42 protein-coding genes and 4 pseudogenes are annotated in these 42,025 nt (G+C 54.1%); 31 read left to right on the top strand and 15 right to left on the bottom strand.

The window, feature by feature from the left end; genetic code table 11:
• Positions 1 to 211: 211 nt before the first annotated feature.
• Positions 212 to 1,534: a tRNA (N6-isopentenyl adenosine(37)-C2)-methylthiotransferase MiaB gene (gene miaB / locus ACTG3Z_RS15730; protein WP_439143973.1), complete on the bottom strand. Its 1,323-nt coding sequence runs from the start codon at positions 1,532 to 1,534 to the stop codon at positions 212 to 214.
• Positions 1,535 to 1,678: 144 nt separating this feature from the next.
• On the opposite strand from miaB, the gene ACTG3Z_RS15725 reads away from it, so the two are divergent.
• A complete protein-coding gene (locus tag ACTG3Z_RS15725) occupies positions 1,679 to 2,548 on the top strand; it encodes a glycosyltransferase family 2 protein (RefSeq protein ID WP_439143972.1) in 870 nt (289 codons plus the stop codon).
• Positions 2,549 to 2,643: 95 nt separating this feature from the next.
• Here ACTG3Z_RS15725 and ACTG3Z_RS15720 read toward each other — a convergent pair whose 3' ends face one another.
• Together ACTG3Z_RS15720 and ACTG3Z_RS15715 are read right to left on the bottom strand one after the other, a co-directional pair.
• Positions 2,644 to 3,435, bottom strand: a complete 792-nt coding sequence (locus ACTG3Z_RS15720) for an enoyl-ACP reductase FabI (protein ID WP_439143971.1) — start codon at positions 3,433 to 3,435, stop codon at positions 2,644 to 2,646.
• Between the two features lie 6 nt (positions 3,436 to 3,441).
• Complete coding sequence (locus ACTG3Z_RS15715; protein ID WP_439143970.1) at positions 3,442 to 4,671, bottom strand: beta-ketoacyl synthase N-terminal-like domain-containing protein; 1,230 nt, start codon at positions 4,669 to 4,671, stop codon at positions 3,442 to 3,444.
• Positions 4,672 to 4,844: 173 nt separating this feature from the next.
• On the opposite strand from ACTG3Z_RS15715, the gene ACTG3Z_RS15710 reads away from it, so the two are divergent.
• Complete coding sequence (locus ACTG3Z_RS15710; RefSeq protein WP_439143969.1) at positions 4,845 to 5,651, top strand: crotonase/enoyl-CoA hydratase family protein; 807 nt, start codon at positions 4,845 to 4,847, stop codon at positions 5,649 to 5,651.
• A 70-nt stretch (positions 5,652 to 5,721) separates the two neighbouring features.
• On the opposite strand, the gene ACTG3Z_RS15705 is transcribed toward ACTG3Z_RS15710, so the two are convergent.
• The 3 genes from ACTG3Z_RS15705 to fabA form a co-directional block, all read right to left on the bottom strand.
• Positions 5,722 to 6,222: a DUF2199 domain-containing protein gene (locus ACTG3Z_RS15705; protein WP_439143968.1), complete on the bottom strand. Its 501-nt coding sequence runs from the start codon at positions 6,220 to 6,222 to the stop codon at positions 5,722 to 5,724.
• 241 nt (positions 6,223 to 6,463) lie between these two features.
• Positions 6,464 to 7,171 carry an alpha/beta fold hydrolase gene (locus ACTG3Z_RS15700; RefSeq protein WP_439143967.1) on the bottom strand — a complete coding sequence of 236 codons (708 nt, stop codon included), beginning with the start codon at positions 7,169 to 7,171 and terminating at the stop codon, positions 6,464 to 6,466.
• Between the two features lie 49 nt (positions 7,172 to 7,220).
• A complete protein-coding gene (gene fabA, locus ACTG3Z_RS15695; RefSeq protein ID WP_009828940.1) occupies positions 7,221 to 7,730 on the bottom strand; it encodes a bifunctional 3-hydroxydecanoyl-ACP dehydratase/trans-2-decenoyl-ACP isomerase in 510 nt (169 codons plus the stop codon).
• Between the two features lie 149 nt (positions 7,731 to 7,879).
• Between fabA and irrA the strand changes: the two genes are divergently transcribed.
• The 17 genes and pseudogenes from irrA to ACTG3Z_RS15610 form a co-directional block, all read left to right on the top strand.
• Complete coding sequence (gene irrA, locus ACTG3Z_RS15690) at positions 7,880 to 8,311, top strand: iron response transcriptional regulator IrrA (RefSeq protein WP_439143966.1); 432 nt, start codon at positions 7,880 to 7,882, stop codon at positions 8,309 to 8,311.
• A gap of 6 nt (positions 8,312 to 8,317) precedes the next feature.
• On the top strand, positions 8,318 to 9,304 hold the full coding sequence (locus ACTG3Z_RS15685; protein ID WP_439143965.1) for an NADPH:quinone reductase: 987 nt from the start codon (positions 8,318 to 8,320) through the stop codon (positions 9,302 to 9,304).
• Positions 9,305 to 9,365: 61 nt separating this feature from the next.
• Complete coding sequence (locus tag ACTG3Z_RS15680) at positions 9,366 to 10,052, top strand: haloacid dehalogenase type II (protein WP_439143964.1); 687 nt, start codon at positions 9,366 to 9,368, stop codon at positions 10,050 to 10,052.
• On the top strand, positions 10,052 to 10,879 hold the full coding sequence (locus ACTG3Z_RS15675; protein ID WP_439143963.1) for an alpha/beta fold hydrolase: 828 nt from the start codon (positions 10,052 to 10,054) through the stop codon (positions 10,877 to 10,879). Before ACTG3Z_RS15680 ends, ACTG3Z_RS15675 begins: the two co-directional genes overlap by 1 nt.
• The gene (locus ACTG3Z_RS15670) at positions 10,876 to 11,847 is read left to right on the top strand and encodes a threonine ammonia-lyase (protein WP_439143962.1); all 972 of its coding nucleotides are present in this window, start codon (positions 10,876 to 10,878) and stop codon (positions 11,845 to 11,847) included. The genes ACTG3Z_RS15675 and ACTG3Z_RS15670 overlap by 4 nt, the downstream gene beginning before the upstream one ends.
• 6 nt (positions 11,848 to 11,853) lie before the next feature.
• Positions 11,854 to 13,062, top strand: coding sequence for an endonuclease/exonuclease/phosphatase family protein (locus ACTG3Z_RS15665; RefSeq protein ID WP_439143961.1), 1,209 nt, complete (start codon positions 11,854 to 11,856; stop codon positions 13,060 to 13,062).
• Positions 13,059 to 13,859 (top strand): 3-oxoadipate enol-lactonase, encoded by an 801-nt coding sequence (pcaD, locus tag ACTG3Z_RS15660; protein ID WP_439143960.1) that lies wholly within the window; start codon positions 13,059 to 13,061, stop codon positions 13,857 to 13,859. The genes ACTG3Z_RS15665 and pcaD overlap by 4 nt, the downstream gene beginning before the upstream one ends.
• Positions 13,852 to 14,565 (top strand): alpha/beta fold hydrolase, encoded by a 714-nt coding sequence (locus ACTG3Z_RS15655; protein WP_439143959.1) that lies wholly within the window; start codon positions 13,852 to 13,854, stop codon positions 14,563 to 14,565. Before pcaD ends, ACTG3Z_RS15655 begins: the two co-directional genes overlap by 8 nt.
• 10 nt (positions 14,566 to 14,575) lie before the next feature.
• Positions 14,576 to 15,310, top strand: coding sequence for a tRNA (guanosine(46)-N7)-methyltransferase TrmB (gene trmB / locus ACTG3Z_RS15650; protein ID WP_375265231.1), 735 nt, complete (start codon positions 14,576 to 14,578; stop codon positions 15,308 to 15,310).
• 81 nt (positions 15,311 to 15,391) lie between these two features.
• Complete coding sequence (aroA, locus tag ACTG3Z_RS15645; protein WP_439143958.1) at positions 15,392 to 16,744, top strand: 3-phosphoshikimate 1-carboxyvinyltransferase; 1,353 nt, start codon at positions 15,392 to 15,394, stop codon at positions 16,742 to 16,744.
• Complete coding sequence (locus ACTG3Z_RS15640; protein WP_439143957.1) at positions 16,741 to 17,250, top strand: hypothetical protein; 510 nt, start codon at positions 16,741 to 16,743, stop codon at positions 17,248 to 17,250. The genes aroA and ACTG3Z_RS15640 overlap by 4 nt, the downstream gene beginning before the upstream one ends.
• A complete protein-coding gene (locus ACTG3Z_RS15635) occupies positions 17,250 to 17,861 on the top strand; it encodes a (d)CMP kinase (protein WP_439143956.1) in 612 nt (203 codons plus the stop codon). The genes ACTG3Z_RS15640 and ACTG3Z_RS15635 overlap by 1 nt, the downstream gene beginning before the upstream one ends.
• 54 nt (positions 17,862 to 17,915) lie before the next feature.
• Positions 17,916 to 18,446 carry a hypothetical protein gene (locus ACTG3Z_RS15630; RefSeq protein ID WP_439143955.1) on the top strand — a complete coding sequence of 177 codons (531 nt, stop codon included), beginning with the start codon at positions 17,916 to 17,918 and terminating at the stop codon, positions 18,444 to 18,446.
• Positions 18,447 to 18,501: 55 nt separating this feature from the next.
• A complete protein-coding gene (locus ACTG3Z_RS15625; RefSeq protein ID WP_439143954.1) occupies positions 18,502 to 19,026 on the top strand; it encodes a CIA30 family protein in 525 nt (174 codons plus the stop codon).
• 290 nt (positions 19,027 to 19,316) lie between these two features.
• Positions 19,317 to 19,658, top strand: coding sequence for a hypothetical protein (locus ACTG3Z_RS15620; RefSeq protein WP_439143953.1), 342 nt, complete (start codon positions 19,317 to 19,319; stop codon positions 19,656 to 19,658).
• 442 nt (positions 19,659 to 20,100) lie between these two features.
• Positions 20,101 to 21,795, top strand: a pseudogene (gene rpsA, locus ACTG3Z_RS15615) (30S ribosomal protein S1); the annotation flags it as partial.
• Between the two features lie 166 nt (positions 21,796 to 21,961).
• Positions 21,962 to 22,129, top strand: a pseudogene (locus ACTG3Z_RS15610) (IS5/IS1182 family transposase); the annotation flags it as partial.
• Between the two features lie 314 nt (positions 22,130 to 22,443).
• Here the strand turns inward: ACTG3Z_RS15610 and ACTG3Z_RS15605 are convergent.
• Positions 22,444 to 23,361 (bottom strand): LysR family transcriptional regulator, encoded by a 918-nt coding sequence (locus tag ACTG3Z_RS15605; protein WP_439143952.1) that lies wholly within the window; start codon positions 23,359 to 23,361, stop codon positions 22,444 to 22,446.
• 154 nt (positions 23,362 to 23,515) lie between these two features.
• Between ACTG3Z_RS15605 and ACTG3Z_RS15600 the strand changes: the two genes are divergently transcribed.
• Genes ACTG3Z_RS15600 through ACTG3Z_RS15580 form a run of 5 tightly spaced genes read left to right on the top strand, consistent with a single transcriptional unit; the run spans position 23,516 to position 28,309 of the window.
• Positions 23,516 to 24,565, top strand: coding sequence for an ABC transporter substrate-binding protein (locus ACTG3Z_RS15600; protein WP_439143951.1), 1,050 nt, complete (start codon positions 23,516 to 23,518; stop codon positions 24,563 to 24,565).
• A 52-nt stretch (positions 24,566 to 24,617) separates the two neighbouring features.
• Positions 24,618 to 25,583: an ABC transporter ATP-binding protein gene (locus tag ACTG3Z_RS15595; protein WP_439143950.1), complete on the top strand. Its 966-nt coding sequence runs from the start codon at positions 24,618 to 24,620 to the stop codon at positions 25,581 to 25,583.
• Entirely contained in the window at positions 25,580 to 26,425 is an 846-nt protein-coding gene (locus ACTG3Z_RS15590) for an ABC transporter permease (RefSeq protein WP_439143949.1), read from the top strand. The genes ACTG3Z_RS15595 and ACTG3Z_RS15590 overlap by 4 nt, the downstream gene beginning before the upstream one ends.
• On the top strand, positions 26,422 to 27,204 hold the full coding sequence (locus ACTG3Z_RS15585) for an ABC transporter permease (RefSeq protein ID WP_439143948.1): 783 nt from the start codon (positions 26,422 to 26,424) through the stop codon (positions 27,202 to 27,204). Before ACTG3Z_RS15590 ends, ACTG3Z_RS15585 begins: the two co-directional genes overlap by 4 nt.
• Position 27,205: 1 nt before the next feature.
• The gene (locus ACTG3Z_RS15580; RefSeq protein ID WP_439143947.1) at positions 27,206 to 28,309 is read left to right on the top strand and encodes a DUF917 domain-containing protein; all 1,104 of its coding nucleotides are present in this window, start codon (positions 27,206 to 27,208) and stop codon (positions 28,307 to 28,309) included.
• On the opposite strand, the gene ACTG3Z_RS15575 is transcribed toward ACTG3Z_RS15580, so the two are convergent.
• The 3 genes and pseudogenes from ACTG3Z_RS15575 to ACTG3Z_RS15565 form a co-directional block, all read right to left on the bottom strand.
• Positions 28,306 to 28,596: a glycine cleavage T C-terminal barrel domain-containing protein gene (locus tag ACTG3Z_RS15575; RefSeq protein WP_439143974.1), complete on the bottom strand. Its 291-nt coding sequence runs from the start codon at positions 28,594 to 28,596 to the stop codon at positions 28,306 to 28,308. The genes ACTG3Z_RS15580 and ACTG3Z_RS15575 overlap by 4 nt on opposite strands.
• Positions 28,597 to 28,638: 42 nt before the next feature.
• Positions 28,639 to 29,382: pseudogene (locus ACTG3Z_RS15570) on the bottom strand (glycine cleavage system protein T); the annotation flags it as partial.
• Positions 29,383 to 29,421: 39 nt separating this feature from the next.
• Positions 29,422 to 29,895 (bottom strand): MarR family winged helix-turn-helix transcriptional regulator, encoded by a 474-nt coding sequence (locus tag ACTG3Z_RS15565; protein WP_439143946.1) that lies wholly within the window; start codon positions 29,893 to 29,895, stop codon positions 29,422 to 29,424.
• A gap of 217 nt (positions 29,896 to 30,112) precedes the next feature.
• Between ACTG3Z_RS15565 and panB the strand changes: the two are divergent.
• Positions 30,113 to 30,856: pseudogene (gene panB, locus ACTG3Z_RS15560) on the top strand (3-methyl-2-oxobutanoate hydroxymethyltransferase); the annotation flags it as partial.
• On the top strand, positions 30,853 to 31,941 hold the full coding sequence (locus tag ACTG3Z_RS15555) for a Rieske 2Fe-2S domain-containing protein (RefSeq protein WP_439143945.1): 1,089 nt from the start codon (positions 30,853 to 30,855) through the stop codon (positions 31,939 to 31,941). The pseudogene panB and the gene ACTG3Z_RS15555, both read left to right, overlap by 4 nt.
• A gap of 420 nt (positions 31,942 to 32,361) precedes the next feature.
• Here the strand turns inward: ACTG3Z_RS15555 and ACTG3Z_RS15550 are convergent, their stop codons facing one another.
• The gene (locus tag ACTG3Z_RS15550; protein WP_439143944.1) at positions 32,362 to 33,396 is read right to left on the bottom strand and encodes an IS110 family transposase; all 1,035 of its coding nucleotides are present in this window, start codon (positions 33,394 to 33,396) and stop codon (positions 32,362 to 32,364) included.
• Between the two features lie 372 nt (positions 33,397 to 33,768).
• On the opposite strand from ACTG3Z_RS15550, the gene ACTG3Z_RS15545 reads away from it, so the two are divergent.
• Positions 33,769 to 34,122, top strand: a complete 354-nt coding sequence (locus ACTG3Z_RS15545) for a bleomycin resistance protein (protein WP_439143943.1) — start codon at positions 33,769 to 33,771, stop codon at positions 34,120 to 34,122.
• Positions 34,123 to 34,176: 54 nt separating this feature from the next.
• Here the strand turns inward: ACTG3Z_RS15545 and ACTG3Z_RS15540 are convergent, their stop codons facing one another.
• From ACTG3Z_RS15540 to ACTG3Z_RS15530, 3 genes are read right to left on the bottom strand one after another with little or no spacing between them, the layout of a single operon-like run.
• Positions 34,177 to 35,013 carry an oxygenase MpaB family protein gene (locus tag ACTG3Z_RS15540; protein WP_439143942.1) on the bottom strand — a complete coding sequence of 279 codons (837 nt, stop codon included), beginning with the start codon at positions 35,011 to 35,013 and terminating at the stop codon, positions 34,177 to 34,179.
• 39 nt (positions 35,014 to 35,052) lie between these two features.
• Entirely contained in the window at positions 35,053 to 36,588 is a 1,536-nt protein-coding gene (locus tag ACTG3Z_RS15535) for an FAD-binding domain-containing protein (protein ID WP_439143941.1), read from the bottom strand.
• A 6-nt stretch (positions 36,589 to 36,594) separates the two neighbouring features.
• The gene (locus ACTG3Z_RS15530) at positions 36,595 to 37,824 is read right to left on the bottom strand and encodes an FAD-binding domain-containing protein (RefSeq protein WP_439143940.1); all 1,230 of its coding nucleotides are present in this window, start codon (positions 37,822 to 37,824) and stop codon (positions 36,595 to 36,597) included.
• A 237-nt stretch (positions 37,825 to 38,061) separates the two neighbouring features.
• Here ACTG3Z_RS15530 and ACTG3Z_RS15525 point away from each other — a divergent pair, with 237 nt between their 5' ends.
• The 4 genes from ACTG3Z_RS15525 (at position 38,062) to ACTG3Z_RS15510 (ending at position 41,702) form a co-directional block, all read left to right on the top strand.
• On the top strand, positions 38,062 to 39,039 hold the full coding sequence (locus tag ACTG3Z_RS15525) for an ABC transporter substrate-binding protein (RefSeq protein WP_439143939.1): 978 nt from the start codon (positions 38,062 to 38,064) through the stop codon (positions 39,037 to 39,039).
• 98 nt (positions 39,040 to 39,137) lie between these two features.
• Positions 39,138 to 40,166, top strand: a complete 1,029-nt coding sequence (locus ACTG3Z_RS15520) for an ABC transporter permease (RefSeq protein WP_439143938.1) — start codon at positions 39,138 to 39,140, stop codon at positions 40,164 to 40,166.
• An 11-nt stretch (positions 40,167 to 40,177) separates the two neighbouring features.
• Complete coding sequence (locus ACTG3Z_RS15515) at positions 40,178 to 41,221, top strand: quaternary amine ABC transporter ATP-binding protein (protein WP_439143937.1); 1,044 nt, start codon at positions 40,178 to 40,180, stop codon at positions 41,219 to 41,221.
• A 64-nt stretch (positions 41,222 to 41,285) separates the two neighbouring features.
• Positions 41,286 to 41,702, top strand: coding sequence for a VOC family protein (locus ACTG3Z_RS15510; RefSeq protein ID WP_439143936.1), 417 nt, complete (start codon positions 41,286 to 41,288; stop codon positions 41,700 to 41,702).
• On the opposite strand, the gene ACTG3Z_RS15505 is transcribed toward ACTG3Z_RS15510, so the two are convergent.
• Positions 41,699 to 42,025: fatty acid desaturase (locus ACTG3Z_RS15505; protein ID WP_439143935.1), on the bottom strand; the 327-nt coding region annotated here is incomplete at its 5' end. The genes ACTG3Z_RS15510 and ACTG3Z_RS15505 overlap by 4 nt on opposite strands.

Here is a 42,025-nt window from a genome sequence, read left to right as displayed (position 1 = left end):
ACTGCTCATGTCCGCGAGCTATCACGCTGGATTCACACAGTGAATCCTACAGTGCCCGATTTGTGCAACAAAGCCGCCTGAAAAGGCGTGATGGACCGGCGATTTTCCTTATTGTTCCATAAGTGAGGTGAATTGAGCGAAAGAGCGCCGCCTTAAAATTGCATTTAAGACGTGCTTGGCCCATACGATTCGTACTCCTCGTGATGCGCGCTTAGATTTGTGCGCCTGCAAGCGAGTTGCGGACCGCTTCTGTGATGCGTGTTTTCACCAGATCGCCTGGCTGAGCGGAGCAATCATTTATGTGAACCGCATGTAGATACTCTGACTTGCCAACCATCTGTCCGGGATCGCGCCCTTGCTTTTCAACCAATACGGTCAAATCGCGTCCAACCATGCTTTGTTGGATTTCGGTTTGTTGACGGGTGATCAAAGCTTGCAAGCGTTGCAGGCGTTCGGATGCAACAGCGTCCTCAACCTGCGCGCGCTCAGCAGCCGGAGTGCCGGGGCGCGTGGAGTATTTGAAGGAATAGGCATAGCCGTAGCGCACCTCTTCGATCAAATCGAGCGTGGCTTGAAAGTCTTCTTCGGTTTCTTCCGGAAAGCCCACAATGAAATCACCAGACATCAAGATATCAGGGCGTGCACCACGAATGCGTTCGATTAAGCGTAGGTAGCTGTCAGAAGTGTGGCTGCGGTTCATGCGTTTCAGAATGCGATCAGAGCCAGATTGCACAGGTAAGTGCAGATAGGGCATCAGCTTGGCGCAATGCGCATGGGCGTCGATCAGGTCGTCTTGCATATCGTTTGGATGAGATGTGGTGAAGCGGATACGCGCCAAACCATCGACTTTATCCAGCTCCCAAATGAGCTGTGCCAAACCCCATTCATTTCCATCAGGCCCCGCACCGTGATAGGCGTTTACGTTCTGTCCCAGCAACGTGATTTCGCGCACGCCACGTTCAACAAGCTCTTTGGCCTCATCAACAATGCGCTGCACGGGGCGCGAGACCTCAGCTCCGCGTGTATAAGGGACAACGCAGAATGCGCAGAATTTATCACATCCTTCTTGAACCGTCAGAAATGCCGCAGGTGCGCGCCGCGCTTTTGGGCGGTTTTTGAGCGCTTCAAATTTGTCCTCTACGGGAAAATCTGTATCCAGTGCTTTTTCCCCACGACGGGTCTTGGCTTCCATCTCTGCAAGGCGATGATAGCTTTGGGGGCCGACCACGAGATCAACAGCAGGTTGGCGGCGCATGATTTCCTGCCCCTCCGCTTGTGCAACGCACCCAGCAACACCGATCTTCAAGTCTGGCTTATCTGCTTTGAACGCCTTCATTCGGCCAAGCTCAGAGTAAATTTTTTCGGCGGCTTTTTCGCGAATATGGCAAGTGTTGAGCAAGATCATATCTGCATCATCAGGCGTTTTCGTCTCAACATATCCCGACGCACCCAGAGCTTCGCTCATACGTTCGCTGTCATAAACGTTCATCTGGCAGCCGTATGTTTTGATAAAGAGTTTTTTAGTCTCTGACATGATAAGCAGCCTTTGGCGGTTTTACGTGATTTGGTGCGCGTGCCTTGCGTTCTTGGCGCGTGTTACATCAAAAGCGAGGGCGCTTGCAATGCGCGTGCAAATGACCGATTCTAGGGAAAACGACATGGGCAAAGGAAACACGCGGTGGCGCACTATTCATCTTTGAAGAAATTCATCTCTGCCGCGAATGAAGTTTTGCTCAAAGGACCAGTTGCGCTGATCTTCGTGGAAGATGATGTCGAGGTTGATACAACGCTGCGCCATCATATCGACTGTGGTTTTAAGCATGTTGTTGCGTTCATGCCGGATGCATTTGATTTACCGATTGATCTGGCTGACCGTGTGCAGCGCGTGCGCTATGATTTGAGTGCAGATGGCGCTTTGGAAAAAGCCGTAAACGCTGTCATTAACTCAGTGCCAGATATCTGGCTCTATTACTGCTACAATGCTGAATATCTGTTTTATCCGTTCTGTGAAACACGTTCGGTCGGAGAAATGATTGCGTTTAATGCCGAAGAACGGCGCTTCACGATCATGACCTATGTTGTAGATCTATATGCGGACGATTTGGAAAAGTTTCCAAATGCGGTGTCTCTTGATTATGCGCATATGGATCGCTCCGGCTATTATGCACTGGCACGGATGAAACCCGGAACAGAATGGCCCGAAGAGCGGCAGCTAGATTTCTTCGGCGGTCTGCGTTGGCGTTTTGAAGAGCATATTGCAGAATCCAGCCGCAAGATTGACCGCGTTGCACTTTTCAAATCATACAAAGGCTTGGAGCTACGCAGCAACCACACATTTAATGAACCGGAATACAATACCTACTCCTGCGAGTGGCATCACAACCTGTCTGCTGCAATAATGTCGTTTCGAACGGCTAAGGCGCTAAAGCGTAATCCTGGGTCAACTTTTGATATTCAATCATTTCAATGGCATAATTCTGCACCCTTTGAGTGGCACTCACGTCAGCTCCTCGATCTTGGATTAATGGAGCCGGGGCAGTGGTTTTAAATACGCAAATTTATTGAGAAAACTCGACAAGGGGGGGCTCCGCCCCCAACTCAGCAGGCTGAGTTTCCCCCGGAGTTTAGAGGAAAAATGAAGCGCTATAGGTTGTCTTGCTGCGGCATGCCGAGCACGTGGAACCCGCCATCTACGCGCAATATTTCACCAGTCGTACACGCCCCAACATCTGAGGCGAGGAAGACAGCAGCGCCGCCCACAGCTTCAAGTGTCGCATTCGAGCGCATAGGCGCGTTTTGATCTGTATGTTTGTAGGTTTTGCGCGCGCCACCAATCGCAGCACCTGCGAGTGTTTTCATAGGGCCAGGGCTTATCGCATTCACGCGGATGCCTTCGGGACCAAGATCGTTTGCAAGGTAACGCACTGTAGATTCTAGCGCCGCTTTCGCCACGCCCATCACGTTATAGTTCGGCGTGACACGCGTGGAGCCCATGTAGGTCAACGTCAAGATTGTGCCGCCGTTTTCAACCATCATTGGATGCGCGCGGCGTGTAACTTCGATCAAGCTATAGGCGCTGATATCCATCGAGTTTTTGAAGTTCTCGCGCGAGGTATTGAGAATGCGTCCAGTGAGTTCATTTTTGTCCGAATAGGCAATCGCGTGCACGACGAAATCAATCGTGTCCCAACGTTTGCCGAGTTCGTCGAATGCGGTGTCGAGCGAGGCATCATCGGTGACGTCCACATCAACCATAAAGTCCGAGCCAACCGACGCCGCGAGTGGCTCCAAGCGCTTGCCAAAGGCTTCCCCTTGGTACGTGAAAGCCAGCTCCGCGCCAGCCTCCGCCATCGCTTTGGCAATGCCCCACGCGATAGAGCGTTCATTCGCGACGCCCATAATGAGGCCGCGTTTTCCTTGCATGGAACCTGTCATATCATATCACCCGTGAAATTTGCTAAGCAGCATAGAGCCGTTGGTACCGCCAAAGCCAAAGGAGTTGGTCATCACCGTATCAAGCCCTGCGTTATCAACGCGCGCTGTCGCGATTTCCGCAGCGTTTAAGGCTGGGTCGAGCGTTTCGACGTTGATGGATGGGATGATGAAGTCATTCTCAAGCGCGAGCAGGCAGTAGATCGCTTCTTGCGCGCCAGTTGCGCCCTGCGAGTGGCCAGTCATCGACTTGGTCGAGCTGACCGCTGGCGTCGTGCCTTCGCCAAACACACGGCGGACCGCTTCGATTTCACCAACATCACCCACAGGAGTAGAGGTGCCGTGCGCGTTTATATAGCTGACCTTGCGATCGCTGCTGAGGGTTTTCAGGGCACCGCGCATCGCGCGTTCACCGCCCTCACCGGATGGGGCGACCATATCTGCGCCATCGGACGTCGCAGAAAATCCTGTTACTTCTGCGTAAATCGTCGCGCCGCGCGCTTGTGCGCTTTCCAAGCTTTCCAGCACCACCATGCCGCCACCGCCGCCGATCACAAAGCCATCGCGGTTCGCATCGAACGCGCGTGACGCTTTTTCTGGCGTGTCGTTATATTTTGAGGACATCGCGCCCATCGCATCGAACAAGCAGGACAGCGTCCAATCAAGCTCTTCGCCGCCGCCTGCGAACATCGTGTCTTGCAAGCCCAAAGCGATTTGTTGCGCGGCCATGCCGATGCAATGCAAGGATGTGGAGCAGGCAGACGTGATCGAGAAATTCATGCCCTTGATCTGATAAGCCGTCGCAAGGTTCGCGGAGACAGTCGAGGACATCGTCTTTGGCACCGCGAAAGGACCGATGCGTTTTGTAGCACCCGTCTTAAGAACAATCTGATGTGCCGCAAGCATGGCAGAGGTGGACGGACCACCCGAACCAGCAATCAAACCGGTCATCGGATTAATGATCTCTTTCTCAGTCAAACCCGCATCTGCAATCGCCTGGCCCATCGCGATATGCGCATAAGCAGACCCCGGACCCATAAAACGCAGAGTACGCTTGTCTACGTGATCGGCAACATCCAGATCGACGGATCCCGCGATTTGGCTGCGGAACCCATGCTCTTTCATGTCCTCGTTGGCGGTGATCCCTGAGCGACCCGCTTGCAGAGAGGCCAGAACCTGCTCAGCATTGTTGCCGATACTAGAGACAATTCCCAGACCTGTGACGACGACACGGCGCATGGCGCACTCCCTTTGTTAGCTTGACTCCTATGTAGGGCAGAGCGGTGCGCAGGTGCAAGGGGGAGAGATGCGCGCAAAGTGACGGTGCGTCCAACTGAACGCGCGCTTCTTGTCGGATCGATATCGCGCGTTTACGAAAATCAAACAGAGTTTCGCGTTCAAAGGACACGCCCATGTCGATCCAGATCAATCCCGCTGAATTTAGCAATCTCGCGTTAGAAGCCCATGACGATGGCGTCTGGGTGGTGACCTTGAACCGCGCCACCAAGCGCAATGCTTTGGATATCGACACGATTGAAGAACTGGTCACATTCTTTAGTGCTGCGCCGCGTGCAGGCGTTCGCGCTGTTGTGCTGGCAGGTGCGGGCGATCATTTCTGCGCCGGGCTGGATTTGATTGAGCATCACGATGAAGATCGCTCGCCCGCGGATTTCATGCACGTTTGCCTGCGTTGGCATGAGGCCTTCAACAAGATGGAATATGGCGGCGTGCCGATCATTGCCGCCTTGCAAGGCGCTGTTGTTGGGGGTGGTTTGGAGCTTGCCAGCTCCGCCCATGTGCGTGTGATGAATGAAACAACGTATTTCGCATTGCCCGAAGGCCAGCGTGGCTTGTTCACAGGTGGCGGCGCTACGATCCGTGTCACGGATTTGGTCGGCAAGGCGCGCATGATCGACATGATGTTGATGGGGCGTGTGTATTCTGGCGCTCAGGCGGAAGAGGTCGGTTTGGCGCAATACCGTGTTGACGGATCGAGTTTTGACAAAGCGTTGGAACTGGCGCGCCGTGCGGCGGAAAACTTGCCTTTGTCCAACTTCGCGATCTGCTCTGCGGTGAGTCACATGCAAAATATGTCCGCTATGGATGCGGCCTATGCGGAAGCGGTTGTTGCAGGCGTGGTGAACACCCAGCCCGATGCACGTGCGCGTTTGGCAGCGTTTGCGGATAAGAGTGGGGCGAGGATTAGAAAAGACGGGTAAGGGCCAACAAAACTTAGCGAATGGCGGCAAGGAGCCCAAACTGTACATCCCCAAAGGTTGCGATTCATCATTAGGTATGCAGTAAATCGTGGACTAACTGCTCCGCTTTTGAAGTCGAAATCCCTGTGTTTTGGTCCGTGAAGAGTGGATGATCCGTTTCATGTATTTCAATGTACGGTCTTATGCCGTGATCGAGCAGATGAACGGAAGTCGCCAGATTTACGGAACTTTCGTAGAAGGGTAACCGCGTATTGAGCCATCCAAAAAATGGGCCAATATGCGAACGGCTCTCAAGCTCATATGCATCTTCCCACTGTTTATAGCTTTCTTTGCTAAGTGAGCACCAAACCAACCAGATAAAGGAATCTTCACTTCCAATGATCGGCAGTTCAACGCGGCCTCTGACGAAGAATAGTTCGTTCTCAATAATGCAATTGTCACTTCCCAATATTGCTTTGTTAGACCTGTCGAGTTCGCTCATGGTCGCGTAACTGTCAGGAGCGTCCGGCCCAAAACTTGGAAGCCCCTCATGGGTCTCGCTACATGTCTGGCATTGAAAACTGAATGACATACGATGCCCCTGAAATAAAATGAACTTCCTGCAAGGCCCGCATAGTCGCGAGAAATTGCAGCAATGTCGAGATATCTTGAATGTTGGTTAAGTCCGCGATGCAGACATCGACTTTTCAACTATGAAGCATCCCATGCATCAACTTACCGACAACGCCACCTTCTTCGCTGCCACCTCGTAAATCACCTCACCTCGCTTCACCAACGCCAAGCGCATCACCGCGCTCTTGTCAGCGCTGCCACTAAGTAATGGTGTCCAAGAGCTCAGCAAGCGCACTTGGCTTGGCGACCATCGCATCGTGCTTTGTGTCGATTTCATGTGTTCTCCACGTCTGGTCGGTCTTTACGCGTTGGTATTCGCCCTGAAACGGTGACGGGCTATTGCGCGAGCACACTATGAACTGGCGATCTTTCACTTCGTTCTGACGGCCAGAAAGCGTAACGCCGTGACGAAAGCTGCCGATTGGGTGCGGCGTGCACATGGTTTTCAGCCAAGACACTTGTTCTGGATCATCGCTCCACGCGTCGAAAAGATCAGGCTCAACCAGAAAACCACCGTTCGCGAGCTGAGCTTCGAATTGCGCCAAACGGGCTGGATTCGCATTTGCAAAAATGGATGCACCGCTTTGTTCGGGAACAAAAGCATCAAGGTAGATTAGGCTCGATATTTTCTTCGGCACGGCCGACGCGACGCCTGTGATGATAAGCCCACCATAAGAATGTCCCACCAGAATAATGTCATCCAATTCTCGCCATTTGATGACTGCGAGAATGTCTTCAACATGACTGTCAGGCGTGATTCCGGCATGGGCGAGATGCGCGCGTTCTCCCAAGCCCGTCAGGGTCGGTGCATGTGTATCATGACCCTTGTCGCGAAGTTCTTGTGCAGTCTTTGCCCAACACCAGCCGCCGTGCCACGCACCATGAACGAAGAGAAAAGTTTTGCTCATGGGGTCCTCTTTTGGATTTGTAAGATATCCTGTTGATTGAAGTCGCGTCTCAACTCTCGCTCAGCGCCACCTTCATCCCAGTCACCTCGTAAATCACCTCACCATCTGCCTCGACGATCCCGTCAGCGACGCCCATCGTCAAACGACGTGTCTGGATCGCCTTGGTGAAATCAATCTTATAGGTCAGCATCTTGCGATCAGGGCGCACCATGCCTTTGAGCTTCACTTCACCCACACCCAAAGCATAGCCACGACCCTGCCAGCCGCGCCAGCCAAGGTTGAAACCCGTCAACTGCCACAATCCATCAAGACCCAGACAGCCGGGCATGATCGGATTGCCCGGGAAGTGGCAATCAAAGAACCACAAATCAGGCGTGATATCAAACTCAGCTACGATGTGCCCCTTGCCATGCGCACCGCCGTCGCCCGAACAATCCGTGATGCGGTCCATCATCAACATAGGCGGAGCCGGAAGCTGGGCATTGCCCTCACCAAACAGCTCGCCGCGGGCGCATTTGAGAAGGTCGTCTTTGTCAAAGCTGCTGGGGAAATCGGACATGTTGGCTCCAGTATTAAGCATGTTTTCCCATCTCTATCACCCGTGCCCAAGCGCGTGCAAGTGAACCAAAGTGCACAACTGCGCAGGAGATGATTGAAAACGGTGCGCAAAATGGCATATATGAGTGTGAGCCAACAGTAGGACGATCCATGACAGATGTTTTGAGCCAGCCCGAGAACCGCGCATCCGATTGGCTGTCGCGTGGCGGATTGCGCCCGACGCGACAGCGTTTGGCCTTGGCGGATCTGCTGGTTGGCGACGGAAAGAACCGCCACGTCACTGCGGAAAGTCTCTTTGCGTCTGCCAAAGGGCAGGGCGAGAGCGTGTCGCTCGCGACTGTCTACAACACACTACGTGCTTTTTGCGACGTGGGTCTCGTGCAAGAGGTCACGGTGGATGGCTCCAAAAGCTATTTTGACACAAACACCCACGATCACCCCCATTTTTATTGGGAAGATGAGGGTCGCTTGAGTGATGCTCACGCAAGTGATTTGGTCATTGCGGCCTTGCCGGATGCGCCAGAGGGCATGGAAATTGCCAAGGTTGATGTGGTGATCCGTTTGCGCAAAAAAGGCGCATAAAGCAGAATGCGCGCTATCGGGTACAGTGCATTTGGCAGTGCGTCAGATGTCCTCTCTCTACATGATCTAGAAATGCCAGAACCGGCTGCTGGAGAGGTGCGCGTGAAGCTTACTTATTCCGGTGTGAACCCGTCGGATGCAAAAGCGCGATCTGGGACACGGCCCGGAGTGTTGAAGCCTGCGTTTGATTTGGTGATTCCGCACTCTGATGGCGCGGGTGTCATTGACGCAGTGGGCGCTGGCGTGAATCCTGCGCGTGTCGGTCAGCGGGTTTGGATCTGGAACGGTCAATGGCAGCGCGCGTTTGGCACCGCTGCCGAAGCGATCTGTCTACCCTCGGAGCAGGCCGTGTTGTTGCCTGATGGTGTATCTGACGAAGCCGGCGCAACACTTGGAATTCCTGGCCTGACCGCTGCACATGCGGTGTTTGGCGGTGGCGACATTACTGGACAGACCTTGCTTATTTCTGGCGGCGCTGGCGCGGTTGGTCACAATGCGGTGCAGCTCGCCAAGTGGGGCGGCGCGACAGTGATTGCGACCGCATCGCCAAGCGCGTTCGAACGGGTCAAAGCAGCGGGTGCTGATCATGTTCTGGATTACCGCGCTGATGATCTGGCCACACAAATTCTATCGCTGACCAAAGGTATAGGCGTCGACCGTGCGGTTGAAGTCGAGTTTGGCGTCAACGCCCCATTGCTCGCAGAGGTCGTGCGCGCGAATGGCGTGATCGCAGCTTACGGATCTCAACTTGATATGGCACCGACTTTGCCGTTCGGTCCATTTCTGTTCAAAGCGATCACGATTGATATCGTGCTGATTTACATCCTCGAAGCCGCGCCGCGTGCTAAGGCGATCACTAAATTGCACAGCGCTTTGCAAGCTTCAGCATTGACCCCTGCGATTCACGAAGTCCTGCCATTGGAAGACGCCGCTGATGCGCATGAGCGCGTGATGACGGCTGGTCGAAATGGCGCGGTCTTGTTGAAAATCTAAACTATCGCCTCTTGCTCCCTCCACATGCGCGCGCCATGGTGTCGCGAATTGGGAGAGAGCGATGACTATCAAAATATGTGTTTTTGACGCGTATGGAACTTTGTTCGACGTGGGCGCGGCTGCGCGTATTGCAGCAGGTGAAGATGGTCGCGATGCCTTGGCCGCGAAATGGCCCGAAGTTGCAGAGTATTGGCGTCAAAAACAGTTGCAATACACTTGGCTGCGGGCCGTAACGGACAATCACACAGATTTTTGGAGCGTGACCAAAGACGGGCTTGATTGGGCGTTGGAGCGCACGGGATTGGGAGATGATCTGGAGCTGCGCGAGCGGCTCTTGGCGCTCTATTGGGAGTTACAAGTTTATAAAGAAGTTCCAATGATGCTGGCACAACTCAAAGCTGCTGGTTTGCAAACTGCTATATTGTCCAATGGCGCGCCCGACATGCTTGATGGTGCCGTGAGCTCTGCGGGAATTGAAACCTTTCTTGATGCTGTCTTGTCTGTCGAGGAAGTCGGCGTGTTTAAACCCGATGCGAAAGTCTATCAGATGGTGCTTGATCGGTTTGAGTGCACCACGGAGGAGGTTCTGTTTGTGTCCTCTAACGGTTGGGACGCCGCAAGTGCGTCTGGTTTCGGGTTTCAGACGGTCTGGGCCAACCGCGCGAACGAGCCGATGGATCGATTGTTTGCAGAACCGCGTGAAGTGGTCAGCGATCTTACGACCATTCCTGCGATTGCTGGTGTGTAATGCCACAGTTCAAAACCTCCGACGGGCTGTCATTGCATTTCGAGGACGCGGGCGCTGGGCTACCGATCTTGTGTTTGTCGGGTCTCACGCGCGACGGTCGTGATTTTGAGTATGTTATGCCCCATCTTACAGGCTGTCGTGTCATCCGGCTTGATTATCGTGGGCGCGGTAAATCAGATTGGGCACCCGATCCGATGAGCTACAACCTACAACGCGAAGCGCTGGATGCGATCGAGTTGCTCGACCATCTGGGGCTTGAAAAGGTCGCTGTGCTCGGAACGTCGCGCGGTGGCCTAATCGCAATGGGTCTTGCGGCGACGCTCAAAGAACGTTTGCTCGGCGTTGCGCTAAATGACATTGGGCCTGAGCTCGATCCCAAAGGCTTAGACGCGATCATGGTCTATCTAGGTGTAAAGCCCGGCGCAAACACGCTGGCAGAGGCCTCAGCGGGGCTCGCTTATGTGATGCGCGAGAAATTCCTGAACGTCCCGCAAAGCCGTTGGGATGAAGAGGTCGCGAAGTTCTTTGTACAGACAGACGATGGCCTTGCGCTTAGCTATGATCCGAAACTGCGCGATGCGGTTGAGGCTGCGAGCCAAGCAGACATGCCAGATCTTTGGCCATTTTTCGATGCTTTGGCGGGTTTGCCTTGCGCAATTATTCGAGGGGCAAATTCTGATCTATTGGCCCAAAGCACCTACGATGAAATGATGACCCGCATGCCACAAGCACATGGCGCTGTGGTGAAAGACCGCGCGCATGTGCCGTTTTTGGATGAACCCGCAGCGGTTGAAGCCCTGCAAGGTTGGATTGGGGATATGACATGAACATTGAGATGATCCGCGCAGCCCAGAAGCGCGGCCAAGGTCATGTGCGCTATACGCCTATGCTTTCTTCGCCCTTCTTGGATGAAATCGCCGGGCGTCGCCTGTTTTTGAAGGCAGAGTGTTTACAGCATACAGGCAGCTTCAAATTTCGCGGCGGTTGGTCGGCTTTGTCTGGCATGGATGCAAAGCTGCGCGCCAAAGGTGTCATTGCGTTTTCTAGCGGTAATCATGCGCAAGGTGTTGCTTTGGCGGCTAAAATGCATGGCAGTCATTCCGTTATTATTATGCCAGTCGATGCACCACGGGTGAAAATCGAAAACACCAAAGCGCTGGGCGCAGAGGTGGTGCTCTATGATCGAGAAACCGAAGACCGCGATGTGATAGGGGACCGCTTATCCAAAGAACGCGGATTAACGTTGGTTAAACCCTTTGATGAGCCTTTGGTCATCGCAGGTCAAGGCACGTGCGGTTTAGAGATAGCAGAGCAAGCGCAAGAACACGGGGTCAAAGACGCCGAAGTGATCACCTGTTGTGGCGGCGGCGGTCTCACGTCTGGTATTGCAATGGCGCTGGAGGCGGAGCAGCCGAGTTTTAAAGTGCGTCCCTCGGAGCCGGAAGGCTTTGACGATGTGGCCCGTTCGCTTCGTGAAGGTACGATACAGCGCAACACTGCGATGACCGGATCTATTTGTGATGCGATCATCACGCCGCAACCGGGCGATCTGACGTTTCCCATCATGAAGCGACTGTGCGACGCAGGCTTTGTTGTTACCGAAGACGAGTGTCTGCGCGCTATGGCGTTCGCATTCGAGCGGTTGCGCGTTGTGATTGAACCGGGTGGCGCGGCCGCTTTGGCAGCGGCGCTCTTTCATGGAAATGAGCTGAATTCTGATACGGTGATCGTGACAGCGTCAGGTGGAAATGTTGATAGAGCCGTGTTTGAACGCGCTTTGGCGACTTTGGAGTAAGAACATATGTTACGAGCGCGCGTCGCCAGTTTTAACGTCAAAAACCTGATCGGGCCGGAACAGGAATATTACAAGTTTCAACAATATACCGAAGAAGAATATGCGTGGAAATCTGATTGGCTGGCAGAACAGCTTGTCACGATGGATGCGGATATTGTTGGCTTTCAGGAAATTTTTGAGGAAGCCGCACTAAGCGACGTGATCGAGGCTGCGGATGAGATTGGACAGGAAAGCAATGAGGTTTCTGTTCCTGATCGCTCCAAACGCTATCGCAAACGCGCGATCTTTCGCAAACTCAGCTACACTGGCTATGATGATGCGGCGCTCGCGTTTGCACCGAACGTAAATGACGGGGAAGCGGGGCATCGCCGCCCCGGCGTTGCACTTCTTTCGCGCTTTGGATTTGAAGGCACGCCCGAGGTGATCCAAGAGTTAAAGACGCCTATGGATATCCCATTCCAAGACTTTGATGGGGAGGAAGGCGGCTACTATCGTGTGTCACGTCTATCGCGTCCAATTTTGAAAGCGCGTATTCCGATGGGCCGTGAAGTGGTCACGGTCTTTAACACGCACCTCAAGTCCAAGCTTGGTGAATTTGTGCGCCCTGAAGATGCTGAATTTGCGCCAGAATCTGATTTGGCAAGTTACGATGCAGTTGGTCGCGCACTTGGTTCGGCGCGCGCAGCGATGCGGCGCATGGCAGAAGCTTGGGTCCTTCGCGGCGAGATCGTCGCAGAACTCAAAGCAGGGCGTCCGGTCATTGTTATGGGTGATTTCAACGATAGTGAAAACGCAGTGAGCAGCGAAATTATCGCGGGCGAAAAACCGTTTAAGAATTATTCCTGGATGCTGCGTCACAATGCCAAAGCGTCCAATGATCGTTATTCGCGCGAAGAAAACGAGCATATTCAAGAGGCCATCGCGTCGGTTCAACTGCACTCTGCGGAAAAGCTTTTTGTTAAAAAGTCCATGCGTGATATGGTCTATACATCCGCTTTTGGTGGTGTGTTTGAGAGCATTGATCAGATTTATATGTCGCGTCATTTCGTTCCTGAAGCAGGGGGTGAATTGGGCGAGATGGAGTACTTCAGTGTGCTGAATGACCATTTGACGGATGGCAGCCATGCAGAAGCGCCTTACAACAAACTCGCTTCGGATCACGGGCAAATTATGGTCCATTTGGCGTTGAATGATAAGCGGGGAGACAAGCGATGAATTGGTTTGATGCAGGTGATGCGCATCTTCATTGGCGCGAAGATGGCGACCCGGGTGGTGCGCCTGTGGTGTTCTCTAATTCGCTTGGAACGGATTTGCGGCTTTGGGATTTTGTGATTGAGCGCATGCCCAAAGAAGGCTTGCGATACATCCGCTATGATACCCGCGGTCATGGTTTGTCCTCTTGTCCTGATGGCCCTTACGGAATGGGTGCGTTGATCACAGATACCGAACGCTTGATGGAGCACGTCGGCGCGAAAGACGCTGTATTTGTGGGCCTGTCGATGGGGGGCATGATTGCGCAAGGGTTGGCGGTAAAGCGTCTTGATCTGATCCGTGGGGTGGTTTTGTCCAACACCGGTTCGAAAATTGGCAACGCCGATATGTGGAATGAGCGCGTTGATGCGGTGAACGCAGGCGGGATCGAAGCGGTTGCGGATGCGACGATGGGGCGTTGGTTCTCCAAAGGGTTCAATGAAACGCCAGAGCTTTTGATGTGGCGCAACATGCTTACGCGCCAACCTGCGGCAGGGTATAATGCGTGCATGGCCGCGATTGCTGGGACGGATATGATCACTGTCACCTCGGGCTTGCGACTGCCTGCAATGGGGATTGCAGGCTCTGAAGATGGCTCTACGCCGCCTGATATGGTGCGTGAATTGATGGGTTTGATCCCGGGCGCTGGTTATGAGTTGATCCGTAAGGCGGGTCACTTGCCCTGCGTGGAGCAGCCCGATCTCTATGCGCAACACCTGATGCGCTTCCTTGATAGTATTGGTCACGGCACCCATGGCTGAGTTTTTATTGATCCATGGCTCGTGTCATGGGGCGTGGTGTTGGCGCGATGTTTTGCCAGAGCTTGCCGCTTTGGGCCATTCGGCACGCGCGATTGATTTGCCGTCACATGGGGAAGATACAATGCCCATAAAAGACGTCACGCTGGATCTTTATCGCGATGCAATTTTGGCTGCGATTGACGCACCAGTCATGTTGGTCGGTCATTCTATGGCGGGATTTCCAATTGCAGCGGCCGCTGAACATGCGCCGCAAAAGATCGCCCGTCTAATCAATCTTTGCGCATATGCCCCCTTTTCAGGATATTCATTGGTTGAGATGCGCAAATTGGCAAAACGTCAGCCTTTGCTCGATGCGATCGAGAAAAGCGCAGATGGCATGAGTTGGACCCCTATCCAGAGTAAGGCGCGCGAGACGTTTTATCATGATTGCCCTGATGAAAGCGTCGCATTTGCGCAAGATCATGTGACGCCTCAAGCGATCTTGCCGCAAGCTACAAAGCTTGAGTTAGGTGCGCATTACGACAGCGTCGCCAAGTCCTATATTCGCTGCACAGAAGACCGCACAATTCCGCCAGAGTTTCAGGCTGAAATGGCAGCAGCCTTTGCGCCAGAAGAGCGCTACGAGATGCAAACATCTCATTCGCCTTTTTTTGCGGATCCAAAAGGATTGGCTGCATTGCTCGACAAGATTGCGCGAAGCAGCTAACAGGCGCGCCATGAGCGATGAAAAACCTGATCTAAAGCACCCCTCTGGCGCGCCTTGGCGTAACTTTTATGGCCGTTTTAAAGGCCATACGCTGCGCGGCGCACAACAAGTCTATCTGAAAGAAGATCTGGAGAGCTTGTCTCCGGGTGCGGTGGGTTGGGAAGAAAACCCAGAGCGTGAAAATCTCGACCTTAAGGGTTTGTTTGGCGATCGCCCTTTATGGCTCGAAATTGGTTTTGGTGGTGGGGAGCATTTGATCCATCAAGCAGTACACAACCCCGATGTCGGCTTGATCGGTGCTGAACCCTATATCAATGGCGTTGCGATGCTACTTGGCAAAATCCGCGAGGCGGAGGTGTCTAACCTGCGCGTGCACCCCGGGGATGCGCGCGACGTGTTTGATGTTTTGCCATCGGGGTCCGTGTCTAAAGTCTTTTTGAACTACCCTGATCCTTGGCCCAAGAAGCGCCATCATCGTCGTCGCTTTGTAACGCCAGAGCATTTGGAAGCATTGGCAGAGGTCATGCACGAGGGCGCAGAGCTGCGTGTTGCGACGGATATCGAAGACTACGTGCGTCAGACACTCGAACAAGTGCCAAAGGCTGGGTTTGAGTGGCAAGCTGAGACAAGTGCTGATTGGAAGCAACCTTGGAGCGATTGGGTGTCCACGCGTTATGAGCAAAAGGCGCTGCGCGAAGGGCGTGTGCCGCATTATCTGACGTTTATTCGAAAGGGGGGTGCGTGAATCACGCACCTTACTAGTGACGCCGCAAAGGGCTTGGGGTATCAGGCCTCTAATTTCGGATTGTTAAAGAAAGTCTTGCGCATGTCGTCTCATGGCACACCTGTCCCAATGTCATCGTCTAAATGTGGACCGTTGCAGGGGCGTGCAGATGTTCCAGGGGACAAATCCATCTCGCACCGTTCGCTTATTCTGGGCGCAATGGCGGTGGGCGAAACGCGGATCACAGGCTTGCTTGAGGGCGAAGATGTGCTCGATACAGGCAAAGCGATGCGGGCGTTTGGCGCTGAGGTCACAGATCATGGCGGCGGCGAATGGTCGGTGCATGGCGTCGGTGTCGGCGGCTTTGCAGAGCCTGAAAACGTGATCGATTGTGGCAACTCAGGCACCGGTGTGCGCCTGATCATGGGCGCAATGGCAACCACCCCGATTGTTGCGACATTCACGGGGGACGCGAGCTTGAATGGTCGCCCTATGGCGCGTGTCACGGATCCGTTGGCGCTGTTTGGTATGGAGGCTGTTGGGCGGACCGGTGGGCGCTTGCCAATGACCATCGTCGGCGCGAAAGAGCCGGTTCCAGTACGCTACGCTACGCCTGTTCCGTCTGCGCAGGTGAAGTCAGCGGTCTTGCTTGCGGGGTTGAATGCACCGGGAAAAACAGTTGTCATCGAGAAAGAAGCGACGCGCGACCATACGGAGCGGATGTTGCAAGGCTTTGGTGCAGAGCTGACGGTTGAGGACACGGACGAGGGTCATGTGATTACTTTAACGGGTCAACCAGAGCTGAAACCTCAGGTGATCACCGTGCCGCGTGACCCAAGTTCTGCCGCGTTTCCAGTCTGTGCCGCTTTGATTACTGAGGGCTCGGATGTGCTGGTCCCCAATATCGGCCTTAACCCGACGCGCGCTGGTCTCTTTGATACGCTGCGCGAAATGGGTGCTGATCTGACGTACGAAAACGAGCGCACTGAGGGCGGCGAGCCTATGGCGGACCTGCGGGCGCGGTACTCGCCCGATATGAAAGGGATTGAGGTTCCACCAGCGCGCGCGGCGTCAATGATTGATGAATATCCTGTGCTATCTGTGGTTGCTGCGAATGCGACAGGCCCAACGGTGATGCGCGGCGTAAAAGAGTTGCGCGTGAAAGAAAGCGATCGCATTGACGCGATGGCGACAGGTTTGCGTGCCAATGGTGTTGAGGTTGAGGACGGTCCAGATTGGTGGATCGTGCAAGGGCGCGGTATGGGCAATGTGCAGGGTGGTGCAGAATGTGCGAGCCATTTGGATCACCGCATTGCCATGTCTTTCCTTGTTCTTGGGATGAGCACGATTGATCCTGTACGCGTCGATGATGCGGGCCCGATTGCGACGTCTTTCCCAATTTTCGAGCCACTCATGGCGGAGCTTGGCGCAAAGATCACACGGCGCAACGCGTGAAGAAGCCTTTGGCACTTGTGCGCGGTCTGGGTTTCGGCGCGCTTGGGCTTTTCTTGCTTATGGTTGCGATATTGCAGATCAAGATCGCGCCAAACGTTGCGTTCTTGCCGCAAGCGGAATTCAGTGCTTATCCAGATAGCGCATTGGTCAACTTGTCGGAGGCCCTGCGCGAACAAGGGTTGGATAGGATCTATAAAGCGGTTCTGCTTTCAATTGATTTCCTTTTCATCACGGTTTTTGGCCTTTGGGTGATGTTGGTGCATATGATGCGCAGCGCTGTTGCTTGGCGGTTTTGGGGCGTTGCGATTGCCGCGCTTTTCATGGCGTTGGATTTCAGCGAAAACATGATGCTTGCGACGCGACTGGGCTTGGCGACAAAGGGCAATCTTGCTTTGACAGATTTGACGGCGCAGATTAGCGCGGTGCATTGGGTCACTTTGACAAAATTTGCGGTTGCAGGGATCTGTCTGCTCTCTGCCTTTTTAGCTTCAAGGAAACGAGGATAATGGGTTTTACGATTGCGATTGATGGACCTGCGGCAGCGGGCAAGGGCACACTTTCCAAGGCGATAGCTTCGCATTTTGACTTCGCGCATCTTGATACGGGGCTTTTGTATCGCGCCGTTGGAGCCAAAACTTTGCTGGGTGTGGAGCCACTTGATGCAGCGCTAAAGCTTGTGGCGGCAGATATGGATGACACCGACCTACGCACGCCTGAAGTGGCGCAAGCGGCAAGTAAAGTCGCCATCATCCCAGAGGTACGCGCAGCACTGGTAGATTTCCAACGTGCATTCGGCGCGCGCGCGGGTGGTGCTGTGCTGGATGGGCGTGACATTGGCACGGTGATTTGCCCTGATGCGAAAGTGAAGCTCTACGTTACTGCCTCTGCCGAGGTGCGTGCGGAGCGGCGGTATCTTGAGCTCTCTGCTAAGGGTGATCCATCCACGCGCGGCCAAGTTCTGGCGGATGTCAAAGCACGCGACGCACGGGATATGGAGCGGGTTGAAGCCCCTTTGAAACCTGCGGATGATGCGGTTTTGATTGATACCTCTGATCTGAGCATTGCGGATGCTATCGCACAAGCGATCCAAGTGATCGAGGCGCGCACGGGCGAGTAACGCAGGCGTTTATCGACAGTATCGTCGCGACATGAGTATGCTGGGTCAACCTGAATGAAAGGCTTGGCTATGCGACGTTTGATGATCTGTTTGACCCTTCTTGCGGCCCCTGCATTTGCGCAAGAGCGTGAAGCGGCAATGACGGGAGAGCGCATCGAGGCGATCCTGAAAGCGATTGATGGTGAAGCAGTGACGCGCGGGATTGCGACGGAGCTGACGATTGATGATGTGCCGATCATGGTGATCGTCGATGAACCATCGGATCGGATGCGCGCGATGGTGCCTATTCGCAGCGCTGAAGGCATCGCGCCCGAAGAGTTGCAACGCATGATGCAGGCTAATTTCGACACGGCGCTTGATGCGCGCTACGCGGTGGCGCAGGGGCGCGTTTGGGGGGTGTATATCCATCCTTTGGCGGCCTTGCAGCGCGAGCAACTGGTGTCTGGTCTGATCCAGACGGTGAACCTCGCGCGTTCGTATGGGCAGGCCTACACGGGCGGTGCGCAACACTTTGGTGGTGGCGATAGCAACGGGATTTACCGTGAATTGCTGGAAGAACTGCTGAAAAAGGGTGAAGAGCTCTGAGCGCCTTGCCTTAGCGTCGATCTGCGCCACCTCTCTCAAACAGGAGGACCCTTTGATGAGAGTATGGGCATGTATTTTGATACTGGCGGCCAGCATGGCCAGCGCTGAGCCGAAAGTTTTAGAGCGTTTCGATGCAGGCGCGGGCGAGCGCTGGCGCTATATTGGTGACAACGTCATGGGTGGCGTGTCGTCTGGGCAGGCACAGATTGGCGCTGGAGGGCTGAACCTGACGGGGCAAGTGAGCACGGACAACAACGGCGGTTTCATCCAAGTGCGGCGGGAGTTTTCTGGGTTGCCTGAAGGGAGCGAGGCTTTGGTCCTGCGCGTTCGCGGGAATGGCGCGAGCTACACAGTGTTCCTGCGCACCCGTCAAGCGCGCTTGCCGTGGCACAATTACAAAGCGTCGTTTGTGGCTGGGGCTGGGTGGTCCGAGGTGCGTTTGGCGTTGAGCGATTTTGAACGCTCCACGGGTTTGCTGGCGAAGATGGTGTCGCCCGAAGATGTGAAGAGCATCGGTTTGGCGGCCTACGGCGCTGATTATGAGGCGGATTTGTGGGTTGGCGAAGTGCGGGCTGAGTAGGGCCCACACACGCCAAGCGGCGGCTGGGGCGTTTGCCCTGCCGCGTTGGTAATTGATGTATCTATAAAAATGGCGGCCGCCATGAAGCGGATCGTTTGAAGGTCTCGGGGTGTTTTAATCCCCTTGCTCGCTCTGGCGGCTGTTGACCGCGTCGTCTTGCGCAAGATCGGGCGTGGCCCTGCGGGCCTATTATGGGGTTCGTAAATTTTACCTGCACGCAAAACTAGGTCGCGTTTAGGTTTAAACAGCGAACCATTGAAGCAATCTGTCACTTATTCTATTGTCACAACATGCATAAATTACTGAATGAAATTCCCAAAGCGTGGTCTGCTGAGAGGAGGCCAACCAAAGAAGCATTGGAAAACACGGAACTTCTTTTAGGCCGGTTGAAACCGTTAGCGTTACTTCCTTTGGAAGCAGATATCGGGTATTGGCCGACGGTAGCATTGATCTGGTTTGATAGTCCTGTTCAGGTTCAAGGATTTGATTTTGGATATGAAATCGGAGTCTACCCACCGTTTGGCTCTAACTTCGATTACGAAATTTATGAGTTTCACAATGGAGCCTTAAAAGAGCTTGATCAGGTTGTGACTAAACTGAGCTTGTTAATGGCGAGAGATTACGATTTGTAGCCGCCCACTTTGTTACGATCAAAAAATGCAACTTGCCCGAAAAGCACATTCATGTGCCGGGCAATCGCCAGACCGCCCGACAGGGCTGGCGATTTGGTGAGTGCAGGCGCTCAGTTTGGATCAAGTTCGGACTTTGCTGGTATAAAGTGTTTAGAACAAAGGGTGGATCGCCTGCCCAGCGGTCTGGCGATTGCCCTGTGTTGGGATATCCTTGAGACTCCGCTGCGGTCTCGCTCATCGCCCTGTGTTTCAAGGAAGAAGCGCCTTGCCAGACACCCGATTCCCCTCTATACGCGCGAGCGTTGAGACGGTGGGAAACATCGCGTGCACAACAAGCGAGTAGGGTTGGAGCTTCCAGCCCTCTTTTTCGTTTGCACCAAACTGCCTCGACCAAAGCAACCCAAAGACCGGCGGAGACAACCGCACGGCCAGTAAAACCAAGTTAAAGGATATGAAACGCCACATGGCTAATCTAATGGACGAGTTTGAAGCACTCTTGAACGAAAGCTTCGAAATGGACACACCCGACGAGGGGACAGTTGTCAAAGGTAAGGTCATCGCAATCGAAGCGGGCCAAGCCATTATCGACGTAGGCTACAAGATGGAAGGCCGCGTTGAGCTTAAAGAATTCGCAAACCCTGGTGAAGCTCCTGAAATCGCTGTTGGCGACGAAGTTGAAGTGTTCCTGCGCTCCGCAGAGAACTCCCGTGGCGAAGCGGTTATCTCACGTGAGATGGCGCGCCGTGAGGAAGCTTGGGATCGCCTTGAGAAAGCATACGCAGACGAAGAGCGCGTTGAAGGCGCAATCTTCGGTCGCGTTAAGGGCGGCTTTACGGTTGATCTTGGCGGCGCGGTTGCGTTCTTGCCAGGTTCTCAGGTTGACGTGCGCCCTGTGCGTGATGCGGGCCCATTGATGGGTCTCAAGCAGCCGTTCCAGATTTTGAAGATGGACCGTCGTCGTGGCAACATCGTTGTATCCCGTCGTGCAATCCTTGAAGAGTCCCGCGCAGAGCAGCGTGCAGAAGTCATCGGTAACCTCACAGAAGGTCAGGCAGTTGACGGCGTTGTTAAGAACATCACCGAGTACGGCGCATTCGTCGATCTTGGCGGCGTAGACGGCTTGTTGCACGTGACAGACATGGCATGGCGCCGTGTGAACCACCCGTCCGAGATTTTGACAATCGGCGAGACGGTCAAGGTTCAGGTCATCAAGATCAACAAAGAGACGCACCGCATCTCCTTGGGCATGAAGCAGTTGCAGGAAGATCCATGGGATCTGGTTGCAGGTCGTTACCCACTTGAGTCCACGCACACAGGTCGCGTCACCAACATAACTGACTACGGCGCATTCGTTGAGCTGGAGCCAGGTGTTGAAGGTCTTGTGCACGTTTCCGAAATGTCCTGGACAAAGAAGAACGTACACCCGGGCAAGATCGTGTCTACGTCACAAGAAGTCGAAGTCATGGTTCTGGAAATCGACGGTACGAAGCGTCGCGTTTCCCTTGGTCTCAAGCAGACACAGCGCAACCCATGGGAAGTCTTTGCAGAGCAGTTCCCTGAGGGCACTGAGGTTGAAGGCGAAGTGAAGAACATCACCGAGTTCGGTTTGTTCATTGGCCTCGAGGGCGACATCGACGGCATGGTTCACCTCTCCGACCTATCTTGGGACGAGCGCGGCGAAGAAGCCATTCAGAGCTACCACAAGAACGACATCGTTCAGGCGGTTGTGTCTGAGGTCGACGTCGAGAAAGAGCGTATCTCACTCTCCGTTAAAGCGCTTGGTGGCGACAAGTTCGCTGAAGCGGTTGGCGGCGTGAAGCGTGGCTCTATCGTGACTGTAACTGTGACAGCCATCGAAGAGGGCGGCGTTGAGGTCGAGTATGAAGGCATGAAATCCTTCATCCGTCGTTCTGACCTGTCCCGTGACCGTGCAGAGCAGCGCCCAGAGCGTTTCTCCGTTGGCGATAAAGTCGACGTGCGCATCACAAACGTAGACGCGAAGACACGCCGCTTGGGCGTCTCCGTGAAAGCGCGCGAGATCGCAGAAGAGAAGGAAGCAGTCGAGCAGTACGGCTCTTCTGACTCCGGCGCGTCCCTTGGCGATATCCTGGGCGCGGCTTTGAAGTCTGACGACTAAGCTTTCGTGCTTTAGAAATTGAGAAGGCCCCGTGGGAGTGATCCTGCGGGGCCTTTTTGGTTTGGGGAGGTGAATGGCTGGTTTGAGCGAATTCTGTTGAAAAACTCTTGCTTGATCGGTGGTGCTATCCCTGATTCAATTTCTTTATTGATGGGGGTATTTGACGATGACGGGACCGAAGCAAGAAGCACAGGCTGCGCTATTTTATGAGTTCTTGCTGGAAAAACACGTCCCATAAGATTACTTGTTGCGTTCGATTGATCGGTTTGTCGATCTGAGTGACATCCGCCAGTATTTATCTGAGTTTTACAGCCACGCTGGTCGCCCATCCATTGCACGGCAGGCGCGGCGCAACTATTCAAACCCAAATCACGGAACTGACGGTAAAGGCACCGCCAAGTATCGCGGATTAAAACTGATCTTTCAGGCCTGTCCATCAAAAGCAAAATGCAGTCTCAACGCGGACTTTCGATCCTTTACCCGCGACACAAAACGATAAGCGGCCATTTGCTCAAACGAAGCATTGGCCATGCATTGAATTTTCAGTTCGCGATGAAGCGAACCGGTTCAATCGCTGCACGAAAAAACCGCTATTATCAGTTTGATCGACGGCGTGTTTTTACTTGGACCGGGCCGTAACCTGTATTGTTAAGCCGTCCCCGCCAATTTCAATGCCTGCCAGACGAAATCCAGAGCGGGATCTTTTGATGCTGGCTGCAAGCGGACTGCATGGAATTCAGACACGATTGGAGTATGCAGCGGTGCCAATGATACCAGCTTGCCAGCCTTTACCCAACCAGCGGCGTAATGATCCGGGAGCAAGCCTACGTAGCCACCAGACAGTGTATAGTAGGCTGTCAGTTCTATGGTATCCTGTGCCACCCCTTCGGCGTCTCCAAGCAACATCGGATTCAATTCTTTGTCCATAGGATTGAAGACAAAACTATGGGCGGAAATTTTGGCGTCAGCCAGTTTTTCCAAAAGGGCCTTGGGATCTGATACTGCCGCGCAAGCGTGGTCTGGGCTGCAATAAAGGGTGCTAGTTTCCCGATAAAGCGGGAACGCCTCTGCTTCGCTTGGAATGCGTTCGTTCCCTGCAATGCCAACGATCGCAATGTCCAATCGGTTGGCCCGCAATTCTTCCAAGCAGGCTAGAAAATCCAGAATACCAATGCTGACCTGTACGTCGGGCATTGTCCTGCGGGTCTTTGCGAGAACAGGGACAAGCGGATTATTCGGATCCGTGACCATTGAATCCACGACACCAATGCGCACCCGCCTCGTGCCGGGCGCGCCGATCGCGTTCAGACGGACCGCCGCGGCATCAATCTGTTCAAGCAACGTTGTCACTTCTTTCAGCACGTCTTTGCCTTCAGGCGTCAGTGCAAAACCCTGTGGCCCACGATCGCACAGCCGCAACCCCAACCGATCTTCCAGCTTTGCGATTTGCGCGCTGATTGCGGGTTGCGAAATGCCAAGCGCGCCTTGCGCCTTGGCAAAACCGCCAGCGGTTGCAACGGCCTGAAACACGCGCAGCAGGCGCAGGTCAATGTCAGAAAGTTTCACGGGCCGTCCACCTTTCGAGTTTACCCTTAGCAAAGCAGCGTCCGGGCCCCATGTCGACAAGGTTATGCAAACATAAGACGTTTGATATGGTTTGTAGATCCAACTGGATCTACGTTTTCTGGGAATGTTGAACAACACCGCCGGGAGAAACGTCATGACGATCACACGAAACCTGCTTAGCTCGACTGCGGTCATTCTGGGCCTGACAAGTTCAGCTTGGGCGCAAGACCTGACCGTCAGCGCCTGGGGCGGCTTTTTCGAAGAAACACTAGCGGCAGAGATTTATCCCCTCTTTACGGCCGAAACAGGGATTGAGGTCAAATCCATTGCGCAGCCCGAAGATTCTGCGTGGATGACCCAATTGATGGCCGCGGCGCGCGCAAAGCAGGCGCCTGCTGATTTGTCGTTGGTTGTGGACGAAGTGTTGCTGCGCGGAAACGAAGTTGGTCTTTGGGCCGAGTTGAACCCCACAGACATGCCTGGCACACAAAGCCTGAACGACGGTTATGTAAAGCTGAATGATGCCGGCAACGCATATGGCGTCGGCGCGTTGGCATTTTATACAACTTTTGTCACCAATACCGACTTCGCCCCAGATGCGCCAGCCAGTTGGGCCGAGCTTTGGGAGCCGAAGTGGGACGGCAAACTGGGCATCGTGACCACACCAAACTCTGGCCTGTTGGAGGTCACTGCAACGACGTTCTTTGGCGGTGTCGACATTCTTGAGACACGCGACGGGATCGAGCAGGTCATTGCAAAGATTGCCGAACTGAAACCGCAAGTCAGCCTGTGGTATCGCGATGAAGGCCAATTCCAACAGTCGCTGGAAAGCGGTGAATTGAATGCAGGTCTCTATTACCACGATGTGACAATGCTTTCGGTCTGGGACGGGTTGCCGGTGGCCTCGACCTTCCCCGCCGAAGGGGGGATCGTGTCGGATGCCTATTGGGTTGTGCCACGCGATTCACAAAACATCGACGCCGCCGAGCAATTCCTTGATTTCATGAGCCGCCCTAACACACAGGCGTTGATGGCGCGCACGATGGGCGTTACGCCGATTGTCCCGCGCGACAGCATGGACCTGACGGATGAGGAGTTTTCCGCTGTCGGCAGTGATATTGCCCCCATTCGCGTTCAGACGCATATCCATCTGCGTGAGGGCGACTGGCTTGAGACCAAGTATCAGGAAATGATCGCACAATAATGTCATTGGTGGCGCGGCTGGGGTCGCGCTGCCTGTTTCACAAGGGATCATCATGACTACATTGACCATCACCAATCTGCGAAAATCTTTTGGCACCTTTGAAGCGCTCAAGGACATCTCGATCGCGGTTGAGGATGGTGAATTCATCTGCCTTCTGGGCGGATCAGGTTGCGGCAAGACCACGTTATTGCGTTTGATCGCGGGGTTAGAGACCCACGACGAGGGCGACATTCACTTGGGCAGTACGGATCTGTCGCAAATCCCCTGCCACAAGCGCAACATTGGCATGGTGTTCCAATCTTTGGCCCTGTTCCCACACCTAAGCGTGGGCGACAACATAGCTTATGGGATGCGCCTGCGCGGAACCTCTTCGGAGGTTGCCGCCAAAGACGTCACGCGTTTGTTAGAAATGGTTGGCCTTTCGGGTCTGGAGGCACGGTTTGTCGCCGCGCTATCGGGTGGTCAGCGCCAGCGGGTGGCCATCGCCCGCGCGTTGGCGTTGCAACCGCAAATCTTTCTGATGGACGAACCCTTTTCAGCCCTTGATGCAGCGCTGCGCGACCAAATGCAGGATGAGGTGAAACGCATCCAGCGCGATCTGGGCGTGACAACCGTTTTCGTCACCCACGATCAACGCGAGGCGATGGCCTTGGCCGACCGTATCATCGTCATGAACGATGGAAAGGTTGAACAAGCCGCCAGCCCAGAAGAGCTCTATACCCGCCCCGCAACGCGTTTTGTCGCGGAATTTATCGGAACCAACAACATTATCGCGCGAGACGGTCAGCCGATTGTTGCAGTGCGCCCAGAAGCCATCATTCTGGCCCGTTCCGGCGATGGGCTGACCGGCAAAATCACGCGGCAGCGGCGCTTGGGCGCGATGCTGGAACGCGAAATTCAAGTCGCAGACCAGACCTTCCATCAATGCGAGATCGCCGGGTCCGGTGACAGTTTTGAGAATGGCGAAGCGGTCACGCTTCTTTGGGACGCAGCCAAAGCGTGGGCGTTACCACAATGATGCGCTCGGTATCATATGGCCCGCGCCTTATCGGTGGATTGACCTTCGGCGTGATGGGGGTTTTCTTTGTCATCCCGATGATCTTCATGGTCATCGTCAGCTTCTATCAACCTGACCCAATGGGGTTCTACAAAGTTGATTTCGTGTGGGAAAACTATGGCAAGTTTTTCTCCAGCTTCTACTACACCGTGTCATTCCGCTCGCTTTATTCCGCGGCTCTGGGGGCGGTACTTGTCGTCGCGCTCGCCTTCCCGTTGGTGCTTTTTGTTTCGGACCTTGGCCGCAAGTGGCAGCTGTTCTGGATCATCCTATTGCTATCCTTGATGTGCCTCAGTGAGGTGATCATTGGCTTTGCCTGGCTGATCTTGATGTCAGAAAGTGCGGGTATCCCACGCCTGCTGGAGTGGGTTGGGTTGTGGGACAATCCACGCTCATTAAGCCCAAGTTTTGGGGCGATGATGATCGGCTTGATCTTCCTTGGGTTCTCCATCGTGTCCCTGATCCTTTATCCATCCGTCTCCCGTAGGGATCGCAGCATCGAAGAGGCGGCCATAACGCTGGGCACGCCGCCGCCCATGGTGTTCTTCAAAGTGCTGATCCCCACATTCCGCACCAGTTTGACCTCGGTGACGCTAACCATGTTTGTCTACTTGCTGGGCGTCTTTGTGATGCCCACGATGCTGGGGCGACCCAAGGACTGGACCATGACGGTCATCATCAGCGACAAGGCATTGGGCGATGCTAACCTGCCGCTAGGGGCAGCACTGGCAGTGGTTATGCTGATCGTGACGGTGCTGGTGCTGATCGCCTCGGCGCTGCTGACACGGCGGCGCACGGCATGAGAACGCTGTACCTTTGGATCATCGCTACACTGCTGATCGCGCCCTTCTTGGTCGTTCTGGGCGTGTCCATCGGGGCCTCCAAGAATATCGCATTCCCACCCGATGCCCTTTCTGGCGCTTGGTACCATGAACTGTTGACGGAAACCGAATGGCTGCTGGCCATAGGCCGTTCGATGTTGATCGCGGCCATCGCCGGTGTGATTGCAACCACATTGGCGCTGGCCATCAACTACGTGCTGTGGCGGACAGGATCTGGGTTTGCCAAGGCGACATTCGCGCTTGGCCTTGGCCCGTTCTTGCTGCCTCCAATCATATTGGCATTGGGGGCCAGCCTGTTCTGGGCAGAGATCGGTTGGTATGGACGCATGGAAGCAACGATCATCTCGCATGGTGTGTTCTTTGTGACGCTGCCAATGGTCATTATCGCCCGCGGATTTGCAGCCCTTACGGACGAGGTAATCGAGGCAGCGCAGATGATGGGGGCGACGCCGGCACAGGTCTTCCGCACAATCGTGTTTCCGCTGATCGCACCTTACGTGTTCACCGGGTTCGCCCTGGTCGCCATCATCAGCGTAAACGAATATCTGATCGCCAATATGATCTCTGGCTTTGTGGTCGAAACCCTGCCCATCAAGATTTTCAACAACGTACGTTATGGATATTCGCCGGTCGTCGCGGCGGCCTCGATGCTGTTTGTTGCACTCACCGTGACCATCTTGCTGATCTTGTCGCGGATCACGGATTTGGTCGCGCTTTTCGGCACCTCCAAGGACAACTGACATGAGAACGCTCACCCGACAAAACCTTGAAGACATGCTGTTTGGCGCAGTGATCATGGGCGCAGGCGGGGGCGGCGATATCGCAGAAGGCCGCGCGTTAATTGATACGGCACTGAGCGCAGGAAAAACCTTTGATCTGGTCAGTGTGGACGATGTGCCCGCTGATGCACTGATCTGCACGCCATATCTGCTGGGATCTGTGACGCCGCTTAATCCAGAAGAAGAACGAATGTATGCAGGGCTGGAAGACAGTGATCAAGATCCACTGTTGCAGGCCTACGCGGAATTTCAGAACCACTTGGGACAGGAATTTTTTGGCACGACACCTTGCGAATTGGGTGGGTCCAATACGGCAGCCGCCTTCTTTCCGGCAGTTATGAATGGCCACAAGATCATCGATGCGGATCCCGCGGGGCGCGCAGTGCCTGAAATCACCCATTCGACCTATTATCTGGCTGGGCTACCTGCGGCCCCGATATATGCGGTCAACCAATTCGGAGAGTCCTTCCTGATCGACAAAGTAAAAGACGATCAGCGGGCCGAAACTTTGGTGCGTGCGCTTAGTCAGGTCAGCCGCAACACCGTCGCCGCGATTGATCATGCGCTACCGATGCGCGATTTGCGTGATGCCCTGATCCCCGGAACGATTACAAAAGCAATGAGGCTGGGCGAAATCTGTAGGCAAGCGATGGCGGCTGGAACGGACGCCGCCGCCGATGTCGCCAATGCAAGCGGCGGCGCGGTCGTATTTTCGGGGCGCGCCACATCGGTCACGTATAAGACCGATCAGGGCTTTACGATTGGGCAAATCGAACTGGCAGACGGGGACCGAACGATGCAAATCAGCGTCAAGAATGAGAACATGGCCTGTTGGCTCGATGATAAGGTCTTTGCAACCGTACCGGACTTGATTTGCCTGTTTGATCGCATGTCCGGTGCCCCCATTGCAAACCCGGATGTTGTCGAAGGGCAGGACATCAATGTGGTGATTCTGCCCGCCCCGCGCCCGTTTACGTCGCCCAAAGGCCTTTCTATCTTTGGCCCAGAGTACGCGGGTGTGAATGCCACCTTCACGTCACCACTCGCGACCCAGCAAGACCTCTAATAGAACGGCAAGGGGCAAAGGGTTGCGGGGTCGCGATACCCACCACGTACGACATCAATCTCGTCTCCAGCCGTCAGGTCTGCACGGACCAATGCAAATCCGATCATGGACCCAGCACGGCGCGACCATGCCCCGCAGGTCATGTGACCAACAGGCCTTTCACCCTGCTGGACCGCGTACCAGATTGCATGTCCAGGCCTGCGTTCGGGGTCATCAAGGACGATCCCCAGCTGCTGGCGTTTTACACCGGCGGCCTTGATTTGCCGCAGCGCTTGAATGCCGACCACTTCATCACCGAGGTCGAGATCTACGTATTTGCCAAGACGCACCTCAAACGGGTTTGTCTGGTCATCCGTATCGCCGCCATATGACAGCAAACCACTTTCGATCCGCTCAATAGGGTTGGGATTACCAGGGCCAATATCCCATGGCTGGCCCGCTTCTTTGATGATGTTCCAAAGCTCTGTGCCGCGCGACCCGTCGCGCAGGTAAATCTCGAACCCGCCCTGTTTGGAGTACCCTGAGCGCTGAATGATCAAGGGGATGCCATTGATCTCGGCGGGCGCGAACCAGAAGTATTTCAGTGCGCGGACTCAATCGCCAAAGACCGAGGCGACCACCTCTTCGGCCTTCGGACCTTGCACTGCCATGGGTGAGACATCGGGCTCGCAAATCTCAACATTCATCCCACGCTCTGCTGCAATGGCGCGGGCCCACATGAGGATGTTATTGTCGCCGATGGAAAGCCAGAAGCTGCCGTCTTCGTGCTTCAGCACGACGGGGTCATTGATCAAGACACCGCGGTGATCGCACATAGGCACGTATTTGCCTTTGCCGACTTCGATCTTTGAAAGATCACGCACTGACAACAGCTGCACCAAACAGGCGGCGTCTGGGCCGGTGATTTCCACCTGACGTTCGACGCTGACATCCCATTGGGAGACGCGCTTCATCAACCGCTCGTATTCCGCCTCTGGATCACCAAAAGACACTGGCATCAGCATGCTGTTATAGGGTGAGAAGGCAGTAACGCCTTCGCCGATCGTCGCTTCGTAAAAGGGTGAAACACGCAAGCGGGTGTTGGGGCCAATCTCTGCCAAATGAAATGTCCTTTAGTCGCCCAGCTCGGCGGCACTGAGTGCTGCTTTTTTCAGGAGGTTTGCGAGTGTTTTGCGTTCGTTGGGGCTAAGCACGGCCAAGATTTCATCTTGTCTGCGCCCCAAATAGCCAGAAATTGCGTCATGCAAACTGCGCCCTGAAGGTGTGATCTTTAGGCGAGATTGCCGACCGTCCGTTGGATCAGGCGCGCGGTTTAGATAGCCTTCGTCCAGCATGCGATGCACTGCCCGGCTGATCGTGTTGCGGGGGCGGCGAGAGATGCGTGCGACGTCCTGTGCCGTAAGAACGTCGAAATGGGACAGGCAAGCCAGCAAGATATATTCTGCGCGCACCAGACCAAAGTCGCGTTTAATTTCCGCGTAGGCGGGAAACACAATGGCATTGGCCAGATAGGTAATGCGGTAAGCTTCTGGGTATTCGATCGTGTCGAATATACTTGAAAAGTTTGTGTCTTTGGATCTGTCCATGATCGCTTGCCCATTGCCAGTTCCAGCTTTCTTAGCGCATATTGTTCCAAATGGAACAATAAATGCGACGATTCTATTGTCGCAAAGGACCGTAATGAGCGAACAGCGCAAAAAACTTACCCTACCTGAACTCGCGCAGAAAAAAGCAGCAGGTGAGAGACTGGTCATGGTCGCTGTGGGCGAAGTGTTGACGGCCACGTGAGCAGAACGTGCAGGGGTCGATATTGTCGGGGTCGGGGACAGTCTGGGCATGACGTTGCACGGGCATGAGAACACTCTGGCGATGACTGTGGAGCAGATGATCATGCACACGCAGGCGGTGCGTCGCGGCGCGCCAAATACGCTTTGCCTTGTCTCGATGCCTTATGGGTCTTACGCGACACCTGAATTAGCCGTGACCAACGCGGTGCGCATGATGAAGGAAAGTGGCGCGGACGCGTTGAAACTGCAATTGGGTCGTAAAGGCGCGCATATTATCCGCGCAGTCGCGGATGCGGGTGTCCCAGTAATGAGCCACGTGGGTCTGTTACCGCACAAAGTACACCAGATGGGCGGCTTCAAGATGCAGGGGCGCACGGCTGAGGCGGCGATGGAGATCATAGCGGACGCCCGCGCGATTGAGGCCGCCGGTGCCATTGGCCTTGAGATTGAAGCGATGCCCTATGAGGTCGGCAAGGCCGTGGACGAGGCCGTTGACATATTCACGTTTTCCATCGGCGCGGGTGCAGCAGGGACTTGTCAGTTGCTCAACGGATACGATCTGCTCGGCGCGTTCGACACGTTCAAACCCAAGTTCGCCAAACGCTATGCCAATCTGGCCCAGGACGCGACCGATGCCTTTGCGGCTTACGCCGACGATGTGCGCGCGGGCCGCTTTCCAGATGTTGAGCACAGCTACCAAATGAAATCTGAGGAAATCGCGCGTTTTGAGACGCTCTTGAACAGTGAGGATGCCACATGAAAGACGACGTAAACCGCACGAACGGCCAGACGATTCCTAATGGAATGCTCGAGGACAACTACCCGCGCAACATGTGGTGGGTGGCTGCGCACCGCGATGAAGTGACGACCAAGCCGCTGGCCCGTTGGCTGTTGGAAACGCCAGTGGTGCTTTATCGTCTCGAAGACGGTACGCCCGCCGCGCTTTATGATCGTTGCCCCCACCGTTGGGCCCCGCTGTCCGAAGGCTATGTGCGCGATGATAAGATCATCTGCCCCTATCACGGGATGGAGTTTAACACCGCCGGACGCTGCACCAAGGCACCCACCCAACACATGAAACCCAAAACTGCTGAAATCCCCTCATTCGCGGTGCGCGAAACTGGGGCCTACATCTGGATTTGGATGGGCGATCAAGACGCGATAGATTGTGATCCGCCCGAAGTGGGCTATCAAATTGATCCTGATTGGACTCCCGTTAATGGGTATTACGAAGTCGCTGCCAACTGGGTGTTGATCCGTGAAAACGTGCTCGACCTGACGCATATCGCCTTCCTACATAAGAACACATTCAAGCAAGATGACTGGATCACCGCGCCCGACACCTACATGGACGGCGAGACGATTTGCTATGAACAAGAGTTCGACCTCGCGCCGCTGTCACCGCTATTTTGTGCGGGCATGGGGCTGCCGGAAGACAAACCCATCAAGCGCGTCCAAAAAGGCCGGATGCCGTCCCTCGCGATTTCGTTCTCGGACTGGAATGTGCATGACCCTAATCCTGATGCTGGCAAACGATCCGACTTTATCGTGCGTGGCTGCCACATCGTGACACCCGCGCAACGCGGCAAAACGCGCTACTTCTGGATGGCGGCTTTCGATGTGCCCTCGCTCACGGAAGACGTTGCCGCCAAAACCAGTGCCAGTGTCACGGCCGCATTCGATGAAGACAAACATTTGCTCGAAAAACTGCAAGCGAGCGTGGCGGCTGACCCGCGTGGGCTCGATTTTCTGGAAGTCACCCTCGGTGCGGATGGTGCAGGCATAAAGGTGCGACAAATCCTGAACAAAAAGCTCAAAGCTGAAGGTCGATCACTGTCGCGCTGAATAAAGCCTAACCTGAGATTAGTGCAACCTCAGCGAAGGGACGGCTTTGCTTCCAACGTATTTACCAATTCGAATGGCTGGTTCAGTAAAAAACGCCGCGCTGCTGAAAATTTTAGTACTGCGATTGCGAGCAAATGCTGCGCCACCAAGTGCGAAAAATGAGTGGCGGCTTCTCTAATTGAGTCTATCGGTCAAGCTCTTTTCCTTTGATCAGTTTGGCATCGTACTTGTCCGGGTCACGCTTCTCTTCGCAGTCTGATTGGTACCTATGCGGCACCGCTGCATGCATGTGTCGGATTGGTTGTGGAGAGCCTTGCTTCGTCTCGCGCTTCTCGTTGCGCAGCAGCCATATTCGGCTTCACCCACAGACCTCGTCCGGAAAGGACGATCCCGTTTGGTTTGGTTTTGGGTCGGCTTAAGTCATCTGATCCCCTTCAACCCTTCCAAACGGAATTCCGTGTTTTCAATCCACATCCGATGCAGCAGGACCGCCAGCTTGCGCGCAACAGCAACATCAGCGCGCCGCCGTCCTTTTGTGCGCATCAATCGCATGCCCCATGACTTCAGTTGCGACGCCGCCATCGTTCGCATCAACATCGCGTTTGCGGCTGAATAGAGTGTTGATCGAACATCACGGTCTCCCGCACGTGATATTCTGCCAGGATTGTCACTCTCGCCTGATTGGTATCGTCGCGGTGTGAGACCAAAATGCGCGGCAACCGTGCGGGAGCTTTTGAACCGCAAAGGATCATCTACAGCCGCTTTGAACGTGAGCGCGGCTATCAGTCCAACGCCCGGAACCGTCATCAGTCGCATGCAAACTTCGTCTTGGCTGGCCGCGCGCTTCACGCGGCGATCCAACTCAAGATAGTGCTGATACAGAGCGACCCGCGCGTCCAGCAACGGTATCAAGGCATGAATGAGGACGTTATCCATCTGGACCATAGGCCGTACGATATCGTCAAAGCTGCCATGACTGACGGTTTTGGGTAGACGCAAGCCAAAGATCTTTAGCAACCCGCGCACTTCATTCGAAAGATCAATGGTCTTGTTGAGCAGCGCCTTTCGGCTGCTTAAAAGAGCTCTTAAGCCATGCGCCTCGCGGCTCTTCATATGAACCGGACTGAACCACCCCGTGCGCAGGATCTGAGCGATCCCTCGCGCGTCGTTCTTGTCGGTCTTGTTGCGCATCGCAGAAAGGGCGGCGTTCACTTGCCGGGCCTCCATGCAAACGACATCAAAACCCTCGGCTTGCAGACCAAAGAACAAATGCTGGCTCATCGTCCCTGCTTCAAAACCGACCCGTTCAACCGGATAAGCGAACTTCCTCAACCAGTCAGAAATATCACCCACTTCACAAGCAAGCTCGCGTTCAAGCACAACCTTTCCCTTGGTATCGACGATGCAAACAGCGCACGACCGCAGCGACACATCTAATCCAGCAAAATATTCCATCTTCAATCTCCCTTGTTCACAGTAATCCTGTGATCTTATCGGGAGCTCGACCTCAGAACAGAGGGCAGCTCAATTACGCATGCTTCGTCCCGCAGAGCAGACATTGGCAGATCAGACTAGGGGATCGAAGAACTGACTGAACCTGAAAGTGTAGGAAGCAATTGAGTAGTATGGTTCTGCTAACAATTGCGCGGTCTTGGGCGATACCTTTGACGTAGTTTGAAAGATAGATAACTGCTAACTTTTGCCAATTTCACAGCAACGCCTCTTATGGAAGCGATCTGGCGGAGCCTTTCGAAATAAAGGTCATTGCGTTGTTTGATGGGTTTAAGGTCTTAGGCTAGGCTGGCCTACGTTTAAAAGGAGCCCTACATGGAGCGCGCAACACCAAATCTTCCGTCTCGCGACTTTGATGCGACGCGCGCATTTTATGCAGACCTCGGGTTTGAAGCTGACTTTCAAAGTGCGCAGTGGATGATCTTGTCACGCGCAGATGTGACGCTCGAGTTCTTTCCACATCCGAATCTTAACCCTCTCGAGAGCTGGTTTAGCTGCTGCCTACGGCTTGATGATTTGGGTGTTTTTTATGGGGTGTGCCGCAGTGCAAAGATTGCTGAAGGGAGCGAAGGTGCCCCGCGATTGCACCCGCCTACGGATCAAGGTGGTATGCGGATGGCTGCGCTGATTGATGTTGACGGAACGTTGCTGCGGCTGATCCAAAATTGACACCCTTTCGATCAGCATCGGAATGTTTGGAAAATAAGGGCTGCGGACTGCAATTTACTTGAAAGTTCCCAATTCGCCGATGCGATAGCCGCTTGGATAGGTCGGTCGCTTGCGTTTGGTAAGCAATCGTGGCCTGCGGCGTGCTGGCAAGGCTCGAACGGCGCGGGCACGAACCAAAAGGGCGACATGGACAGTGCGCTCGAGCCAGCGAGGAGGGTCCGCGAACCCCATTGCGCGGCGTAGGTTTTCATCGCAAACGGCATGAACTATTGGGCGGCACGATGCGACGAGCCAGCTGGGCACATACATAGACAACAGCAAATCACGTGTCAGGCTGCCAATTTCTGCGTTCGTTTCAGCAAAGCGGAAATGACGCGTTTCATAGCTCTGTTGATAGGTTTTGAAATCCGCAAAAGTGTTTGGAATGTCGCGGATCCCCATCTTTGTACCAAGAGCCTTATAGTAGGCGACGCAGGCTTCAAGTTCAGTTGGCCGCATTGGACGTTTGCCAAAGCGCGACAGCCAGGTCACGGGCTCTACCACAAAGGTTGACAGCACATAGAGCATGTCATCGTTTGAAATTTTGTAACGCGCATGCATGTCGTTCATACGTGTGATGGCCGCGCGCCCATTTTCGCTGCCTTGGCCATTTTCAGCAATCTCTGACAGGATCAGTTCGGTATCATCATAGCGTTTGCGTGTTTGTGTGCCGAACGCTCCTGTACGCGACAAAAGGCCAGAGATTGATGGCACAGCGTAGGTGCGAAAAAGCGCAAATTCGAGCGCTTTTTCGATGTCCCAAGAGAACTCATAAACACTGAGGAGATAGACCATGCGCTCGTAGTCGGTTTGTGGATCGAGCGTTTTGAGTTCTTTTGACCAAGCTGGCATGTGATTTTCCTATTCCTACGCCAACTTAGCGCTTAGAGATTAGAATAGCGAAAGCTGATTGGGATCTGGCTTTTTCGCAGGCTTCTTGCGGCGTTCAGGCGACTTGCGACTTCCGAGTTTTTGAAACACTGCATTCGCTTGCACACGAAACGTATCGCCGCGGCGCAATGCGCTTATGCGTTCTTTAGCACGCCGCGCACTGATCGCTTGATCCACGATGGGGGCAGGGTAGTTGCGGCCCAATTCGAAATCGCTGTCATCGACAAGCGTCTTTTCCCATGTCCAAGGCTCATGAATGAATGCATCCGGGACAGAACGCAATTCAGGCACCCATTTGCGTATGAAATACCCTTTGGGATCATGTTCCATCGACTGTTTAATTGGGTTGTAGACGCGCATTGTATTAATGCCCGTCACGCCCGATTGCATTTGAAACTGGCTATAGTGGATGCCTGGTTCATAATCCGTAAACAGCTGAGCGAGATGCGGGGCGGTGACACGCCAATCGAGCCAAAGCTGGTAGCTTGCGAAACTCACAAGCATCGCGCGCATTCGAAAAGTGATCCAACCGTTCGCGGTAAGATTGCGCATACATGCATCGATGAAGGGATAACCGGTTTGTCCGCTCTTCCAAGCTTCAAAGAAGTGTTCATTGTGCTCACTCTCGCGCAGGCCCTCAAAGGCGGGATGCATGCAATGAGTTTCGATTTGAGGCTGGTCTTCGATCTTTTGTATGAAATGGCACCGCCATGCGAGGCGAGAGCTAAAAGCGCTTAGGTTGCGCGCAAATGCTGGCTTATCAAGTGGGGAGAGTTGCTTGCGGCGTGCGCTAATCGCATGGGTCACTTCGCGCACAGATAAGTTGCCCCAAGCCAAATGCGTAGACAGCCGCGAACAGTGGTATTCGGAGCGATTAGGTGCCGAGATATGCGCGAGATAGCCGCGTGAACGATCCTCGAGGAAACTACGCAGGTCTTTTAACGCTTCTTTTCGACCACCCTTTTGGACGCCGCCTATGGGTATACTTCCAAACATAGGGTCGCCTTTGCGTGGGAGCGGATCGGACACAGCGGTTGAGGGCATGAGTGGCCCCTTTGGTGCGGGTAGAATGGGCTCACTCATACGTGCATTGCGAACTTGAGACCAATCATCACGGCTTTTCAGGCGACGCACCACGCCGTTGCTGGGATACTCATGGAGTGCGATGTTTTCCTGTGAGCAGATCGCGCTTACGTTGATATCACGTTGGAAGGTCCAAAGATCACCGGCTTCTTCGTGGGCATGGATCGCCGCGATCCCATGCTCTTTATGCAGATCGTGCAGCACGTCGCATGTTTCGCCTACTTTTGTGATCAGCGGCTGGCCAAGTTTTGAAAGGGCGGTTGTCAGCTCGCTCAAACAGTCGTGGATATAGTGCCAATGACGGCGCGACGCAGTCGGTTGGCGCCAATACTCAGGTTCAACAATATAGAGGGGCAGAATAGGTGCGCCGCTTTTTGTAGCAGCAAGCAAAGGCGCATGATCGCTTATGCGCAGGTCACGTTTAAACCATACAATATGAACATCGCGCGCCATCGCGTTTTAGCACGCAAGCCCAAGGCCATGCAGTATTTTCGGGATTTGCTTTTTGACCTTAAAGAACCCCTTATTTGCTTGGGGCCAAGTGAGCGTATCATAGGGCCTGCGCACGCGATGCAGTTGCATGCCGGCTTCAGCAAATGCGGTGTTCGCAGTGTTCAGTTGATCTGCATCAGGGCCAATCGGCACGTATGCGGTGACGATGTGGTGTGTATTGGCGGCGCGCGCGGTTTCGATGATTTGCATAATCCAGTCGGACGTCAGTAACGTCGCGTCCCAGCCCGCAACACTGTCTTGCAGTGCTTTCGTTTTAAACGCGTGGACGCGGTCGCTTTGACGGTCTTGCTTGGGCGTTGGAAGCGCGAGCACATTGGTTGCCTTGTCCGCCCACAGCGCGGGCGCTTGGCAGTCCTCCGGTGTTACAAGCAAAACGAATGGCGCATCCGGCAGCGCGTCTGATGCAGGGATGGGGAGCGATGGGTGATCGAAGTCCTCGATCAAAGGCACAGCAGTGGGCGAGAGTTGCCCGACAGGATCAAAGCGACCATCCGTGAATTTTGCGATATTGGATGGGCGCGCAAGATAGCTTTTGCCTTTTGTGTGCAACCCAGACACCCAACGCCATGAGAGCGTGTTTGACGCAGGATCGCCGTCCAAAAGATGTTGCATGAAGAAGTCTGCACCGAGCTGCCAAGGCAGCCCCAAAGTGAATACCCAGATCGAAGCAAACCACATTCTTGTATGATTGTGCAGATAACCCGTCTCAATCAATTCATGCGCCCAGGTATCAAAGCAATCGATGCCTGTGCGGCCTTCAATCGCTGTGAGATAGTCTGCGTTCGCAAAGCTATTGCCCGCAAGGTCATCTAGCTTTTGCGTGAGGTCTCTTTTGTAGTTGATCCAAACGCTTGGGTGTTGCTCAAGCCAACCTTTGAAGTATCCACGCCAGAAAACTTCCTGAATGAATTTCTCGGCGCTAGAGGGTGAGTGACGTGCCAAGGTGAGCTTTAGCACGTCTTCTTCTGTGATCAGGCGGTGCCGAATCCACGGTGATAGAACAGAGATGTTTGAGCGTCGCTCTGGGCCAAAATCGTAATTGCGATTGCGTTCGTAGTGCTGAGCGGTGCGCGAGAGAAACTTCTCCAAACGCGCCAGTCCTGCGGCACGTGTTGGTGTGAATGTGACGCTTTCACCGGGGAGGGTTTCTTGATCAAAAAGTCCAGCGTTGTCCATGCTTTTGCCCTTTGCGCGCATCGTTGATTTGCTCTTGAGGAGTTAGCTTTAGGCTTGTCTTTTTCCAGTGTGTTTTGAAAGCGTTTGAATTAGCGCCGATCGTTTGATGCACAACAGCATGGGTCGCAAAAATAAAATCCCGTGTCGTTTTTCGCTCGCACCTCATCGCGTTTCATGTTCCTTTGTTGCCAGCCTCTTTCCACACTCGGAGAGAAAAAATCCACAGGGAGCTATAAAATGAAAAAAATCGTAACTGGCGCAGCAACAGCTGTCGCTCTCACATTCGGCGCGAACGCAGCAATGGCCGACGGCCACGCATGCGGCGACGTCTCAATCACACAAATGGACTGGGCTTCTGCGGCGGTTGTAACGGCTGTGTCCAAGTTCTTGATGGAGCAGGGCTATGGCTGCTCCGTGCAGGTTGTGCCATCCTCCACAGTTCCAGCGCTGACATCTTTGGCGGAAACAGGCGAGCCTGACATTCTGACAGAGGTCTGGGCAAACTCCACACCATCCTATGAGCCACTGCTTGCGGATGGCAAATTGGTTGAGCTGGGCAATGTTCTGTCTGATGGCGGCGTTGAAGCATGGTGGATTCCTGCGTATCTCGCGGAGAGCAACCCAGAGCTGACAACTTGGGAAGGCATCATGGCTAATCCAGCGGCTGTTGGCGGCAAGTTCCACGACTGCCCATCAGGCTGGGCGTGCGACATCATCAACAACAATAACTTGAAAGCAGCTGGCATCGAAGGCTCCGGACTTGAGCGTTTCCAGCACGGTTCTGGTGAAACACTCCAGACGTCTATTGCGGCTGCCTATGACGAAAAAGCGCCATGGTTCGGCTACTACTGGGCGCCAACAGCTGTTTTGGGCAAGTACCCAATGGTTGCGGTTAAAGTTCCTGACTACGACGCAGAAGCACACGCATGTAACGGCGACGTTGACTGCGCGACACCTGGTTTCTCTGCATATCCAGCGTCTAAAGTTGTGACCGCAGCGTCTAAAGCGTTCGTTGAAGAGAACGCAGCTGTTGCTGAGTTGATGAGCAAAGTGTCCTTCACGAACGCTCAGATGGGCGAAGTGCTGGCATGGCGCCTCGACAACAACGCATCTTATGATGAAGCGGCTGTGTACTTCCTGACAAACAACCCAGACGTTTGGTCCGGTTGGTTGAACGATGGCGCGAAAGAGAAGCTCTCAGCATTGCTGAAGTAAGCTGAGTGACACGATAGGAGCCTTCCCGCTTTTTCTGGCGGGGAGGCTCTATTCTTATAAAAACAATAAAGTCTTCAAGGGACTGGGGAGAACTACAAATGGCCTTTTATGATGGTGTTTTCAAAGCACTAGGCCTGTCAGATTGGTGTGGCGCGGAAGCCTCCAGCGCCCCAATGTCGATGGCAGATTTGCTTGCGCAAAGCAGCGGCGAAGAAACAAAGGGCGAGTTTTTCCCGTTTCCTTCCCTCGATAACCTTAATGAAAGCTGCGCGGGCATTATCCAATCGCGCGATGTGACCAAAGGCATCGAAGAGGGCTTTTTGGCCGCCAAGCCGATGCTGAAATCTATCCTTGATCCGATCACTCAGCCACTTAGCTGGCTTCTAGATGGTGCGCTTTGGACCTTTGCGGCTACTCCTTGGTTCATCATGGTGCCGATCTTGTTGGCCATTTCTTATTATGCGTCGCGCTCTGTTGGGGTGACCGTTTTTGTCGCATTCTCTATCTTCTTGCTCGGTCTTGTTGATCACTACGATGTGGCGATGCAGACGCTGTCGATCATCTTCGTGTGTACGGGCATATCCGTCATGCTTGGGGTGCCCATCGGGATTGCAATGTCTAAGTCGGACCGATTGCAACGCTCTGTTGTGCCTGTGCTCGATCTTTTGCAAACACTGCCGACCTTTGTGTATTTGATCCCCCTCATCTTCTTGTTCTCAGTCACGGAATCAAAACTCTACGGCATCGCGATTATTCTATATGCTATCGTGCCAGTCGTGCGTTTGACTGACCTTGGTATCCGCTTGGTGGATCAAGATGTGATAGAAGCGGCCAATGCATTTGGCATGAACTCGCGCCAGAAACTGCTGGGGGTCGAGCTGCCGCTTGCGCTGCCAAACATCATGGCGGGCATCAACCAGACAATTATGATGAGCCTTGCCATGGTCGTTATCGCATCGCTTGTTTCTGCGCCTGGTTTGGGTGTGAACGTTCTGCGCGGTATTCGTAACCTAGAACTGGGTGTTGGTATTGTCGCTGGTATTGGCATCGTTCTTCTCGCGGTCATTCTGGATCGTGTTTCCAAAGCAGCACTTTCGCGGGCCGATATGACCCGTATCAAACACTAAGGACACCGAGCATGGCAAACGATCCTAAAGTCCGCCTGCGCGGCTTATACAAAATCTTTGGCTCTAAGGACAAAGACGTCCTACACCACGTCAAAAAAGGCATGGGCAAGGAAGACTTGCTTGAGCAGCACCAGCATGTCTTGGGCTTGCAAGACATCAATGTGGATATGCAAGCGGGTGAAATTACGGTTGTGATGGGCCTGTCGGGCTCTGGTAAGTCCACACTTATCCGTCACCTTAACCGTTTGATTGAACCCACCGCCGGCGAGATCCTTATAGATGGTGTCGATGTGATGGGCCTTTCTGAAGAAGACCTGCGCGAAGCGCGTCAGACAAAGATGTCGATGGTCTTTCAAAAGTTTGCATTACTGCCCCATCGCACTGTTTTGCAGAACGCCGCGATGGCGTTGGCTGTGCGTGGTGCGGATGAAGCAACGCAGACCCAAGAAGCGATGAAGTGGCTCGCGCGGGTTGGCCTACAAGGCTATGAAGATCGTTATCCTGCGCAGCTTTCTGGCGGTATGCAGCAGCGTGTAGGTATTGCGCGCGCGTTGACAGCCAACACTGATATCATGCTGATGGACGAAGCGTTTTCCGCGCTGGATCCGCTCATTCGTACAGACATGCAAAACCTGTTGCTGGAGCTTCAAGATGAGCTGCAAAAGACGATTGTTTTCATCACGCACGACCTTGATGAAGCGTTGAAACTTGCAGATCACTTGGTCATTTTGAAAGATGGCGCGGTGGTTCAACAGGGTGAGCCGCAAGGCATTTTGATGAACCCGTGTGACCCCTATATTGAGGACTTTGTCAGTGACATTAACCGTGCACGCGTATTGCGGGTGAAGTCGGTGATGCAGCCTTTGAGCGGCGACACTTTTGCAGGTGATGTTGATGTGCGCGACAATTTGGAATCGCTCATTGCGCGCTCAGAAGGTGACACAACGTTGCAGTATCGTGTCATGGATGGTGAAACCCCCGTGGGTGAATTGCAGATGCGTGACCTGGTAAAGGCTTTGGTGCCACGTCTCTCGTCAAGCGCAACTGTTGAATAAACGCTGAAGGGCGCGCGTGTTTGGGCGCGTCCCTTTGATCACTAAAGCAACAGGAGCGGCTCGGATGATATCCTATGTGACTGTCGGTGCCGATGACATCGCGGCTGCGAAGCGTTTCTACGCGTCGTTTTTGCCTGCGCTTGGGTACGGCTTTTCAGAAGGGTCTGAAGGGCTTAGCTATGCACTTCCCGTGCCGCATGGCGAGCGACCGTTGTTGCCAGATTACTACGTCAAACCAACCTATAACGGTCAGCCCGCAACGGCTGGCAACGGCACAATGATTGCCTTTGAAACGGACACACATGAACAAGTGCGCAGATTGCACGCAGCAGCACTTGATGCTGGTGGTCAAGATGAAGGTCAGCCGGGGTTTCGCGCATCTTATGGGCCGAATTTTTATGTGGGCTACTTGCGCGACCCACAAGGAAACAAGATCGCGTTGATTTGCAATAATCCTGACGAACCCAGCCGGGACGATTAACGTGTGCGTGTGTTCGCAAAGTCGCGGTTAAACTGCAGATATCCGTCATCCAGATGCTTGATATGGGCTTGGGTGTGCTGATGGAACTCTGGCAGTTTGTGGAACGGGACTGACGGGTAGGCGTGATGCTCTACGTGATAGGGCATGTTCCACGCGATAAAGCGCACAACGCGGTTGGTGAGCGTCGTGCGTGTGTTTTCAAGCATTGATGGAACATGTGCGCACTCTGCATGTTCGGCCAAAAGATAAGCGCGCAGAAATGGCATGCCAAGCAGGTATGGCACCAGCCAGATCTGAACAAGAAGTGTTGTTTGAAACTTCAC

It is taken from the genome of Planktotalea sp. (genome assembly GCF_965659345.1).
Taxonomy (GTDB): Bacteria; Pseudomonadota; Alphaproteobacteria; order Rhodobacterales; family Rhodobacteraceae; genus Planktotalea.
The sequence above is the reverse complement of the archived record's forward strand: the minus strand, read 5'-3'. Positions and strand labels throughout refer to the sequence as shown.

Coding starts and splice junctions, on each gene's coding strand:
- ACTG3Z_RS15715 (WP_439143970.1), bottom strand. CDS start 4,671: ATGCGCCGTGTCGTCGTCACAGGTCTGGGAATTGTCTCTAGTATCGGC.
- ACTG3Z_RS15705 (WP_439143968.1), bottom strand. CDS start 6,222: ATGTCATTCAGTTTTCAATGCCAGACATGTAGCGAGACCCATGAGGGG.
- ACTG3Z_RS15670 (WP_439143962.1), top strand. CDS start 10,876: ATGAACATTGAGATGATCCGCGCAGCCCAGAAGCGCGGCCAAGGTCAT.
- ACTG3Z_RS15675 (WP_439143963.1), top strand. CDS start 10,052: ATGCCACAGTTCAAAACCTCCGACGGGCTGTCATTGCATTTCGAGGAC.
- ACTG3Z_RS15550 (WP_439143944.1), bottom strand. CDS start 33,396: ATGGAATATTTTGCTGGATTAGATGTGTCGCTGCGGTCGTGCGCTGTT.
- ACTG3Z_RS15580 (WP_439143947.1), top strand. CDS start 27,206: ATGAGAACGCTCACCCGACAAAACCTTGAAGACATGCTGTTTGGCGCA.
- ACTG3Z_RS15595 (WP_439143950.1), top strand. CDS start 24,618: ATGACTACATTGACCATCACCAATCTGCGAAAATCTTTTGGCACCTTT.
- ACTG3Z_RS15620 (WP_439143953.1), top strand. CDS start 19,317: ATGCATAAATTACTGAATGAAATTCCCAAAGCGTGGTCTGCTGAGAGG.
- ACTG3Z_RS15510 (WP_439143936.1), top strand. CDS start 41,286: ATGATATCCTATGTGACTGTCGGTGCCGATGACATCGCGGCTGCGAAG.
- ACTG3Z_RS15655 (WP_439143959.1), top strand. CDS start 13,852: ATGGCTGAGTTTTTATTGATCCATGGCTCGTGTCATGGGGCGTGGTGT.
- ACTG3Z_RS15700 (WP_439143967.1), bottom strand. CDS start 7,171: ATGAGCAAAACTTTTCTCTTCGTTCATGGTGCGTGGCACGGCGGCTGG.
- fabA (WP_009828940.1), bottom strand. CDS start 7,730: ATGTCCGATTTCCCCAGCAGCTTTGACAAAGACGACCTTCTCAAATGC.
- irrA (WP_439143966.1), top strand. CDS start 7,880: ATGACAGATGTTTTGAGCCAGCCCGAGAACCGCGCATCCGATTGGCTG.
- ACTG3Z_RS15710 (WP_439143969.1), top strand. CDS start 4,845: ATGTCGATCCAGATCAATCCCGCTGAATTTAGCAATCTCGCGTTAGAA.
- ACTG3Z_RS15585 (WP_439143948.1), top strand. CDS start 26,422: ATGAGAACGCTGTACCTTTGGATCATCGCTACACTGCTGATCGCGCCC.
- ACTG3Z_RS15590 (WP_439143949.1), top strand. CDS start 25,580: ATGATGCGCTCGGTATCATATGGCCCGCGCCTTATCGGTGGATTGACC.
- ACTG3Z_RS15625 (WP_439143954.1), top strand. CDS start 18,502: ATGAGAGTATGGGCATGTATTTTGATACTGGCGGCCAGCATGGCCAGC.
- ACTG3Z_RS15685 (WP_439143965.1), top strand. CDS start 8,318: ATGCGCGCTATCGGGTACAGTGCATTTGGCAGTGCGTCAGATGTCCTC.
- ACTG3Z_RS15665 (WP_439143961.1), top strand. CDS start 11,854: ATGTTACGAGCGCGCGTCGCCAGTTTTAACGTCAAAAACCTGATCGGG.
- ACTG3Z_RS15520 (WP_439143938.1), top strand. CDS start 39,138: ATGGCCTTTTATGATGGTGTTTTCAAAGCACTAGGCCTGTCAGATTGG.
- ACTG3Z_RS15540 (WP_439143942.1), bottom strand. CDS start 35,013: ATGCCAGCTTGGTCAAAAGAACTCAAAACGCTCGATCCACAAACCGAC.
- ACTG3Z_RS15565 (WP_439143946.1), bottom strand. CDS start 29,895: ATGGACAGATCCAAAGACACAAACTTTTCAAGTATATTCGACACGATC.
- miaB (WP_439143973.1), bottom strand. CDS start 1,534: ATGTCAGAGACTAAAAAACTCTTTATCAAAACATACGGCTGCCAGATG.
- ACTG3Z_RS15720 (WP_439143971.1), bottom strand. CDS start 3,435: ATGACAGGTTCCATGCAAGGAAAACGCGGCCTCATTATGGGCGTCGCG.
- ACTG3Z_RS15535 (WP_439143941.1), bottom strand. CDS start 36,588: ATGGCGCGCGATGTTCATATTGTATGGTTTAAACGTGACCTGCGCATA.
- ACTG3Z_RS15600 (WP_439143951.1), top strand. CDS start 23,516: ATGACGATCACACGAAACCTGCTTAGCTCGACTGCGGTCATTCTGGGC.
- ACTG3Z_RS15635 (WP_439143956.1), top strand. CDS start 17,250: ATGGGTTTTACGATTGCGATTGATGGACCTGCGGCAGCGGGCAAGGGC.
- ACTG3Z_RS15555 (WP_439143945.1), top strand. CDS start 30,853: ATGAAAGACGACGTAAACCGCACGAACGGCCAGACGATTCCTAATGGA.
- ACTG3Z_RS15515 (WP_439143937.1), top strand. CDS start 40,178: ATGGCAAACGATCCTAAAGTCCGCCTGCGCGGCTTATACAAAATCTTT.
- aroA (WP_439143958.1), top strand. CDS start 15,392: ATGTCGTCTCATGGCACACCTGTCCCAATGTCATCGTCTAAATGTGGA.
- trmB (WP_375265231.1), top strand. CDS start 14,576: ATGAGCGATGAAAAACCTGATCTAAAGCACCCCTCTGGCGCGCCTTGG.
- ACTG3Z_RS15630 (WP_439143955.1), top strand. CDS start 17,916: ATGAAAGGCTTGGCTATGCGACGTTTGATGATCTGTTTGACCCTTCTT.
- pcaD (WP_439143960.1), top strand. CDS start 13,059: ATGAATTGGTTTGATGCAGGTGATGCGCATCTTCATTGGCGCGAAGAT.
- ACTG3Z_RS15545 (WP_439143943.1), top strand. CDS start 33,769: ATGGAGCGCGCAACACCAAATCTTCCGTCTCGCGACTTTGATGCGACG.
- ACTG3Z_RS15525 (WP_439143939.1), top strand. CDS start 38,062: ATGAAAAAAATCGTAACTGGCGCAGCAACAGCTGTCGCTCTCACATTC.
- ACTG3Z_RS15680 (WP_439143964.1), top strand. CDS start 9,366: ATGACTATCAAAATATGTGTTTTTGACGCGTATGGAACTTTGTTCGAC.
- ACTG3Z_RS15530 (WP_439143940.1), bottom strand. CDS start 37,824: ATGGACAACGCTGGACTTTTTGATCAAGAAACCCTCCCCGGTGAAAGC.